The following is a 57671-nucleotide window of genomic DNA, read 5'->3' on the forward strand; positions in this document are numbered from 1 at the left end:
GGGCGTGAACCCGAGCGGCTCTTCAACCGGCGGCAGCGATTGAAGCACCATGTGGATCGCGCCCATGATGGTCCACGTGCTGACGTTTTTCGTCGCCGGGTAGAGCGGCAGCCACTCGCGGCCGGAGAGGATCTCTTCCAACTCCCCGAAGTGGGACAATTGACGAAGGGAGCCGGTGGCCTGGGTCGGCCCGTCGAGAAGCACAAAATCCGGGTGCTGCAACTGGGGCCGGTCGTGGTACACGGAGAACTTGCCGGTGAACATCGCGCGCCGGCCTGGTTTGAGCACCCGCCTCGCGTACTCGGAGCCGAAGAACGTGGCGGCAAAAGTGACGTTGCCGTCGTCGATACCAATTTTGTAGATGGGCCGCTTGGGGTTTTTCCGGTTGGTGATCAGCTGCTCTGAGACCACGGTGCCGATGAGGGTGACGGTGTCGCCCTCTTCCAGGCCCTCGATACCCGAGCTCGTGCCGTAGTGCAGGTACCGGCGGGGGTAGTAGCGCAACAGGTCCCCGCACGTGATGATGTCGAGGTGCTTGGCAATGGCGCGCGCCTGCTTCTGGGGAATCACCAGGTTCAGCGGGCGGGTGTCCTCGAAGCCGAGCATGGCGCTACTCCACCCCGATCTCAGCAACCGCGCCGAGTTTGTCTGCCGGGAATGCGAACACGTCGACGCCGAGGCGGTCCGGCAACTGCGCCAGCGCAGCCTCTTCCACGGCTTCCGGGTCGAAGAAGATGGTGACCTGCTCGCCGCCGTGAGACAAGAATCGCTGGCAGGTGGTGGTGATGGCGTCTGTTGGTTCGTCGGCGATCAACACCAGCTCACCGCGGGTGGTCACCACTATGTCGCCCCTCGCCACCGCGCCGCCCTGGATCAGCCCCGCGCGCGGCGCCCGGTGCGCAACGGCGGTGCGCATCTCGCTTGCGGCCTCGGCCATGGCGAACGCGGCGGTAGCCAAGGGCTGGCTCGGATCGTGCACACTCAGTGCCGCTAAACCGGAGACCAGACGCACGGTGGGCAGCAGGGTGACGGATTGCTCGAACGCCCGCGCGGCCTTTTCCACCGCGGCCAACTGCCGCTGGTCGAGCAGCCCGTTCGGCAGCAAGACAACCTCGCTGGCGTCAGACCGGCGGATGGCGGCAAGCAGGTCCGCCACGACGTTGTCGCCCGGCGCTACCGGTTCCGCACCAGCCTCGCGGTACAGCTGGGTGAGAGACCCGGGAGGCGTGATGGCCAAGATGAGGCGCTCGGGCATGGCAGTGACGGGCGTGGAGGGAAGGACTTCCAGGCGCAGCTGCGAGACCTCGCCAGCGGCGAAGGAGCGCTCGATGACGCGCCCCGCGTCCGTGGAGTGGATGTGCACCTTAGCTTCCGTCTCGTCCACGCGGGCGACGATCAGGCTGTCGCCCAACCCCGCCAGCTCAGCTTCCAGCGCGTCGACGTCGCCGTTGAACATGAACATGACTTCGAGGTTGCCGGTAGCGCCGTGGCTCTCGCCGGCGTAACCAGCAACCCCACCCACCGGCGGCGCGGCCTCATGCTCCGCGGCGCTTTTCACAGGCGCAGCATCGACTTCCTCAGTAAGCGCTTCGAGGAGCACCACAAGCCCCATGCCGCCAGCGTCCACGACGCCGGCCTTGCGCAGCGCTTCGAGCTGGGACGGTGTGTTGGCCAAGGCGGTGCGGGCAGCCTCCGTAGCCGCGAGCGCGACGCCTTCGATGCTGGACTCGCTCCCGTCCCCGGCATCCGCCACCTCCTGGGCTGCGGCGACGGCGGCGGCGCGCAGCACGGTAATCACAGTGCCCTCCACCGGGTCGGCGATCGCCTTGTCCACGAACCGCACCGCCGCCGCCAAGGAGTCGGCGATAACGGCGCCACCCGGCGCGTCATCGGCCATGGATTGGGCCACGCCGCGCATGACCTGGGAGAGCACCACGCCCGAGTTGCCGCGCGCGCCTTTTACGGCGCCGACGGCGAGCGCTTCGGCGACTTGGCGGGGATCAGCGGCTGCGGGCAGGCGCTCCGCTTCCGCGACGGCCGACGCCATGGTGTGGGCCATGTTCGAACCCGTGTCCGAATCGGGCACGGGGAACACGTTGAGTTTGTTGATCTCGACTCTCCGGCGGTTCAGCTCGTCGCTTGCGCGGCGGGCCCACGACATCAGCCGTGCGCCGTCGAATCGGGATGGGTGCGCCATGGGGGCTTAGTTTACAACGACCAATCGACAGGCTTTGCGCCTTGGGCTTGAAGGTGCGCGTTCGCACGAGAGAACGGGCGCGAGCCGAAGAACCCCCGCGAGGCGCTTAAGGGCGACGGGTGGGGCGAGGCGATCACTGGCGTGTCCCCAAGGAACTTGGCCGCGGTTTGCGCGTCCCTGCCCCACAGGATCGCCACCAGCGGCTGGTCGCGTTCGGCCAGCCCCCGAATCGCCGCCTCGGTGATCTCTTCCCACCCCTTGCCGCGGTGAGAGCCCGGCTCGCCGGGGTGGACGGTAAGCACCCGGTTCAGCAGGAGGATGCCCTGGCTCGCCCAGGAGGAAAGGTCGCCGTCGACGCGCGGCGGGATGCCGAGGTCGTCGTTTAACTCCTTGTAAATGTTCACCAAGGAGCGCGGGGCGGCCACCCCGGGTTGGGTGGAAAAGGCGAGACCCATCGGGTGCCCGGGTGTCGGGTACGGGTCTTGGCCGAGGATGAGCACGCGCACCTCGTCGAACGGCTGCTGGAAGGCGCGCAGGATGTCGTCACCTCGGGGCAGGTAGGCGTCTTGCGCGCGGAGGAAGTCGCCCATTAGGTGCACTTGCTTTTCGACGCCCCCGAGCACCCCCATCCACGATGCATGCACTGGCAGACTCATGCGAAGCTCTCCCATCCTGCGGTGTGGGTGGGCGGCGTGGCGTCGACAAGCACCTGTGCCCCTTTCACTACTTTGCCGATGGAGCGGAACCCGACCGGGGCTAAGCCGTCGCAAGTGCCGATGAGCGTGTGGTCCTCGCCGCCGGTGAGCACCCACTCCCAGGGGTCGGTACCGAGCAGCTCGCCGGCGGCGACGAGGAGCGCATCGGGGGCGATCGCCACCGAGGACAGGTCGATGCCGACGCCGGAGCAGGACGCCATGGTGGTCAGGTCGCGGACGAGGCCGTCCGAGTTGTCGGTCATGGCGGTCGCGCCGGCGGCGCGGGCCACTACACCGCGGCCCGGAGTGATCTCGGGGACTTGGTGAGCGTTGACCAGCGGTTCGAGTGACGGCGGGATCTCCTTGCCGGACTTAAGCAGCGCGAGCCCAGCGGCCGAGTAGCCAATGCGGCCGTGGGCGACCACCCTTTGCCCGGGTCGGGCGCGCGAGAGGGTGAGCGCGTCGAGGTTGCCGCCGAGCGAGCCGATGGCGGCGAGCGAGATCACCAGCTCATCCCCCGACGTGACGTCGCCGCCGACGAGCTCGGAGGACCACGCTTCCGCCATGGTGCCCACGCCGCGGGCCAACTCCTCCACCACCGAAAGCGGCGTCGAGGGCGGCGCGGAGACCGCGAGCAGCGCTGCCACAGGGGTCGCGCCCATCGCCTCGATGTCGGCGAAGTTCTGCACCACAGCCTTCTGGCCGACGTGGAAGGGTGTGGTGGTCTCCGGGCTGAAGTGGCGGCCGGCGACCAGCATGTCGGTCGCCGCCACCACGCGCGAGTTCGGGGCGGAGCGGGTCAGCACCGCAGCGTCGTCGCCGTTGACCGTAGACGGGGCTGCCGCGACGATCGCCTTGATGACGTCGCCTTCACCAACCTCGCCCAGGGTTGGGCCGGCGGAGGGAAAGCCGGTGTGAATCACGTTGTAACAAGGCCTTTCACTAGACTATGCCGCCATGAGCTCGACTGTTAAGGACGAATTCCAGATTAACCGGACTTTGCTCTCCATCATCCTCGCCCTCGCTCTCGGGCTCGTCGCCGCGGTGCTTTTCGGCGCGCGCTACACCTTCAACACGGTCGCCCAGCAACCGGTGGCCATGCCGGAGCTTCCCTCGTCGCAGGCCGATTCCGCCGAGTGCGCCGCGCTGATCGATTCGCTGCCGGCGAAGGTCGCGGGACATAAGCGCGCCGAGCTCGCCCAGCCCGCCCCGGCGGGCGCGGCCGCGTGGCAGTCGTCGTCCACCGACCGGGTGACGCTGCGCTGCGGAGTCGACCTGCCGCTGCAGTACACCGCGCTGGCGTTGACCGAAGAGGCGGGAGGCACCGAGTGGCTGCGCGTCGACGACCCGGCGAGCGAGCTCAGCACGTGGTTTACGGTGAACCGCTCCCCCGTCGCTGCCGTCACCGCCGAGCGCTCCGGCCGCGCCCCAGTCGGCGACATTGACGCCTCTCCCCTCCCGCTCACGGATCTGGCTCCGGCGCCGGCACCTCTGTCGCAGCTCGCCGCTGGCGACGCTGCGGCATGCGGCCCGCTTGAAGATTCGGTGCCGCAGGAGATCGCGGAGGGCTTTCCGCTTGTCGACGCCCCCCAGCCCCACACCCTCGCATGGCAATCATCCGGCAACCAGACGGTGGTGCTGCGCTGCGGCGTGGCGGATCCTGCGAACTACGCGCCGGGCGCCCAGCTTGTGCAGGTCAACGACATAACCTGGTTCGAAGACGACGCGGACGCGGCCGCCACCACCTACTACGCCTTGGGGCGCGAGGCGGTGGTTGCCGCGTCGATCCCGCTGACCGGCTCCAACGAGATCATCACGAACGTAAGCGACCTTATTGCCGGCGCGATCCCCGCTCGAGCGCAGTCGTAACCAGAGTGCGCAAAAGCTCCGGGTAGCTCAGGCCGCTTGCCTGCCACACCTGCGGGTACATCGAAATTGAGGTGAAGCCGGGCATGGTGTTGACCTCGTTGAGCACCGGGCCGCCGGCGGTGAGGAAGAAGTCCACGCGCGCAAGCGAAGCGCAGTTCAACGCCTGAAACGCGGTAACCGCGAGCTGCTGCAGTTTCTCGGTGGTCGCCTCTCCGTAGGGCGCGGGGATGGTGGCGGTGACCTCGTCGTCCAAGTACTTCGTCTCGAACCCGTAGAAGCCCTCCGCCGAGTCCTCGGTGCCGTTCAACCGCGCCGGTACCGACGCCTCCACACGCCCGTCCGGGTACTCGAGCACGCCGACCTCGACCTCGTCGCCGTGCAGTGCGCCTTCAACGAGCACTTTGGTGTCCTCTGCGAACGCGAGCTCAAGCGCGGGTTCCAGCTCCTCCCAGGTATCCACCTTGGATACGCCGATGGAAGATCCGCCGTTCGCCGGCTTCACAAAGACAGGCAACCCCAGGCGATCGCGGTCGGTATCGCTGAGCGTCTCCCCGGCGCGCAGGATGGCGCCGGGCGCGACCGCGATCCCCTCGGCCTCCACTAGCTTCTTCGTGTACTCCTTGTCCATCCCGCAGGCCGACGCGAGCACGCCCGGGCCCACGTACGGCACGCCGGAAAGCTCGAAGAGGCCCTGGATAGTGCCGTCCTCGCCATATTTGCCGTGGAGGACGGGGAAGACGACGTCCACTTCGGCCACCACCTCGCCGGTGGCTGGGTCGGTGAAGGTGCCGCGGGTTGAAGGGTGCGTCGACAAGCAAACTGCCCTTCCACCGGTGACTTCCGGCAGCTCGCGGCCCTGAACCGGGTCGAGCGAACCCTCGACCCAAGTTCCGTCGCGCGTGATACCAACCGGGAAGACCTCGAACGCGTCGCGCGGCAGCTCGGCCATAATCGCGCCGGCGGAAATGCAGGAAATCGAGTGCTCGGTGGACTGCCCACCATAAATAACAGCGATGCGGATCACGTGGCGATCCTACCCGGCGCTACTCCGACTTCTTGCTTCGGCCCATCAGCGCCGCGATCGCGTCGGAGACCTTCAGCTCCGCGTGGCACACCGCGTGCACGGCCTGGGTAATCGGCAGTTCCACACCCTCGCGCTGGCCGAGCTGGAAGATGCTTGCCGACGAAATCACGCCCTCCGCAACCTGCCCCTTCGTCGCAGCCTTGGCCTCCTCCATGGTGGCGCCGGCGCCCAGCGCGTGGCCGAACGTGCGGTTTCGCGACAGCGGCGAGGAGCACGTGGCGACCAAGTCGCCGAGCCCCGCGAGGCCAGCGAACGTGCGCTGGTCGGCGCCCAGCACGAGGCCCAGGCGGGTGATCTCCGCCAGCCCGCGGGTGATCAGCGTGGCGATGGTGTTCTCTCCCAGCCCCTGGCCAGCAGCCATGCCGCACGCCAGCGCGATGACGTTCTTCGTCGCGCCGCCAATCTCGCAGCCCACCACGTCGGCGTTGGTGTACGGGCGCAGGTAGCTCGTTGCGCACGCCGCCTGCACCAGTTTCGCGCGGTTCTCGTTCTCGCAGGCGATCACTGTGGCCGCCGGTTGCTCTTCGGCGATCTCGCGCGAGAGGTTCGGCCCGGACAGCACGGCAATCCGGTCCGTGTTTGCGCCGGTGACTTCCGCGATGATCTCGCTCATGCGCATGTGCGTGCCGGTCTCAATGCCCTTGGAGATGCTGAGCAGCGTCGCGTCGCCCGGGATGTGCGGTGCCCACTGGGTGAGGTTGCCGCGCATCGTCTGGCTGGGCACGCCGAACACGGCGATCGCGGCGCCGTCGAGGGCCTTTTTGAAATCGGCCGTCGGGGTGATCGCTTGCGGCAGCTCCACACCCTCGAGGTAGTCGGGGTTCTGCCGCGTTTCGGCGATCGTCTTGGCAAGCTCTTCCCGGCGCGCCCAGAGTTGCACCGAGTTGCCTGCGTCCGCAAACACCTTGGCCAGCGTGGTGCCCCACGAACCGGCACCCATGACTGCCACGTTGACCACGATTCGCACCCGCCTTGCTTGCTTCTGACGCCATGAAAATGCTTCTACAGAAACTAACATCTGCCAGCTCGCGAGGCCGGTTGGCGGGGCGGGTAGGCGGGGTTAATAGGCGGGGCCGGATGCAGCGCGCGCAAGGGTAGGACACAATAGAACCTATGGCTGAACATTCCCCGGACCCCACCACAATGCACGAGCAGGACAAAGACCGCGCGGGGGAAATGTTTATCACCGGCCGGCACCAGGAGATCCCCGTCAAGCCGGACAAGGAGTTCTCCCGCACCACGCTCGCCGCCGGCGCTGTTTTGTGGCGCGGCGACCTGACGCACCCGGACTCCCTCGAGGTGGCCTGCATCCACCGGCCGCACTACGACGACTGGTCGCTAGCCAAGGGCAAACTCGACCCGGGCGAGTCGCTGGTCGCCGCCGCCGTGCGCGAGGTGCAGGAAGAAACCGGCTACGACATCCGCCTGGGCAAACTCATCGGCAAAACTGTCTACCCGGTCAAGGGCAGCACCAAGGTGGTCTACTACTGGACGGGCGAGGTCACAGGCGGCGACTTCACCCCGAACGACGAGGTGGACGAGATCCGCTGGCTGCCCATCGCAGAGGCGAAGGCGCTGATGAGCTACGACCTCGACCGCGAGGTCTTGGCCAAGGCAGAGAAGCGTTTCCGCACCCCCGCAGACGCGCGCATCCTGCTCGTGCGCCACGCCCGGGCCCACGAGCGCGAGAAGTGGTCCGGCGACGACAACCTGCGCCCGCTGGACAAGAAGGGCCGCCGCCAGTCCGAGATGCTGGTTCCGCTGCTCGCGCCCTTCCACCCCGAGCGCATCTACTCGGCGCAGCCGCAGCGTTGCCAAGCAACCGTGGCCCCGCTGGCCGACGAGCTGAACTTGGAGGTGGAGGTTGAAGCACTGCTTGACGACGCTGCGTGGCACTCCACCATGGTCCAATCCAAACAGGCCATCTCGGAGATCATCTCCCGCGGCGGCGTCAGTGTGGTGTGCGCCCAAGGTGAGGCCATCCCCCAGATCGTGGCGTGGCTGTCGTCTCAAGGCACACTCCCGATCGACACCGACATCGCCGCGAAGAAGGGGTCTACCTGGGCGCTGAGCTTCAGAAACGGCCAGCTCACCGGCGCCGACTACATCCCCACCGCCCTGCCAGTGCAGTAGCTCTGGACCTACTACTGACGTACCAAGAGAAAGGATCATGCGCATGGCCGACACCACGGCTTTGGCACCAATCACCCAAGAACGCGTCGAGGCGCAACTCGACGCGTTCGACCTGAAGTACTTCCGCGGCGAGGACGGCAACACCCGCACCGCGTTCCCCGGTCTCGTGTGCTTTTTCGATTTCACCGACGCCGGCTGCAAGATTTCGAGCCGCTGGCTCGGTACCGCCGCCACGCCCGAGGACATTGAAACCCTGCGCGAAACGGCCAACGTGCTCAACCGCATCATCCCCCTGGTGCGCACCCACCCGATTTTGCGCTCGGACGACACCGCAATCGCGGTCATTGAGGCGCCACTGTTCTCCACCGTGGGCGTGACCGACGAGCAGCTGAAACAGATGCTTGAATATTACTTCTCCTCCGCCCACCACGTGATGGCCGAACTCAAGCAGGCCCTGCCGCACATCGACGACTCCCTGACCGAAAGCAAGGCGTAAACGTTATGACTACTGCGAACACCCCCGCCAACTCCCCAGATCTTCAACCGCTCTCCCTGGAGCGCGTCGCGGCTACGTTCGACGAGCTCGGCTGGAAGTACGACCTTCATCCAGAGACGCAGGCTCTCCGCACTGGGTTCTCCGGTATCGGCATGGAGATCAAGTTCCTCGCCCCGACCGTGAGCATTGTCAGCACCGTCGCCGTCGACGTCATCACCGCCGACCGCTATAAGGACGTTCTCACCTGGGTCGAGAACTACAACCAGCACAGCGACTTCCCCTCCGCGTCCGCCTTCGAGGACACCCAGCGCAACCTCGCCGCCCTCGGCGCCACTTTCGCTTTGCCCGGCTACTGGGACTACACCGACGAGCAATTCCAAGCGCACCTCACCTCCGGTATCCAGGGTGTTGTGAACTGCGCCCGCGAGTTCCTCGGCCACTTCGCCCCGGACGTTCTGCAGCACCTCGATTCCGCCAACGCCGGCGCGGGCACCGGCGAAGCGTAGGCAGCTGCAGCGGTTGCGGCTCCGGCTGCTGTAGAGGTGGCGGTTGCTGGCCGCTTCGGCCGATACAGCTCAAGGTCACCACAAACTGTTGCTGACAAAGTGGCGCTTCCAAAGTGTTGTTTGCACATGGTCATTAACTGAGTACGCACCCCCTAGGCAGGCCGCCACTACTCGACTAATGACCATCTGCAAGCAACACTTTGGAGATGACCATCTGGCCAGCCCCGCGATGGCCCCGCAACAGCCCAATCAGCTGTGAAAGAAGTGATGCGTGGGACAAGGTTCTGCCGCGCATAATCGTCGGCGATTCGAAACTGCCCTAGCGAGATCGCCAGCCGCCGCACTTTCCCCTGCCGCAAACCGTTGCTTGCAAAGGGTTGCTTGCACATGGTTATCAACCGAGAAGACACCCCCTAGGCAGGCCGCCACTACTCGACTAATGACCATCTGCAAGCAACACTTTGGAGACGACCATCTGGCCAGGCTGCGGCGACCCGGCAGCAGCCCGGTCGAGCGTTGCAAAAGTGATGCGTGGGACAAGATTCTGCCGCGCATAACCACCTCATCCTCAAGTAGACGGTCTTATGCGCGGCAGAATCTCGACGTAAGAGGCGGCGCGGGCGCCCAGCTTGACTAGAGATCGACCGCCGGCTTGAAACTGGGGCGGGATGCCTCGAAGGACTCGATGGCGGCTTCGTCGCGGAGCGTTAGGCCGATGTCGTCGAGACCTTCCATAAGCCGCCAGCGGGTGTATTCATCGATCTCGAAGGTGTAGGTGTTCTCGCCGACGGTGACGGTCTGATCTTCGAGGGACACGGTCGCTTCGAGGCCTGGCTGCTGCTCAAGCTGCTTCCAAATGAGCTCGATGTCCGATTCGGTCATGATGCCGGCGAGGAAACCGGCCTTGCCGGAGTTGCCGCGGAAGATGTCGGCGAAGCGGGGGCTGAACACAGCGCGGAAGCCATAGTCCATGAGTGCCCAGACGGCGTGCTCGCGGGAAGACCCGGTACCGAAGTCTTCGCCGGCGAACAGCACGGAACCGTTGCGGTACGCATCCTGGTTCAGAACGAAGTCCGCTTCGTTCTCCCTCCAGTTCGAGAACAGCCCGTCCTCGAAACCGGTACGCGAGACGCGCTTGAGGTAGCGGGCGGGAATGATCTGGTCGGTGTCCACGTTTGTTCGGGTCAGCGGCACGCCGACGCCGGTGTGGGTGGTGAATTTCTCCATGGGTGTCTCCTTACTTACAGGTCGGCACTTACAGGTCGGCGGGGCCGGCGAGGTGGCCGGTGACGGCGGTAGCTGCGGCCACCAGCGGAGACACCAAGTGGGTGCGTCCGCCCGGGCCTTGGCGTCCCTCGAAGTTGCGGTTTGACGTCGACGCGGAGCGCTCCCCCGGCGCTAGCTGGTCCGGGTTCATGCCCAGGCACATGGAGCAGCCGGCGGTGCGCCACTCGGCGCCGAACTCTTCGAAGATCTTGTCCAGGCCCTCTTCCTCCGCCTGCTGCTTGACCATCGTGGAGCTCGGCACAACGAGCATGCGGGTACCGTCGGCAATGCGTCGGCCGCGCACCACGTCGGCGGCGGCGCGGAGGTCCTCGATGCGGGCGTTGGTGCAGGAGCCGAGGAAGACAGTATCGATGGCGATGTCGCGAAGCGGGGTACCCGGCTTGAGGTCCATGTACTTCAGCGCCTTCTCGGCGGCCTGCTTGGCGGCGTCGTCACCGAAGCTCTCCGGATCTGGGACGTTCTCGCCGAGCGGTAAACCCTGTCCTGGGTTGGTTCCCCAGGTGACGAACGGGGTCAGCGCGGAACCGTCGATCTCGACGACAGTGTCGAAGGTCGCACCCTCATCGGTCGGCAGCGTCTTCCAGTACGCCACCGCGTCGTCCCAGTCCTGACCCTTCGGCGCGAACTCCCGGCCCTTGACGTACTCGAAGGTCTTCTCGTCCGGGGCGACCATTCCGGCGCGGGCGCCGGCCTCAATCGACATGTTGCAGATCGTCATGCGCGCTTCCATGGAGAGTTTCTCGATAGCTTCGCCGCGGTACTCGATGATGTGGCCCTGGCCGCCGCCGGTGCCGATCTTGGCGATGATCGCCAAAATCAAATCTTTCGCCGTCACGCCCTCGGCGAGCTCGCCCGAGACCTCAACCGCCATCGTCTTGAACGGCTTGAGCGACAGCGTCTGCGTCGCCATCACGTGCTCAACCTCGGAGGTGCCGATACCCATCGCGATGGAACCGAACGCGCCGTGGGTCGAGGTGTGGGAGTCGCCGCACACAATCGTCATGCCAGGCTGGGTGATGCCGAGTTGTGGCCCGACAGTGTGCACGATGCCTTGGCGGATGTCGCCCATCGGGTACAGGCGCACGCCGAACTCTTCGCAGTTCTTGCGAAGCGTGGCCACCTGGGTCCGCGAGGTGGGCTCGGCGATCTCCAAGAGGTTGCCGGATGCGATGCCCTCGGTGGGGACGTTGTGGTCTTCCGTCGCTAAGTGCAGCTCCGGGTGGCGCAGCGTGCGACCAGCCACGCGCAGGCCGTCGAACGCCTGGGGCGAGGTCACCTCGTGCAGCAGCTGGAAGTCGATGTAAATTAGATCGGGCTGACCGTTCTCACCCTTGGTCACAACGTGGTCGCGCCACACTTTCTCCGCCAGCGTCAACGGCTTCTCGGCCATCGCGTCCTCCTCAAACGTCCAAAATTCCAGCATGCGGAATGCTAGTATCCATCGTGTGAGACAGTATAGCGAAGACTCGGGCATCAAAGTTCTTGACCGCTCGGTAGCGATCGTGCGATCCGTAGCGTCGGGCGACAAGTCCCTGGCAGCCTTGAGCGAAGACACCGGCTTGCCGCGCGCGACTACCCACCGCATCGCCACCGCGCTGGAAATCCACCACATTCTCTCGCGCACGGAGCAGGGATCCTGGACCATCGGGCCCGCGCTGGCCCACTTCACCGCGGGTACCCCGCCGCAGCTGCTCACCGCCGCGGGACCAGTAATGCGCGAGCTCGTTGAAACGACGGGCGAATCCGCCCAGCTTTACGAACTCACGGGCGACACCCGCACCTGTATTGCCGCCGAGGAGCCCGAAAGCGGACTGCACAACGTGGTGCCGGTTGGCTCCCAGCTCACTCTGTCAGCGGGCTCAGCCGCCCGCGTCTTCGCGGCGCATTTGCTTATCGACGCCCCCTTCAACCCATCCGACCTCGAACAAGTCAGAGCCGACGGCTACGCAGAATCCGTCGCAGAACGAGAAGTGGGGCTCGCGTCCGTGTCCGCGCCGGTGTTCCAGCCGGACGGCGCGCTCGTGGCGGTGCTGTCGATTTCCGGTCCGGCGGAACGGCTCAAGCCCTCCCCCGCCGAGCGCTGGGGCAAGGAGCTGCTTGCGGCGAAGGTGCGGTTGGAGGAGTCGCTGTAGGCGTCGCGCCGGTCGATCGCGTCGAGCTCGCCTTGCGGCCACACCACGTTCTTGGCCAGCGGAATCTGGTGCGACGCGCTCTCCAGGATGTGCATGAAGTAGCCCGCCGCGTTGGGGATGGCCACGATGTCGCCGGCTGCGACCCCCTTTGGGAAGCGGATCTTGCGCCGCAGGATGATCTCGTCCTCGATGCAGTACGCACCCACCAGGAACGCCTCGACCGGTTCCCCGTCCGAGGTGCGTTTCACCAGCACCGGATCGGTAAGGTAGTCGTCCGAGGTGGTGCGGCACTGTGTACGGTTCATCTCTAGACCGACCAGGGGCAGGCCGTCCGAGCGGGTCTTCACAAACGCGACGCGGGCGAGGATGACACCGCAGCCGTCCAGAAGCGAGCGCCCTGGTTCTAGGTGCAGTCGGAGACCGCGTTCGCGTAATCCGTCTGCGATACCGTCGGCAAGCACTTGCTCCAGCCATTCCCCACGCGTCGGCTCCTGCCAGTACGGGTAGGTGTTGGTGAGCGGATCCGCCTTCCACGTGAAGGCCTCTGCGTAACCGGCGCGCTGGGCGGCAATAGCTGCTTGGTAGTCGTCCCACTGGCACTTGTGCTCGAGGTAGCGCATGGGAACTCCCCCGCCGATGTCGATGAACTGGGGGGCGTGGCCTGAGGCGGTGAGGGCGTCGACAAGCTGCATGCACTCGCGCAGCGCCGCAGAGCGGTCTGCGGCCGCGTACCCGTGAAGGTGGGCATGGAGACCAACGATGCTCACGCTTGCCGACGGCTCGCTGAGATGCCCAACCCAATCCTCCAGCCGCTCGCCGAACCGGGTAGGCGGCATGGTCTCTGGATCGGGCGCCAGACGCGGGGCGACGCGGGCGGTCAACCCGGACGCCTCGGCGAGTTCGCGGATGCGGTCGTACTCAGCGCGGTTATCGGCCGAAATGACTACACCGTTGTCGATGGCCAACTGCAGCAGGCGGTCCGGCTTGATGGCGGCGGAGAGGATAATGCGGTCTCCCGGCACGTTGTGGTCGAGCACTTGGCGCAGCTCGTTCTCGCTGGCGACGTCGACGCCGTTGCCGGTGTCGCGCGCCGTGTCGGCGAAAACAAGGCCCTTATTGGCCTTCCGCGCGTAGAACACTTTGGTCTCCACACCGAAACGCTCACCCGCTTCCACCAACTCGTCGATGTTGGCCTGCATTGGGCCCGGGTTCAGGACGTTGACGGGGCTGCCGTAGCGCTCAATCAGCGCGTGGCAGGCATCCGGGTCCGCGAGCAGTTCTTGCGACCACTCGAAATGTTTCGGTTGGAGTGGCGGGAGCCCGTGGACGCGATCCGGTTTCTCCATCGCTGCGGCGCTGACGCGGTCAGCCCAGCGGTCGATGACGTCGTGCTTGGTGCGCTTCAGGGTGTCGTGGCCGAGGATCAGGCTTTCGTTCATCCGCCCGGCCGCGGCGATGTGCCGCTGGCCCACGAGCGTGCCGTCGCGCTCGACGTGCAGGGCGTTGGTGTCGGCATAGCGCTTGCCGACGCCCGCCTCCACCACATTGCCCACCAGCGTGCCCTCGACCACGCCGGGCGGGGGCAGGACTGCGTCGATGATCACGGTCGCGCCGACCTCCCCTGCCAGCGTGCGGAGGTCGTCGTTTCCGCGGGCCAGGAGCTCGGTGCGGATTCGGCCGGCATCGAGAAGTTGTAGGAGGATCTCCGCTGACTCCGGCGGCGGGCCGAAGGCGACGCGCTCCATCGTCCGGGTGAACGCATCGAAGTCCTTGCCGCCCAGCGACTCGCGGCCGCCGAACGAGGCGCGCTCAATCAGCGCGTCGTAGGTGTCACGGAAGGCCACCTGCGCGGCCAGCGCCGGCGTCCACGGTTGTTCGCCCCGGGACGCAGCGAGTGATGCGCGCAGTTCTGCCACCGCGTCGCCGGTGAAATCCTCGCCGGCGAGAACGCTGCGGATGTCCTGCGCGTCCCCGTCTCCACCGGTGATGCGGAGGATCTCGAGCGCGCAGTCGAGGAGGATGTCCTCAAGCTCGCTCAGGTTGCGGCACCCGAGGATCGCCTGCGACGCCGCGTCGATGCGGGGCTGCGCCCGCTTTTTCGCATCCCCGTCAAGATAAGCCTTGACCTCCATGAAGCGGCCGGAGCGGGTGACCGGGTAGAAAACTTTCGCTTCGGCGTACTTCACCACGTCAATAAACGTCAGGGCCGCTCCCCGCACCAGTACGATGTCGTCCTCGCTGACAACGTCGAGGTTCGATGCCGGGTACGCCGGGGCCACAACCCTGCAGCCGCCCACGGATTCGTATGCCAGCGAACCCGGCCAATCGTGCGCGTGGCCGGTGACGATAAGAACTTCGTCGAAGCGTTCCCCCGCCACGTCAACCCCGTCCGCGGTGGGCGAGATCTCCTCCACCCGCTCGATGCGGTGCGTCACGCGGCAGCGCAGCGGCAGGTGCTCCTCGAGGGCGCGCCAGGAGGCGGCCAAGTGCTCGCCAACATGCGCGCGACTAGGAAAGTCGCCTTCCAGCTGATCCTCGGGGTCGAAGGGACCCAGCTGCGTTGCCACAATCGTCTTGGGCGCGTTCAAGATCCACGCTCGCGGCACGGAAACCCCGAACGCCCCTGGCGCTGACGCCTCGGGAAGCGGCCGGTCGTTGAACACGGTCAGATGAATTGCTGCCCCGCGCTGCCGGGCTCGCTCCATCAGTGCTTCCGCCGCCCACAGCCCGCGCGGTCCCGCGCCGATGATCGCTACCTTCATACTGCGCCTCCAATCTGCTCCGCAACCCACTCGTCGTTGTACACCGTGTCCAAATACGCCCGGCCGTCGTCGTGGAAGATGGCGACAATCTCGCGCGCGGCACCCTCATCGATGAGCTGGGCCACAGCTGCGGCAACAGCGCCGCCTGATGCCCCTGGCACAAACCCTGTGGTGCGTGCCAACCCCCGTGCCGAGCGCACCGCATCCGACGCAGGCACCCGAATGACGCGGTCTGGAACGACGTCCTTCGACAACTCGGTCACCACGCCTGCGCCGTAGCCGGGGAGGATGCGGTCGCCGCGGGTGCCGTCGAAAAGCACGGAGCCCTCAGCGTCAACCGCGACGACGGTCGTGTCGTAACCGTGCTCGCGGATGTGCTTCAAGCAGCCGCCGACGGTGCCGGTTGTGCTCACAGCCACGGCGAGCAACTCCGGGGCGTGGCCAAGTTGCTCCACGATCTCCGCCATCGTGCCTTGATCGTGGGCGTCGAACGCTGCGCGGTTGGAGTACTGGTCTAGGTTCACCGCCCCGATCTCCTCCTTCAGCTGCGCCACGAGGTTGCGGCGCGCGGTGAGCCAGTCGCCCGTTTCGGGGTCAGGCTGCTCCACCGGGTGCAGCACCGCCCCGAGGGCAGCGATCATCGACAGCGTCGCCCGGTTGGTGCGGGGGTCAACTACGCAGTGAAACTCCCAACCGCCCGCGACCGCCTCCCGCGCGAGCGCAATGCCGAGGTTGCCGCTGGAGGACTCGACCGCAACCGCGCCCGGGTGAAGCAGCCCCTTCGCGGTCGCGTCGGCCACCATCGCCCGCGCCGAGCGGTCCTTCGCGCTGCCGCCGGGGTTGAAAGACTCGAGCTTCCCCCACACCTGGCTTTCGCCGCCCTCCTGGAAACCGCGGGAAAGATCGACGAGCGGGGTGCCGCCGATCGCGCCGAGGATGCCTGGCGCGGCAGCGGTTGAAGGTAGATTCATGCGTTCCAGCTTATGCGCTAGAGCGCCTCGAGCTCCGCCACCCGCTTCTGAAGCTCCACAACCAGCGGGTTCCCCGGCAGCCGCTCGGAGGCGACGTTGCTCACAGCGCGGTACCACCACTGCTGGCGCTCCTTTCCGGAGTTGAACCGCGCCCAGATGTCCTCCCCGATTGCCTGGTGGTCCGCCAGGATGGACAGCAAGTTGTGCAGCTTGTCCGCCGCGGAGATCAGCACACTGCCGTCGTCGGAGGCCCGCAGGTGCTCCAGGTACGCGTCCGCGCGGGACTGCCAATCGGGCAGCAAGGAATCCTTCGTCACACCGCCAACGAGTTCCACGACCCGGGGGCCGAAATCTGCTTCCATCTCCTCGGCCGAATACTCCTCCGGCACGTCCTCCAGAATGTCGTGGAAGAGCGCCGCGATGAGCACGTCCTCGTCGTCCGTGACTTCGGAGACCAAGTGCATGACGCCGAAGATGTGCGAGATGTAGGGAATGTCGGTGCCCTTGCGCACGTGGCCCCGGTGCGCCCACGCAGCGGTATTGATGGCGCGAATGAGGCGCGGCGACGCGGTGAATTCTTTGTTGAAGCTCGTGGTGTTTGTCATGGCTCGTATGTTACGTCCCCACCTCTACACGCCAGCTTCACGTGACGAACATATGTTCGAACGAATAAGCGAAACAAAACCTCCAGCTCGTTGTTGAACCGGAGGTTTTGCCTTGTACCCCGTACGGGATTTGAACCCGTGTTACCGCCGTGAGAGGGCGACGTCCTAGGCCGCTAGACGAACGGGGCGCGCTCGCTTGCTTGCGACTCCACAACAATATGGCACGCGCGCCGCCTCCAACAAATCGCCAGGCCAACAGCATTTCTCGACGAGAACCTTTAGAAGAAAACGGTGTACTCGCGCTCCATAAACGCGCCGCTGCCGGTGCGCGCGTCCCAGCACGTCACCCCGACCTCTTCCACAGCACAGACCATCTCGCCGAAGTACACCACGTCGCCGTACGGCACGACCTCCGGCACCAGCGTGTCGGTTTCACCGAACGCGCCCTCGAAGTATGCCGGAACGTCGCCCTTCGCCAGCGCCTCCCCGTTTACGACGTCGATGGCCCACTTCGCCATGCCGTTCGGCAACGTGCCCATCGCGTGGTTCTCGTTGTACGACAGCACCCCGCAGTACATCGACCGCGCATCCGCACCGTCATCCCACATCTCGCAGCCGATGTTGCCGCTCGGCGCGGTGAACACCCCGACGTCGCCGTACTGCGTGTGCTTGACCGTCGCAACGGGGCGCGCCTCCGGCGGCACCGGTCCTCCCGCACCCGGATACGCAGCCGGTGCGCGAGCGGGCGGCTCCGGCGCCGCCTGCTCGCGCGAGGGCTCCTCACTCGCCGGCTCCTCGCTCTCCGGCGAGGCAGACACCACCACGGTCGAGGTCTCGGTTTCGACCAGCGCAGGCGTTTGCTCGCCGGCACACCCCGCCAAAGCCAGCGGAACCGCCAAAAACACCGCCGACGCACAATTCTTCAGGTTCGCAGCTATGCCTCCTTGTACACCAGCGGCGACGTTACCGTCAGCGCGACCCGGTCCCCCACCTCGGGTTTCGGCGTCAGCCCCAGCCGCGCACGGAACTCCACGCCACTCGCCTCCAGCGTCACGGAGTACGAGTTCACCTCGTAGAGCACGGAAGTCACGGCCGCATCCAAGGAGCTAGTGCTTGTCGACGCCCCCGTCCCCACCATCTCCGGCAACACCGCGACCACCACGCTCTCACCATCGCGAAGCTCGTCATCTGCCTGCACGTCGGCGACGGGCCAGGACATTCCTAGCGACGCCACCTCGACTAGACCTTGGCGCACGACGCCGTCGAGCAACGTGGCGTCGGCGATAAACGACGCTACCCACGCCGTCGCTGGGCGGGTCACGATCGCTTCGGGGGTGTCGAGTTGTTCGAGGCGGCCGTCGTGAAGCACTGCAATCCGGTCGGCAATTGCGATGGCCTCCTTGCGGTCGTGGGTGACATGCACTGTGGTGAGGTTGGACTGGCGGGTCAGCGTCACCAACTCGCGGCGAAGCGAGTCGCGCAGTGGCTCGTCGAGGGCGGAAAGCGCCTCGTCTAAAAGCAGCACCTCCGGCTCCGCAACAATCGCCCGCGCGAGCGCCACGCGCTGGCGCTGCCCACCGGAGAGCGTCGCGGGCCGGCGCTTGCCGTATCCCTCAAGGCCAACTGTTGCAAGGGTTCGCTCGACGCGCTGCTTTTCCTCCGCGCGCTTCACGCCGGCTCGGCGCAGCGGGTAAGCGACGTTGTCGGCGACGCTCATGTGCGGCCAGACGGCGTGCTGCTGGAACACCATGCCCATGTGCCGCTTCTCCGGCGGGGTGTTGGACACGTCTGTGCCGCCGAGCTCGATCGAGCCTGCTGATGGCTCGATGAACCCTGCGATGGTGCGCAGCAGCGTCGTCTTGCCCGAACCGGACGGTCCGACGAGTGCGACGAACTCGCCGCTCGGGATCGCCAGGTTGATGTCCTCTAAGCCAACGGTGCCGCCGGGGAACACCACTTTCAGGCCGCTGACCACAATGTCGCTCATGATCGCCTTTCTTCCTTACGCGTTCTTGCCGGGGTTTCGCACGGTTAACGCCAGCGCCGCGATACCGATCACCGCGAACATCAGGGCGAGTGCGGACGCCTGGTTATAGTTGCCTGACTGCTGCAGGTTAAACAGCTGCACACCAATGGTGGTGGTGCCGGGCGCGACCAAGAGGATGGATACAGTCAGCTCGCGCACTGCGGTCACCGCCACAAGGACCGCGCCGGAGAACACCGCGGGCAGCGCCATCCGGCCGCTGGTGTCCCACACGGCGCGCAACCGGCCCGCACCGGAGATTTGCGCGGCCTCCTCCACCGCCGCCGGGATCTTCGCCAGCGGCGCGCGCACCGCCTGCAGCACCATGGCCGTAAACGCGCAGACGTAGGCGGCGAGAATGATCCAGCGGGTGTTGTACATGCCGGTGTAGCGGCCGACGATCACCCAGCCGACGCCGATGATCAACCCCGGTAGCGCCGACGGCAGGAGCGTGATCAAACTGAGCGCCGTGTTCGACCGCGCCCTGGTGCGCGTTACCAAAATACCGATCATCCAGCCCAGGACGCCGCACGCTAGCGCTGCCCCAAGTGCGAGCGTGACAGAGTTGCCGAACCCCTCGCGCACGCGCGGATTGGCCAGGGTGCGCTGGAAGTTGTCCAACGAGATATTCTCCATCGTGAACGGCACACCGGGCGCCGGTAGCAGCGCGCGGTAGGTCAAGCCGAGCAGCGGTCCAAGCGTCAGCGCTAGTGCCAGCACCCAGGCAACCACGGACACGGGCCACTTGGCCGAGCCGAGTGAGAGTTTCATGGTGCCGCCGCCGGAGACGGTCGACGTGGCGCGCCGCGACACCGCGTAGTCAGCGACCACAGCCCCGATTCCGAGGATCATCAGCACCGCGCCGACTGTCGACACCACTTGCAGCGGGTTGGCCACCGTCCCCGATTCCATAAACCGGTAGACCATGGTGGCAAGCGTTTCGAACCGCACAGGCGAGCCAAGGATCGAGGGAATACCGAAATCTGCCAGGTTGGATACTGCCGTCAGGGTAAACGCGCTCAGTAGCGCCGGGCCCAGCAGCGGAATGGTGACGGTCTTCAGCACCGTGCCGCTGCCCGCCCCGCTCACGCGCGCCGCCAGCTCCAGATCGGATGGAATGGAGCGCAACGCCGCGGACACGATGACGTACACCACCGGGTACGAATGCAAAACCATCAGGAAGATGATGCCGTCGGCGCCGTAGATGTCCCAGATGGGGCGGCCGAAGACCGCGTTGAGTCCCTGGTTGCGCCCGAACAGCTGCAGCCACGAGATCGCCCCGACGAACGGCGGCACAAGCAGCGGGGACAGCAGGAACAACCGCAGCGCGGTCGCGCCGGCCACGTCGGTGCGCTCAAGCAGGATCGCAATCGTCCCGCCCACAACGACAGCGCCGACGGACGACAGCAGCGTGGTGTAGACGGAGTTCCACGTCGCCTTGCCCAGGCCCTGCTCAACCAGCACCGGAAACTGGTTGCCCCCGAGCGCCAGCGACACCACCATGGCGAGCGGGGCAAGAAACATCGCCGCGGCAATCAGCCATACCCCAATGCGGGCGAGGCCGATACCCGGCGAGAATCGTTTGGTCACGCGTGAACCTAGTTCATCGCGTTCTGGAAGAAGTCCACCGAGCGCTGGCGGTCCTTGGTCAGGGTCTCCAGGTCGGTGCTCATCAGCGCGATGTCGCTGAGCTTCGGCGCGTCGCCCGGGGTGCCGACAGACTCGATCACCGGCAGGTAGTTCTGCTCGACGGCGATCTTCTGGGCCTTCTCAGACAGGATGAAGTTGATGTAGCGCTGCGCGGCGTCCTTGTGCTCCGAATCCTTGAACACGGCGATCGGCTCGGTGATGTACGGCGAGCCTTCGGTGGCGTAAACCTCCTTGATCGGGGAGCCCTTCGCTGCGAGGTCGCGCACCAGGTAGTCGACGACGACGCCCACCGGGTGGCCGCCAGAAGCGATCTCCTGGGAGGTCGGGCCGTTGGATGCGGCGATCATCGGGTGGTTTGCGCCGAGGTCGGTCACCCACGCCTCGCCGAGTTTGTCGTCGTTCATCCACACAGTCGCGTTGAAGGCGGCTGCACCGGAGACGGCCGGGTCCGGCATGACGATCTTGTCCATGTACTTCTCGTCGGTGAGGTCAGCCCACGACGCCGGAGCGTCAGCCTGGTCGACGACGTCGGTGTTGTAGGCGATAACGGTCGGGATCAGGCGGGTGCCCACATAGAACCCGTCCGGGTCAACCACTTCCTCGAGGACATCGCCGGTCTCGACGCTGTCGAACTCGCTCAAAAGGTCGTCGCTCTTAAAACCCTCGAACGTCGGGGCATCGGCCGCCCAGATCAGGTCAGCCTCGACCTTGCCGGAGGTGCGCTCAGCCTCGATGCGGGCCTTCAGATCGCCAGTGCCGGCGCGGTACACCTGGACCTCGACGTCCGGGTTCTCCTCCTGGAACGCGCGGTTGATCTCGTCGACCTTCTCCTCCGGCTCGGAGGTGTAGAGGGTCAGCACAGTCTTCTCTCCGGAGGCGGCGGCGGTGGTCGCGCCGTCGTTGGCCGCAGTCGTCGCGGAGTTGTCTGCGGACGGCTCGGAGCACCCCACCAGCGTGAGCGCGGCGGTGCCGAAGATTGCGGCGGCAGAGAGGGACTTGTTGAGGAAGCTCATGGGGGTCTCCTTGCGTCAGGTGAACTAAGGCTCAGCCAAAAGTAACACCGTTGCCCCGCACGCGCGCGCCGAGCAGGGGGCGAGCTGACGAAAAGAAAAAACCTCCGGGCTTCTGCGTGGAGCAGATGCGCCGGAGGCTTGTTGTACCCCGTACGGGATTTGAACCCGTGTTACCGCCGTGAGAGGGCGACGTCCTAGGCCGCTAGACGAACGGGGCAAAGGACCAAGATCAACGTTTCGATCTTGTCGCTGGCCTACCAGGACTCGAACCTAGAATGACGGTACCAGAAACCGTAGTGTTGCCAATTACACCATAGGCCATTCGTTTTCCAGCGACTTGCGCTCGCTGAACAACGTTGAACACTATAACCACAGACCGCAAACACGACCAAATCGCCAGCTCAAAGGACAATTCGGCCGAGTCACAACGGTGTGATTACCCGGCGATTATTCCGCCGCGAACGGGGTCTGCTCACGAGCCGAACGAAGGCGGGCCAGGGTCGAGTCGCGTCCGAGCAGCTCCATGGACTCGAACAGCGGCGGAGAGACCGCCTCTCCGGAGATGCCGACGCGCAGTGCGCCGAAAGCGACGCGCGGCTTCAGCCCGAGGTCGGTGATCAGCGCCTGGTTGAGCGCCGCCTCGATAGCTTCGGTCTTCCACTCGTCCTCGCTGATCGCTTCGAGCGCGGCGATACCAGCATCGAGTGGGGCAACCGCCGCTTCCTTCAGGTTTTTCTTCGCGGCCTTGTCGTCTAGGACGAGGTCTTCGTCGGCGGTCACGAGGAACTTCAGTAGCCCGTAGGCGTCGGAAAGCACCTTGATGCGCGTTTGCACCAGGTCCGCTGCGACCGCGAACTTCTCATCCGGGTAGTCGGCCGGGAAATCGGTGTATTCGGTCAGGTACGCGCGCAGCCGGTTCTTGAAGTCCTCCGGCTCAAGCAGGCGGATGTGGTCGGCGTTGATTGCCTCCAGCTTCTTCTGGTCGAACCGGGCCGGGTTGCCCAGCACGTCGGAGACGTCAAAGGCGCCGACGAACTCCTCGACGCTGAAGATGTCCTTATCCGCAGACAGCGACCATCCCAGCAGCGCGAGGTAGTTGATCATGCCCTCCGGGATGATGCCGTTGTCGCGGTGGTTGAACAGGTTCGATTCCGGGTCGCGCTTGGACAACTTCTTGTTGCCCTGCCCCATCACGAACGGCAGGTGGCCGAACTCCGGGGTGAAGTCCGCGACGCCAATGCGCTTGAGTGCCTCGTACAGCGCCATCTGGCGCGGGGTGGACGAAAGCAGGTCCTCGCCGCGGAGCACGTGGGTGATGCCCATCAGCGCGTCGTCGACAGGGTTGACCAGTGTGTAGAGCGGCGCGCCGTTCGAGCGGGCAACCACGTAGTCCGGCTGCGTTTCGGACTTGAAGGTCACCTCGCCACGGACCAGGTCGTTCCAGGTCCAGTCCTGCTCCGGCATGCGCAGACGCCACACCGGCTTGCGGCCCTCCGCCTCGAACGCGGCGATCTGCTCGTCGCTTAAGTCCCGGTCGTAGTTGTCGTAACCCAGCTGCGGATCGCGGCCGGCGGCCTTGTGCCGCTCCGCCACTTCCTCGTTCGTCGAGTACGCCGGGTACACCTCGCCCGCCTCAATCAGCTTGTTCAGGACATCTTTGTAGATGTCCATGCGCTGCGACTGGCGGTACGGCTCGTGCGGGCCGCCAGTGACAACGCCCTCGTCCCAGGTCATTCCGAGCCAGTTCAGCGAGTCGATGATCGCCTGGTACGAGTCCTCGGAGTCGCGCGCGGCGTCGGTGTCCTCGATGCGGAAAACAAACGTTCCCCCGCTGTGGCGGGCCTGCGCCCAGTTGAACAGGGCTGTGCGGACCATGCCGACGTGGGGGGTGCCGGTTGGTGAGGGGCAGAATCGAACGCGCATTGTTCCAGCTTGAGTCATAGCCTTGATGCTACAGGCCGGGAAATGCGCGGCAACGACCCGCTACTTCGAGTGGCGGGAAAGGAACGCCCACATCTCGTCTGCCGCCGACGGCGAGTACCACCAGAAGTGGTTCGAGCCGTGGACCTGGATCACCTCGACGCCCTTGGCGCAGCCGCGGGCAGAAACCCGCGTGGCGTTGCTGCCCACCGGCGCGCGGTCGACGGCGCCGGCGCAGCGGTTGCGGCGCTCGTACGACACGAACATCTCCGGCACCGGGATCACGCGCTGGCCTCGGCGGATGGTGCCGTAGTACGGGGTGAGCCCGTCGCTCATGCCGTGGATGGCCATGAACGCGACCGGAATGTTCTGGCACCCCATGTTCACCGGCGCATAGTAAGCACCGGATACGCCCGCGACACCCGCAAAGAGGTCCGCCATGTGGCACGCGGAGACCGCAGCCATGCCGCCGCCGGTGGACATGCCGGTGGCGTAGATGCGGCGGCGGTCGATGTTGTAGTAGCGCTGTACGTCATCGATCATGGCCCGCACAAACGCGATGTCTTGGCCCGGGCCGGTCGCCGCGGTCGGCGAGCCCTCCCAAGAGGCGCCGATTGCGCGAGGGTACACGATGATTGCGTCGCGGCCGACGGAGGATTCGCGCAGGCGGGAGTAGTTGCGGAAGTTTTCGGTGGAGTCCTGGTACGCCGAGTAGCCGACCATCACCGGGGTCGGGTTTGCCGGGTTGTAGTTGCGCGGGACCCAGATCAGGTAGCTGCGACCGGCGGCCCAGATCTCGCCGTTGCTTCCGTTGGCAACGGGAGCAGGTGCTTGTTGACGCCACGGGCCAACCTGAGCCGGCGCGGGGATGGGAGCCGGCGCTGGAGCACCCGGCAGGGAGGAACCAGCCGGCAGAGAGTCATTCGCCATCTGGACAAACTTGTTCCACTCTGCCGTAGCTTGGCCAATTGCTGCGTTGGCATCGCGGGCGATCTGCGACGACAAGTCCTGCGCCTGCGCGGGGGCCACGGTACCGGACACAAGAGCAATGGCCGTGGCGACGCGCGCGAGTGCGCGTGTAAATCGAGCGTTCAAGAGCGGGTACCCTTCCCCAGCAACAGTCACAGGAATAACACACGTAACAGTACTGCAGCGCTCAGCGAGCAACAACCGGAAGCACACGCCTGCGACACCGCACCGCAAGTTACACTGATTCACCGTGTCACCCGCCCCCCAGTCCGCTTCTGCACCGGCCCGCCCCGACTCCGCTCCCGATTTCCTGCTCTCGCGGCAATCGGGATCGGTGCGCACACAGGGCAGCTCAGCGACGTTTAACAAGGTCGAGGATGCGGTCGAAGCGCTGCGCCAAGGCGACGCAGCAATGATTGTGGGAGCGCTACCGTTCGAGCAGGCCTGCTCCGCGGCGCTCACAGTCCCGCAGCGGGTCATCGCCGAAGCCGGCGCGCTGACGCCGCACCCCTACTACACGCACGGACCGGGGTCGCTGCTTTCCGCTTCAATCGCGGGCTTCGACCCCTCGCCGGCGGAGCACCTGCGCCGGGTTGAAGCCGCGGTGTCGACCATCCGCCGCTCGTCGCTGGACAAGGTTGTCCTCGCCCGCGCCGTGGACATCGCCTTCGATCCCCCAGTCGACCCCCGCCTGGTCGCGGCGCGCTTGATCGAGCTCTCGGCGGCGCGCGACGGTTTCATCGCCGATCTCACGCCCGCCGGGCGACGCGGTCACTTCCTCGTCGGCTCCTCCCCGGAGGTGCTGGTAAAACGGCAGGGCAACCGCGTCACCTCGTTCCCGCTGGCCGGGTCGGCAGCGCGTGTGACCGGCGACCCCCAAGCCGACCTCGCTGCCGGCACTGCCCTTTCGCAGTCGGCGAAGGATTTGGACGAGCACGCCTTTGTGGTCGACCACATCCGCGCGCGCCTCGCCCCGTTGTGCACCGAGCTGGCCGTGCCCCAGGCACCGATGCTGACCAAGACCAACGAAATGTGGCACCTCGCCACACCGATCGAGGGCACGCTGAAAGATCCCGCCCCCAGCGCGCTCGAACTCGCGTCGCTGCTCTACCCCACCCCAGCCGTGTGCGGTACACCTGTGTCCGCGGCCGAGGCGCTGATCACCACTGCGGAATCGGAACGTGGCTTCTACGCGGGCGCAGTGGGCTACACCAGCGCCGACGGCGACGGCGAATACATGGTGGCGATCCGCTGCGCCGAGGTTGACGGCGAGGGCCGAACCGCCCGCGCGTGGGCTGGCGGCGGCCTCACCGCCGATTCCGATCCCGAGTCCGAGCTGGAGGAAACCTCGGCCAAGCTCCGCACTATGCTGCGCGCACTCGGGCTGTAGCGCCCAAGCTCTACAGTCTGCCTAGGCGGATTCGACCGGGTTGCCCAGCTTGCCGATGCCCGGGATCTCAACCTCGATGAAATCGCCCGGCACCATCTTCGCGGTTCCCGCGGGCGAGCCGGTGGCCATGACGTCGCCCGGCAGCATGGTGAAGGACTGCGTGACCCACTCCACCATCTGGCCTATGTTCAGAATCATCTGGTTCGAATTCGAGTCCTGCTTGGTCTCGGTCACACCGTCGTGGGTGAGGTGGGCCTTGATCGGCAGGTCGGAGAAGTCGAACTTGTCCAGATCCGTCTCAATCCACGGGCCGAGCGGACCAAAGGTGTCAATGCCCTTGGCGCGGGCCCACTGGCCGTCGGCGAACTGCAGGTCGCGCGAGGAGACGTCGTTGATGATGGTCACGCCGCGCACCACCGAGCGCCATTCTTCAGCCTTGACGTTTTTGCAGGGCACGCCGAAGACGACGGCCAGTTCGCCCTCGAACTCCACGCCGGTGGCGAAGTCCGGGATGCGGATCGGCGCCCCAGGGCCAACAACTGCGGTCGACGGTTTGATGAAGATTGTCGGCGGCAGGTGCTCGGCGGACTCCTTGAACACTTCGGCGACGTGGTCGGCGTAGTTGCGGCCGACTGCGACGATCTTGCTCGGCAGGGTCGGCGCGAGCAGCCTCACGTCTTCAAGCTTGTACTCTTTGCCGGTGTACTCGGGGTCCGTGAACGGGGTGCCAGCGATCGCTTTCGCGCTCACGCCCTCGTCATCGATCACCGCGAACGTCATCCCGTCTGGTGTTGCAATTCGTCCAAAACGCATGGTTCAAAAGCATACAGACTTGTACGTGGCGCGAGTCACGTTTTCTCAGCGCTTGTTTGCCGTCAGAGCGAGGTAGAGCTCGGCGCACGCGATCGCGTCAGTCAGCGCGTTGTGGTTGCGGTACGCGGGCAGGTTGTAGCGCTGGCGCACGCGCGCGAGCCGCAGGTCTTCGCCCCGCGGGTACGTGCCCATCCGCTCCATGTGGCGCCGCTCCATCTCCATCGTGTCCAGCACCTCGTTCGCCCCCCACTTCTTCTTCACCCCCCACTGGTCCCGGTAAAGCTGGGTGATGAACCCGGTTTCCATCTGGGCGAAGTGGGCAAGCAGGCGGTGGCCGCCAAGTGCCGCGTCGAGGCGCTCCAAAACCAGCGAGTGGTCCACGCCGAGGCGCGCCACGTCGTCGTCGGTGACCCCGTGGATCACGGCCGATTCTCCGATGCGCACGCCAGAAAGAATGTGGTACTCGGCTTGCGACAGGTCGATGACTCTGCCGCGCACGGGCACCCAGCCGATGGAGACGAGCGCGTCGCGGCCCGGTTTGAGCCCTGTCGTTTCGACGTCGACGGAGAGGAGGGGTGCGTCGTCAAGCAAGCCCTTGCCCTTGAAAAACCCGAGCACGTCACACCGCCCGTGTCGGGTACTTGTTGGCCAGGCCGTTTTGCATGGACTTGATCACGCCGAACGCGTCGCGAAGCGCGGCCTTGTCCCGCTCCGGCAGCTGCTTCGGGTCGATGTGGTAATTCGGCGCCTCACCTGCGCGAACTTGCGCGGCCTGGTGGCGCATCGCGGCGTCGGAAAGGTACGTGTAGGCGTCGAGCAGGTCCGCCGCCCCCTTCTCCGACACCGTCGACCCGGCCGCCGCGCGCAGTCTCGCGTCAGTCTCTACCTCGTCCACGCCCGCGGTCAGCGCGTAGAGCCGCGCCATCTGCACCACCGCCGCCGTGCCGCCGCGCTTGATGTCGAGCGTTGCCGCGTACTCGCCGCTGCGCTCCACCACGAACCCGCGGAAGATGCCGATCGGCGGCTCGCGGAAGGTAGCCAGCGCCGCGAGGTGCGTGTGCAGGCGCTTCGAACCGCGGGCCGAGGAAAGCGCCGCCTTGCGTATGCCGTCGGCCATCTCGCGCCACCCCTCGCCAGCGCCGGCGACCGCCCGGAAGTCGAAGAACACCTGCGCGTGCAGCAGCGCGTTCGGGTCCGGCGCGGTCACCCAGCCGTGGAACGCCGCCGCCCACTGCGACGCCGTCATCCGCCACGCAGGGTTCGACGCCATCATCTCGCCCGGGCACAGCGCCTGCCCCGCGTGCGCGAGACCCTGGCAGATAAACTGGCCAAGATGTGCGAAGTATTCGCCGTGCGTGTCCGGGTCAAAGGAATCCGCCAGCACCAGCGCGTTGTCCTGGTCGGACGCGGGACCCATCTCGGACCTGGCCTGCGACCCAACAGCGACAAAGGCAAAGGGAACGGGAGGGGCACCAAGCTTGTCGACGCCCACCTCAACCAACCTCCGCGCCACAGCATCCGCAATCGCGGTGAGCAACCGCTGCGCCTCCGCCGCGGACGCGCCGCGCTCGAAGAACCGCACCGCCACCGCCACCGCCCGCTGGTACGCTCCGGCGAGCTCGTCGTAGCTGGCCCGCCCCACATCCGCGGCGAGGTAGATCGGGTCCGTCTGCAACAGCCGCATGAAGTCGGAGGAGCTGATAACACCGGTGATGGCGTCGTCGCTTCTCACCGGCAGGTGGTGGATGCCCGCCTCGCTCATCGCAAGCACAGCCTCGAAGACGAGCGCGCCACCGTCGATAGTGAGCACAGGTGTCGTCATCACCTCCGACACCGGGCGGTCCGGGTCCACCCGCCGCGCCACCACGCGTGCGCGCAGATCGCGGTCGGTGAGGATGCCAAGCTCCTCTCCCCCGTCGACAACCAGGCACGAGACGCAGCTGTCCTCCATCAACTGGGCGGCTGCGGCAATCGCCGTGTCGGGCCCGCAGGTCACGAGCGCCCGCGCCGCCGCAACATCGCTGACCGGTGTGCGCAGCACGTCGGCCGAGCCCAGGTCCTCCACCTCTTGCGCGGCGGCTCGAACCCGGCGCGACGCCGTCTGGAAGAAGCGGTGCATGTCCGGGTGCGCGGCGAGCAGCTCGTCGAACGCCTGCCGCGGCAGGATCATCAGGACGCTGTCTTCCACCGCCTGCATGAGGTAGCGCGACTCGGGCTCGCCCACGAGTGTGGAGTAGCCGAAGTTGAGTCCTTCGCCGCGCCTGTCCAGCAGCGTGTTGTTGTCGCCCACGATGTCCACGGCGCCGGAGCGGATGATGTAGAGCGAGTCGTTGCGCTCGCCTGGTGACACGACGGCGTCGCCGCGCCGAACGTAGGTGATGCCCATCTTGGCCGGCAGGGCGCGCAGCGTGTCGTCGGGCAGGTGGGTGAACGGCTCATGCGCGGCGATGAACCGGTAGACCTCGTCGAGTTCGACTGACATGGGCCAACACTAGCGCGCCAGAGCCAGGCGCAACCGGGTTTTTGGAAGACAGCCCGCTACTGGTAGCTGACGAACCAGGGGCGCGGGTTAACCGTGTTGTAGGTCTCCTCCGGCGTAAAGGTTGGGGTGTCCTCGTCGATGAAGTTCTTCCACGCCATGTAGTAGTTCGGGTCGAGGCCCTCGCGCAGCACGTTCCAGGTGTCGAACTTCTGCTCCGGCACACCGTGGCCGTCGGCGTGGAGTACCCACGCGAGTTCGGGCTGGCCGGTGCGGATGTTTTCCCGGTCCGGGTACATGGCAAGTTGGAACTGGTGGAGGATCAGCAGCTTCTGGGGCAGGTTGTTGTCGCGCACGAGACCCGCGAGCCAGTCCGCGACCACGTTAATCTCCTCGGCGGTGGCAGAGCCGATGCGTGACAACGGCGCCTCACCGGGGTTGAGCTTCCACTCCGCGTCCAGGGCGAGGCCCACGTTGGGCCGCTTCAGCAGGTCCTCATACATCTTCGCCTGCTCCAGGAAGCTTCCCTGGCCCGGCTGCAAGTCCAGCACGGCGTAGCCGCCCGCCTCAAGAATCGCGTCGACGTACGGGACGATGTCCTCCACCGGGGTTTCGTTGGAGTAGTTGCCGTCGTCGCCGGGGTACTCCGAAGCGACCGTGACAATGACCTCGAAGGCTGGGATGACCGGCTGGTCGTCCAGCGGCGCGTACCAGGAGGCGTACTGCTTGGCCAGCTCCGCGGCCTGCGCCGGGTCCTGCTCCCCCATCACGCCGAGTTCTGGGCCGTAGGGGTGGCCGTAGAGGGCGACCATGCGCCGACCCGGGAAGACGAGACCGCCGCCGCCGGGCAGCTCGCCGTTGCCGGCCAGCGCTACTCGCGACTGGTAGTTCTCGTTCGAGCCCCACTGCCGCCCGAGGGCGATGGTGTCCTGCGAGGTGACAGTCTGAATGCTCTCGTGAGTGTCCCGCGGGTCTGCGACGCGCAACACATCGACGTCTGCGCCGGCGGCCTTAGCAGTGGCGACCGCACCGCGCGACGACACCGCCGTGGCAAACACCGGGGGCAGCACGAGATCGACCGGGTTGGCAGCTTCCTGCGCGGCGATCGCCGCGATGTCGCCCGCCGGGTCCGCGCTTTCCACCGTGCCGGCGGCCTCGATCTCCTCGAGGTAGTCCTCGTCCGCGGCAGGCAGCTCGATGACGCGCGACGCGCCTAAGCGCTCCACCTCTGCGTCGACCACCTCTTCCGCGCCCGACTGCTTGACCAGCATCGGGGCACCGAGCGAGATAGCGACCGCAGCCGCCTGCATTTGGGTGTCGCGGTCCGGCGCCGAGACCACTACCGTCTCGGCTGTATCGAAGAACCGCTGCGAGACCTCCGCACCGGTGCCGTCCGGGTCCTGGATGACCTCGGAGCCGTCCATTGGAAGACGCTTCTCTTCGTCCCTCGCCGCACCAGCGTCGGCGCCGCCAATGCCTTGCCCGGACGAGCAGGCCGTGAGCCCGCCGGCGAGCACCAGCGAAGTGGACGTGAGGATAGCGATTGCGGTGCGGGAGAAAGCCATGCGCTCGAATCTATCGCAGCGCGGCTGCGATCCGGTCACCGACTTCCACCGTGCGGACCGCCGAGCCGCCGCGTGAGGCGACGTCGTCCTCGACAGCCTGCTCGATACGCGCCGCGTTGTCCTCGTCGTCGAGGAAGCGAAGCATCATCGCAACCGACAAAATCATGGCGGTCGGATCCGCGATGCCCTGGCCGGCAATGTCCGGCGCGGAGCCGTGCACCGGCTCAAACATTGACGGCGTCTCGCGCACGGCGTTGATGTTGCCCGAGCACGCTTGGCCCACGCCGCCCGCCACGGCACCGGCGAGGTCGGTCAGGATGTCGCCGAACAGGTTGTCGGTGACGATCACGTCGTAGCGCGCTGGGTCTTGCACCATGTAGATCGTCGCGGCGTCGATGTGGTTGTAGTCGACCTCAACCTCTGGGAACTCGGCCACGACCTCGTCAACCACGCGCTGCCACAGCCCGCCCGCGTTGACCAGCACGTTGGTCTTGTGCACCAGCGTGACCTTCTTGCGGCGCGTCATGGCCAGCTCGAAGGCGTAGCGCACCACGCGCTCGACACCGTGGTAGGTGTTCTGCGACACCTCGGAGGCAACCTCGTGGGGCGTGCCCTGGCGCAACGTGCCGCCGTTGCCGGCGTAGAGACCCTCGGTGCCCTCGCGGACCACGACGAAGTCGATGTCGCCCGGGTTTGCCAGCGGGCTCGTCGACGTCGGATAGAGCCTCGACGGTCGCAAGTTCACGTAGTGGTCGAGCTTGAAGCGCAGCGGCAGCAGCAGACCGCGCTCGAGCACGCCAGCCGGCACACGCTCCGGGTCGCCGACGGCACCGAGAAGAATGGCGTCGTGCTCCTTCAGGCTGGCGAGGTCAGCGTCGGTGAGCAACTCCCCGTTCTTCAGGTAGCGGCGCGCGCCGAGGTCGTACTCCGTGGTCTCCACGTCGTCGCGGACGGTGTGGAGGACCTTCAGGCCCTCGGCCATGACTTCGGTGCCGATGCCGTCGCCGGCGATCACTGCGATTTTCATTAAATGAGACGCCTTTCCTACTGGATGGAATCGTTAGGTGTGCCTTGAGGGTAGCAGTAAACCCCCAGCCGCCCTGCCAAATGAGGACGAAACTGGGGGCCGGTTCGGTACTTCGAACTAGTCCAGGTCGATTTGGACCGACTGCGCGTCAATGGACTCCGCGATCGAGCGCTCGAGCTCCTCAGGCACCTCGGACTCCACGCGCAGGATCAGGGTCGCGCCGCCGCCCTTGGTGGTCTGGGTGAGCGCGGCGGCCTCGATGTTAATGCCAGCGTCGCCAAGCTTGGAGCCCACCTTGCCCAGCGCACCCGGGGTGTCGGTGTAGCGGAAGAAGAGGTTGCGGCCCTCAGCCCGCATGTCCACGCCGCGGCCGTTGATGCGCACGATCTTCTCCACGCCCTCCAGGCCCGTCAAAGCGCCGGTCACTGTGGAGGTTTCGCCGCCTGCGCCAACCACCTGGACCTCGAGGGCGCTGCGGTGCGCGCGCGCCTCGGTCTCGGTCGCGGTGGAGTAGCTCAATCCCCGGGCTTCGGCGATCGAAGGCGCGTTAACGAAGGTCACCGGGTCCGAGACGATGCCCGAGAACAGGCCGCGGACGGCGGACAGGCCCAGGGTTTCGACGTCCTCGGTGGACAGCTCCCCGCGGGCGGTCACCTTGAGCGCCACCGGCGCGTCGTCAAGCAGGGTGCCCGCAAGAAGGCCGAGCTTGCGGGAAAGCTCCAGCCAGCGGGCCACCTCCTCGCCGACGCGACCCCCGGTGACATTGACGGCGTCGGCGACGAACTCGCCGGCCAGCGCCTTGAGCACAGAGTCGGCAACATCGGTGCCGGCGCGGTCCTGCGCCTCCACCGTGGACGCGCCCAGGTGCGGGGTCACCACGACTTCCTCGAGACCAAACAGCGGCGAGTCGGTGCACGGCTCGGTTGAGAACACGTCGAAGCCTGCGCCGCGGATGCGGCCGGCCTTGATCGCGTCGGCGAGCGCCTGCTCGTCCACCAGACCGCCGCGGGCGGCGTTGATGATGATCTGGCCCTGCTTGGCCTTGGAGAGCAGCTCGGCGTCGAACATGCCGGCGGTCTCCTTCGTCTTCGGCAGGTGGATGGTAACGAAGTCGGCGCGCGCCATGAGGTCAGTCAGCTCCACCAGCTCAACGCCCAGCTGGGCGGCGCGGGCCGGGTTGGCGTACGGGTCGTAGGCGATGATCGTGGTCTCGAACGCGCTGAGGCGCTGCGCGAACAGCTGGCCGATGTGGCCGAAACCCACGATGCCGATCGTCTTGCCGTAGATCTCCACGCCCTTGAACGCGGAACGCTTCCACTCGCCGTCGCGCAGCGTCTTGTCCGCGGCCGGGATTTGGCGGGCGGTGGACAGCAGCAGCGCAATCGCGTGCTCGCAGGCGGAGTGGATGTTCGACGTCGGAGCGTTGGCCACCATCACGCCGCGTTCGGTGGCGGCGTCAATGTCGACGTTGTCCAAGCCAACGCCAGCGCGGCCGATGATCTTCAGCTTCGGCGCGGCCTCGATCACTTCGCGGTCGACGGTAGTCGCGGAGCGGACCAAAAGCGCGTCAGCCTCCGGCACTGCGGCGAGCAGCTCCTCGCGGTTCGGGCCGTCAACCCAGCGCACCTCCACGGTATCTCCGAGAGCCTCGACGGTGGATTGGGCGAGTTTGTCGGCGATCAGGACAACGGGTTTAGCCACGGGGACACTCCTGCAATTACGTAAAAGGAACAGTTACCCCGATACATTAGTGCGCTGGCGTTGGCCCCGCCCCGTCGTCAAGCAAATAAGATTCTTCCGCCTGCATAATCTCCGCTCGTAGCTTGTCGTCCGGACCGAACTGCGCCCCGAGCGCAACAAGCGGGAGGTCCGCCAGCCCCGCCATCGCGAACAGCGTCTCCTCTGACGCCCGCGGGTCGGGATCGTCCACCACAACCACGTCGGCGCCGAAGCTGCGCGCGTTGGCGACGGACGCAATCGAACTTTCCGCAGTCGCGACGACCGCGGGGGCCATTTGCGCGTCACGGCGCGACATGATGGGAAACGGCTTCGCCTCTGCCCCCTTCATCACCGCCGGCTCGGCCCACGTAGCCCGCAGCCAGGTCGGATCGCGCGGGTCGAGGGCCGCAACCTCGGCGACAGCGTCCGCGGGGTCCGACACCGGGCGCTGGTTAAACCGCACGGCCATCATCACCCCCAGCGCTGCGGGGCCGCCTGGATCGCGGTAGACCCGCACGCGCCCGGAGGTGCGCGCGAGCGAGACGTCGCCGACGGTCAGCACGGTGTGGGTGCGCAGCCTTTCCACCTCCTGCGAGATCTCCTGGTGCCGCGCCGGGTCGTACACAATCATCGGAGCGTGCGCAGCAACAGCAATCGAGGCAGCCCGCAGCTGCGCTTCAACGGTGGCGTCGCTGACAACCAGCGTTTCGGAGTTGCTGAAGAACAGGCGCAGCGACGCAACGCCTTGCGTGTCGTCGACCACGACGGGCCGCTCCTCGAAGCGCTCGGCCACGTGGCGGGATTCGTTGGTGGCGATTGCGCGCTCCAGCGGGTTGAGCTCCCGCGTCTCGGCGCAGCTTGTGAGCGCGGCAAGCGCCGCCAGCGCCATCAAGCAGGAAGCGGCGCGCCTACTCGCCATCCTGCTCCTCTGGCGCGCTATCCCGGATGACCGGCTTGTCCATCGCGTATTCGATCAGGGAGATGAAACGGCGGCGTCGATAAGCAACAAAGCCCTCCCAGTCCGAAGTAACCAGGTCTGCAGGTGAGATCTCGTGACCCTCGATGACCTGGTCAAACTCCGCGTCGTCGAGCAGCGATTTCGACTGCAGCCTGGGCAGGTAGCGCTTCGGCTCGTTATTCTCGATGACCGCCTCGGTGCGCTGCCCCATCGGCGTGCGGTTGAGCACGCTTCGGGCGACGTCCGGATCCGCGCCGATGCTGGCGCAAAACACCGGCGGGAACACGGTGTGAAAGCGCGGCTGCAGCTCAGCGGCCGTGTCCTTGTCAAAACGCTTGCCGGTGCGCCAATCCCGCGCGCCGCGGGCCATCAACAACGCGAAGAGGCCGCGGTAGACGCCGCTTTCCTCCGTGGCGGAAAGGAGGCGCTCCTCGTTGAACTGCGCATCGGCAACGGTGCGCGGCATGGTGTCAGTCTCCCCCAGCACCCACGGCGTGACCTGCTCAACGTCGAGTGCCGCGCGGATCGTCGGCGAGTGCGCCCCGTAGAGCTCGCCGAACACGCCAGACCAGAACCAGCGGTGAAGGCGGTCGCGCGAGTCGGTGTTGTCCAGCGCGCCTGGGTGCTCGGCCAGCCGGGCCAGGATCGTGGCCAACGGAACAATTTGCGACGCGTAGGGAACCTGCTCCGCGGTGAGAATCGCGCGGTCGGCGAGAAAATCAGCAGCCTGCTCGAAAGCGTGCGCGAGCTCGTCGGCGTGGGCGCGGTACTCCTCCAAGGAAATGGTGAGGATGTCGCCGCGGTGGCCGGTTGCCTGGCCGTGGCGGCTGGAGATCAGCATGGCAAGGGCGCGGAGAAACTCGACGCGGCCAATACGGTCGAGCGCCGGGTGCTGGCGCAAACGGGCTTCCACACCGGACCAGTGCTCTGCCAGCACGAAATGCTCGTCCTGCGTGGCGAACATCGTGGTGAGCAGATCAAAGACGTCCATCTGCACGCCAGCGGAATTCGCGTGGGCGAAAATCTGGCCCACCCCGACCTGCGAGGTGGCGCGCTCAACGCGGATCACCGGAATGTCGTAGGCCGGCAGCGTGCGCATCACGCCGTTTTGGAAGATCTTCACCGCCTCGCGCATCTCGGCGCAGTCCGTGCCCGCGGCCATGTCGATGAGCAGGTCGCTACCCTCGCGCCACAACAGCTGGGAGACGGGCACCACGCCGTAGCGGAGCATGTCCTCCCGGGAGGTGATACCGCTGTCGATCTCCGGGCCGAAGTGGGAGCGGACGTTGCCCTCCAGGTCAACCGCGAAGACGGACTCCACCGGCATCGGGTCGGAAGCGACAGCTGCGCGCACGTCCACGAAAAAGCGGCGCTCAATCCGCTCGCCGCGGTAATCAACGGTAGGGATAGTGCCGTCGCCGGTGAACGCGTGGAAGAGGGAGGTCAGTCGCTGCTGCCCGTCCAAAAGCAGAAGCCCCGGGTGGGTGCCGTGCGCGTCGATACCGGTAAGCGGGCGCGGCCGGAAACGCACCGGCGAGTTGCGCGTGTCCAACGCGAGAAACGATCCGACCGGGTAGCCGCGCAGCACGGACGTGATCAGCGTGCGGATCCGATCGACGTCCCAGATGTACTCACGCTGGAAATCCGGCAGCTGCAACTCGCCGCGTTCCGCGCGCGCGAACAGATCAATCAGTGAATAACTCGGCGTGGTAAACCCCATGCCTCAAACTGTAGAACACATCCCCAACACGAGCTGGCTAGCAAATCCTCTCGTGGCCCACGTGCTCTGGGCGTTCCAGCTGGATGGTGGAGTGGTCGACACCGAGGTTGCGGAGCGCGTGCTGCGCGTCGTCCAACAGCCCGCCGGCATCTGCGGCGTCGGACACGACGAGGTGCACCGTGGCCAGCACATGGGAACCGTCGAGCGACCACAGGTGCAGATCGTGGACACCGACTACCCCGTCAAGGGCGCGAAGCGCCGGCTCCACCCTCTCAACGTCGAAACCGTGAGGCACCTGTTCAAGGAGCACTTTGGCGGAGTTGCTTAAAAGCTGCCACGCCCGCGGGATCACCAGCACCGCAATCACAAGCGACGCCACCACATCCGCTGCCCGAAAACCAGTAACGCGAATGACCACAGCGGCGGCGATAACCGCCACCGACCCAAGCATGTCCACCACCACGTGCAGGAATGCGCCCTCGACATTCACTGACGCTTCCCGGTGGCGCGAGAGGATCAACGCCGACAGCGCGTTCGCCAAAAGTCCGATGACCGCGATAACCAGCATCGTGGACGCGTCGACATCCGCCGGCGCTTTCAACCGCCGCAGCGCCTCAATAACAATGAAGACCGAAATCACAATGACTGTCACCGCGTTCACAAGCGCCGCTAGCACCTCGATGCGGCGGTAGCCGTAGGTTGCTTGGGCAGTTGCTTGCCGACGCCCCGCCATCACCGCTACCACCGCAATGATCAACCCCGCCGCGTCGGAAAGCATGTGCATTGCGTCGGCCATCAGCGCCATAGAACCGGAGAGCCAACCGCCGACCAGCTCGGCGACAAACACCACGCCGGTGACGGCGAGCGCGGCTGACAGCGCGCGCAGCGGCGTGGATTGGCTGGGGCCGTGGTGGTGATGGTGACCTGTACTCATGGCAACAGAGTATACGGCGGAATGATCACTATTGAAAAAGATTTGAAAATAACCCTTCGGTCCGTATCGCCCCACGAGCTGGGAAAACAAGCGGGGCGCGCAGCAAAAGGTCGGCGTGCCTCGTTCTCAATTCTCAAAGTTTTGCTACCGTGGTTTACCGAAGGCTAGGTTCCAGCTCGCGGCTGGCTCCTAATCAGAATTATTTATTACGAAAGGAAGCTAGTCAATGACTACCCCTAACCCGAACGATCCGACCCGCAACATCGACCCGAAGAACGTCGACCCGAAGAACGTCGACCCGAACCTCTCCCACGAGTCGACCTCCCGCCGCGTCGAGACCACCCCGACCACCGAGCGCGTCACCACCCAGCGCACCACCTCTACCTCCGGCTCCACCGCTGTGACCCCGGAGGAGAACAACAACGGCGGCGGCTGGTGGAAGTGGCTGATCGGCATCCTCGTTGCCCTGCTGCTGCTGTGGCTGCTGTGGAGCCTGTTCTCCGACAACGACGGCGACACCGACACCACCTCCTCCACCACCACTGCTGCGACCGAGGTTGTCGACGAGACCACCACCGTCGAGTCCGGTGTTGAGACCGTCTCCCCGACCGCTGCGGACGAGACCCTGACCGAGACCACCGTTGTCGACGTCACCGACACCGTCGCGCCGGCGACCAACTAACAGCTAGCGCCTCTTCGCAGGCGCGGCGCTTTCCCCGCTACGGTTTCGGCCGTGGCGGGGATTTTTTTGCGCGCCCCACTCTCGGTGATAGCGGGTAACTCCGCAGCAGCCGGTGAGCGACCTGCGGAAACGCTAGATCCGCACCGAGTTACCCGCTATCACCGTCCGACATCAACACCATTTGTACCCAGACAGACGAAAATCCCGCCGGCCACGTGGCCGGCGGGATCAGCGTTGAGCGAGCTACTTACGCGGTCTCATCGAGCGGGTTCTTGACCCAGCTCATCATGTCGCGCAGCTCAGCGCCCGTCTTCTCGATCGGGTGCTGGGAGATCTCGGCGCGCAGGCCCTCGAGCTCGGTGTTGCCGTTCTCGACGTTGTTGACCAAGCGCCGGGTGAAGGTGCCGTCCTGGATGTCCTTCAGGATCTCGCGCATGCGGTCTTTGGCGCTCTCGTCGATCACGCGCGGACCGGAGAGGTAGCCGCCGAACTCCGCCGTGTCGGAGACGGAGTAGTTCATGTTCGCGATGCCGCCTTCGTAGATGAGGTCGACGATCAGCTTCATCTCGTGCAGGCACTCGAAGTACGCCATCTCCGGCTCGTAGCCAGCCTCGACCAGCACCTCGAAGCCGTTGGTGATGAGGTACTCCAGGCCGCCGCAAAGCACAGCCTGCTCGCCGAACAGGTCGGTGACGGTCTCAGCCTCGAAAGTGGTCGGGATGACGCCAGCGCGGGCGCCGCCGATTGCCGCCGCGTATGACAGCGCCAGGTCACGGCCGTTGCCCTGCGGGTCCTGCTCGACTGCGATCAGACACGGAACGCCCTTGCCGTCGGCGAAGGTGCGGCGGACCAGGTGGCCCGGACCCTTCGGCGCGACCATGGCAACCGTGACGCCCTCGGCCGGCTCGATGAGCTTGAAGTGGATGTTCAGGCCGTGGCCGAAGAACAGTGCGTCGCCGTCCTTCAGGTTCGGCTCGATGTCGTTCTTGAAGATCTCAGCCTGGGAGGTGTCCGGAGCGAGCAGCATAATGACGTCGGCCCATGCGGCAGCGTCGGCGTTGGACTTAACCTCGAAGCCGGCTTCCTTCGCCTTGGCCGCGGACTTGGAGCCCTCGCGGAGACCAACGACGACGTCGACGCCGGACTCGCGCAGGTTCTGCGCGTGGGCGTGGCCCTGGGAGCCGTAACCGATGATTGCGACCTTCTTGCCCTGGATGATGGACAGGTCTGCGTCGTTGTCGTACAGCACTTCAATTGCCATGAGTGGAACACTCACCTTTCCTATATATTGGGACGCTTGTTTCACATTATGACACACCCGCGGTGTGCCGGGATGCAATAGCTCGTTTTTGGCTAGTTGTTTTTCCTCGACGGCGCCATGGTCTTCGAGCCGCGGTTGAGCGCGACCTGGCCAGAGCGGACCATCTCGCGGATGCCGTAGGTCTCGATGACATCCAAGAACGCGCGCAGCTTCTCCGGCGTGCCGGTTGCCTCGAACACGATGGAGTCCGGGGACACATCGACCACGCGGGCGCGGAAAATGTTCGCGGTCTCCACCACCTGCGCCCGGTTCTGGCTGTTGGCGTTGACCTTGACTAGGAGCAGGGAACGGGCGATGGTGGCGTCGTCGTCAAGCCTGAGCACCTTGATCACCTGAACCAACTTGTTCAGCTGTTTGGTGATCTGCTCGATGGCATACTCCGAGGCGTCGACCACGATCGTGAGGCGGTTGATTCCCTCGGCCTCGGTTTTCGCGGAGACCAGAGAGACCAGGTTGTAGCCGCGGCGCGTGAACAGCGCGGTCACGCGGGTGATAATGCCGTCGACGTCCTGGACGAGCACCGACAGGATATTGCGGGTGTGTTCGTCTTCGTGAGCCATTAGTTCGTCTCCTTGATGTCGTCGATGGTCTCGCTGATAGCCTCCGGAGTTTCGCCGGCGGATTCCTCCATGTCGAAGAACGGGCGCATACCGAGCGCGTACTGCATATCGGAGTTCGACGCGCCGGCCGCGATCATCGGCCACACCTGCGCGTCCTCGCCCACGATGAACTCGACCACAACCGGGCGGTCGTTGATCTCCCGGGCCTTCTCAATGGCGGGCGCGACGTCTTCTTTCTTGGTCACGCGGAAGGCGACTGCACCCAGCGCCTCGCTGAGCTGCACGAAGTCGGGCACGTAAGCCGTCTCCCCGCCGAGCTTGGTGTGGGAGTAGGTGCCCTCGTAGAACAAGGTCTGCCACTGGCGCACCATGCCCAGGTTGCCGTTGTTGATCAGCGCGACCTTGAAGGGGAAGCCCTCCATCGCGGCGGTGGTCAGCTCCTGGTTGGTCATCTGGAAGCAACCGTCGCCGTCGACGGCCCACACTTCCTTATCCGGGCACGCGGCCTTGGCGCCGAGCGCGGCCGGAATGGCGTAGCCCATCGTGCCCAGGCCGCCGGAGTTCAACCAGTGGCGCGGACGGTCGAAGTCGATGAACTGCGCCGACCACATCTGGTGCTGGCCCACGCCGGCGACGTACACAGCTTCCGGTCCTGCGATGGACGACAAGGTCTCAATGACGTACTGCGGGGAGAGCTTGCCGTCGGACTGCTCGTCGTAGCCGCGGGGGAAGCGCTCCTTCAGCTCACCGAGGCGCGCAATCCACGCGTCGATCTCCGGCGCCGCGTTGCGGGACGAGTCGCGGAACGCGTCGGTCAACTGGCTCAACACGCGCTTCGCGTCGCCGACGATCGGCACGTCCACTTCCCGGATCTTGCCCACTTCGGCCGGGTCGATATCGGCGTGGATGGTCTTCGCCTCCGGGGCGAAGGTTGAAGTGTCGCCGGTGACGCGATCGTCGAAACGCGTGCCGATGGCGATCAGCAGGTCGGATTCCTGCAGCGCACCGACCGCCGGAACCGAACCGTGCATACCCGGCATACCCATGTACAGCGGGTGGTGCTGAGGGAACGCGCCAAGCGCCATCAAGGTGGTCACCACGGGGATGCCGGTGATCTCGGCGAACTCCAGAAGCTCTGCGTGCGCCTCGGCCTTTACTACACCGCCGCCGATGTAGAGCACGGGGCGCTTCGCCTCCGAGATCATCTTCGCCGCCTGCGCAATCTGGCGGTTGTGCGGCTTGGCGTTGGGTTTGTAGCCCGGCAGGTCCACCACCGGCGGCCACTGGAACTCGATCTCCGCGGCCTGGACATCTTTCGGAATGTCCACCAGGACCGGTCCCGGGCGACCCGTGGAAGCCAAGTGGAACGCGGCGTAGAGCGCGCGCGGGATATCCTCGGGGGCCGTCACCATGAGGTTGTGTTTGGTGATCGGCATCGTGATGCCGCGGATATCTGCTTCCTGGAAGGCGTCGGTGCCGATCAGCGGGGAGCCGACCTGGCCGGTGATCGCGACCAGAGGAACAGAGTCGAGGTACGCGTCAGCCAGTGCCGTGACCAGGTTCGTCGCGCCGGGACCTGAGGTGGCCAGGCACACACCCACTTTTCCGGAGGCGACGGCGTAGCCTTCAGCGGCGTGGCCCGCGCCCTGCTCGTGGCGGACGAGGACGTGGCGCAGCGAGGTCGCGCGGGAAAGCGCGTCGTAGAGCGGGAGCACCGCGCCTCCCGGAAGGCCGAAAATAATGTCGACTCCGAGCTCCTCCAAACTGCGGACTACGGCGTCGGCGCCGGTGAGGATTTCGGGCTGCGCTTGACTGGGTGAATCGTCGAGCGCAGTCGAGGGCTTTGGTGAGGCTGCCACGATGCAAAGCTCCTTACTAGGTTCCTTCAGGTTTAAAAAGACGGCGATCTCAAAAACAAAAGCCCCCGAGCGAGCTGTGTGCTCTCGAGGGCGCTTGTTGTGTTGCGGTTAGCGTGAGTTGCAACCCGCTACGGCAAGCGCCGCACCGGAATTACTACTACTGCTAGCTGCGAAGAGATCATGCGGCTGATCATACACAAATCACAGCTGCGCACGCGGCAAAAGAACTAGAATTTTATGCACTATGCCTTTTGCGTACATCTTCGAGCAGGCGTGGCGGTGGCTCGCCGACACCGGCATCAACCTGCTGATTCTTTTGCTCCTCGCTCTGCTCGTCCCCCGCGCTGGCCGGTTCGCGAACCGCTTTTTCGCGCGGCACGTGAACAAGTCCTACGACCAAGACGAGAGCAAAAGCCAGCTGGCGGTCACCGGCGTGGTGGTCTACATCGTCCAGCTGATCGCGTTCTTCCTCATCTTCATTTTCCTGCTGCAGCAAATCGGCTTCTCGCTCGCGGGCGCGGCGATCCCGGCTACCGTGGTCTCGGCCGCGATCGGTTTCGGCGCGCAGAACATCATCGCGGATTTCCTCGCCGGGTTCTTCATCCTCACCGAGAAGCAGTACGGGGTCGGAGACCACGTCACATTTCAAGGCAACGGGCTTGACGTAAGCGGAGACGTCAGCCAGATCACCATGCGCGCAACCACCATCCGCACCATCAACCAGGCCACCGTCACCATTCCGAACTCCGCGGCGCGCATCTACATCAACCAGTCGAACTACTGGGTCAACGCGCTCGTGGTAATCCCGGTGCCGTTGCTCGGCTCGCAGTCGGCGGAGCACGCGATCGAGCGCTCCGAGCGCGCCGCCCGCCGCGCTATCGCGCGCGCCGACATCCACCCGAGCGTCACCGGCGAACTGCAAGTCCACCCGGCCGTCGAGGTCAACCCGCCGTCAGCCGCCGGACTGCCGTGGACCGTGGACATGCGGTTCATGGTTCGCGTCGAGCCGCTGAGCCAGTGGATGGTCGAGCGCGCCATCCGCGTGGCAGTCCTCGACGAGTTCTGGGAGGAGTACGGCAGCGCGCCAGAGCTTTTCCCGCTTGCCGACGCCGCGCCTTCCTCCCCCACCCCCGACCAGGAGACTCACCCTCCGACCGAGCGCATGGCGCCAATCGCTCCCCGCGCCGCGATACCGTCCACCCCGACCCCAGATCCCACGCCCGCGCCCGCCTCCCCACCGAGCACCGCCGTCGAGGACGCGGTCCCCAACACCGTGTTCAACGGGCTGATGCGCGAGAGCACCATGTGGCTCCTCGTCGTTTTCGCCGTCACAGTCCTCGTCCGCGGCCTCACCCTCACCCCGGGCACGGACAGCGACGCGAACGCCGGCGTGCTTGCCCCGCCGCAGCGCAGCACGGAGATAACCTCCCCTGCCGAGGACACCGCCGGCCCCGCAACTACGAGCCCGAGCATCCCGCCGAGCGAGTCTCACGCTCCCACCACCGAGCCCAGCCCTACCCCGGAGTCCGAGCCCGCGACGCCGGAACCTACGACGCCGGAGCAGGAATCCCCCGAGACATCTGCGCAGCCAGAGGGCGAACCTTCACGTGAATCCGTGGTTTCGACCGCCCCGCTGCGCGGCATCCTAGATTGAACCAGCGTGTTGCACGTTGGCTAGCATGACAAACATGAATGAGGCCAAACACGTCTTTCGCCCATCCCGCGAACACGTCATCGCGATCGTGATGATGATCGGCATCGCGCTTATCGGCGTCATGTGGGCGCCAAAGTACCTGGGGTGGGTGCTGGTCCTTTTGGCCCTCCCCATCGCTTGGGTCTACACCGCCTCCACCACAGTGGATGACCGCGGCATCGCAATGAAATACTTGTTCCGCAAGAACGCCCGCGTGACCTGGGACGATCTGGCCGGCGTGTCGTTTGTGGGAGCAAAGGCTCTCGCCACCACGAAGGCGGGTACGGAGTACCCAATGCCTGGCGTAACATTCAACTCACTCCCAGAGCTCTCCGCTGCGTCGAACGGGCGCATCACCGACGTGATCACCGAAGCAGCGGAAGCCGCCGACGGGAAGTACGAAATCATCGACAAAGAGGGCTACAGCGTCTTGCTCGACGAAGACGAGTACAACGCGTACCTCGAAAAACACCCGGATACGCCGGGCCCTCGGCCCCGCAAAGGAGAAACCAAGTGATTCCGCTCCGCTCACGAGTAACCACCGTCGGACGCCAGGCAGCGGGTGCCCGCGCGCTGTGGCGCGCAACCGGCACTGAGGAGAACCAGTTCGGTAAACCGATCGTGGCAATCGTGAACTCCTACACGCAGTTCGTCCCCGGCCACGTGCACTTGAAGCACGTCGGCGAGATCGTCGCCGACGCGGTCCGCGCGGCAGGCGGCGTGCCGAAGGAGTTCAACACTATCGCTGTCGACGACGGGATCGCGATGGGCCACTCCGGCATGCTCTACTCCCTGCCCAGCCGCGAGATCATCTCGGACTCGGTGGAGTACATGTGCAACGCCCACACGGTGGACGCCATGGTGTGCATCTCCAACTGCGACAAGATCACCCCGGGCATGCTCAACGCAGCCATGCGCCTGAACATCCCGGCCGTGTTCGTCTCCGGTGGCCCGATGGAGGCGGGTAAGGCGATTAACGCAGGCGGCGTGGTCAAGCCGAAGTCGGACCTTATCGATGCGATCGCCCTGTCCGCCAACGATGCGGTGACCGACGCAGAGCTCGACGAGATTGCCAACAGCGCGTGCCCGACCTGTGGCTCCTGCTCCGGCATGTTCACGGCGAACTCCATGAACTGCCTGACCGAGGCCCTGGGGTTGTCCCTGCCCGGCAACGGCACCACGCTTGCCACCCACACCGCGCGGCGCGCCCTGTTCGAGCAGGCGGGCTCTCGCATCGTCGAGCTGTGCGAGCGTTACTACGGCCAGGGCGACGAGTCGGTCCTGCCGCGTTCCATCGCTACCGAGCACGCGTTCCGCAACGCGATGGCCCTGGATATGGCGATGGGCGGATCCACCAACACGATCCTCCACATCCTCGCGGCGGCGCAGGAGGGCGAAGTGGACTTCGACCTCGCCGACATCGACGAACTCTCCCACCGCATCCCTTGCCTGTCCAAGGTTGCGCCGAACGGCGAAGCCCACGTCGAGGACGTGCACCGCGCCGGCGGCATCCCCGCAATCCTCGGCGAGCTGCGCAGGGGCGGGCTGCTTCACGACGACGTCCACACCGTCGCCTACGACTCCCTCGACGCGTGGCTCTCCGACTGGGACATCCGCTCCGAGAACCCGCTGGACGAGGCGGTGGAGCTGTACCACGCCGCCCCCGGCGGTCAGCGCACCACCGAGCCGTTCAGCCAGTCCGCTCGCTGGGAAAGCCTGGACACCGACGCCGCCAACGGCGTAATCCACGACGTCGAGCACCCCATCACCTCCGACGGCGGGCTCGTGGTGCTGCGCGGCAACCTGGCTCCCGACGGGGCGATCCTGAAGACCGCCGGCGTGGAGGAAGGTCTCTGGGAGTTCTCCGGCCCCGCACGCGTGGTGGATTCGCAGGAGCAAGCGGTGTCCATGATCCTCGCCCGCGAGGTGCTCGAGGGCGAGGTCGTGGTCATCCGCTACGAAGGTCCCGCCGGCGGCCCAGGCATGCAGGAGATGCTGCACCCCACCTCGTTCCTCAAGGGAGCCGGACTGGGTAAGAAGTGCGCGCTGATCACCGACGGCCGCTTCTCCGGCGGCACCTCGGGCCTGTCCATCGGCCACATCTCCCCCGAGGCGGCCCACGGCGGTCTCATCGGCCTTGTCCAGGACGGCGACATTATCTCCATCTCGGTGGCCAACCGCGAGCTGAAGCTCGACGTCGACGACGAAGTGTTGGCGCAGCGCCGCGCAGAGATGGAGGCCAGCGACAACCCGTGGACGCCGAACCGCGTCCGCGAGGTGTCGAAGGCGCTGAAGGCCTACGCAAAAATGGCGACCAGCGCCGACAAGGGCGCTGTCCGCCAGGTTGATTAAAAAGGGCGTGCGACCTAGACCACGAACGGGTTGACGTCGGTGGCGAACCACCAGATCAACCCGGCCGCCGCGAGGCCGACGATCAGCCAGATCCAGCTAGACGCCAGCGGGCGGCGCGCCCAAGAGCGGCCGTTGTCCACGCCGTACAGGCCCGGTCCGGTGAACTGAAGCGTCAGCGCGATGCCGACAAGGATCCACGGCAGCCAGACGCTTGCATCCCACGCGAGCACGTTCCACCCGTTCGCTGAATCGACCACCGCGTGCAGCGCTGCGAACGCGGTGACCGCCACCGCTACCGCGGCGGCGACCGGGGTGATCAGGCCCAAGACGATGAACACGCCCGCGGCGAGCTCAAGCGTGGGCACCATGATGGCCATGCCGTTGCCGAACGGGTAGTTCGCGTATGCGCTTTCCAGCCCCGCGATACCTTCGGACCCGCCGAGACGGAAGAACGTGCGCAGCGACGAAATGATCAGGTACGCGCCGAAGCACAGGCGCAGAAGCAGCAACCCAAAGTCGATGGTGCCGCGGCCAACTGGGGCGATTTCCTCGACAACCGGCTCAGAGGCCACGGAGACCTCCTCGTAGACGGGGTCGGCCGGCGGGATGTACACCGGCTCGCGCTCCAGCGCCACCGTTTCCGCCGGCGACGCAGCCGGCGTAACCGTCGTGGAGACGGTCTCGGTGGTGACGGTGTCGCCCGCCGGGGCGGCGAACTCCTCGGTGGGTTTGTAGTCGGGCACGTTGTCGTAAGCAAAGTCGTCTGGGGTCACGTCGCGCGTGTTGTCTTGAGCCATGTGTCCAACGTATGCGACCCTGCTGGTTTGCTTGGGAAGGTCTTCGGCGTGCCTGCCCACCAAGGCTGGCGATGGCCTGTTTCCACGCCTATCGCACCACACCGAATCCTAAAGGGCGGATACCGGATGGCGGATATGCATTCGGGAAGCGGCACATCCGCCCTTCGATATCCGCCCCCACTCGCCCCTGGCGCCCGCGCCTCCCGAACAGGTGGGTTTGGCCAGAACGATGCCAAACGTCTTGGGACGTAGCGGTCACCCGCTATACATGCGCGAAACAGGCCCTGTTATATTCTTTCACCCATGCACCGGTTTCGTTGGCTAGATACGCATGATGCCGAAATTTGGGGCACCGTGTGGGAGTTTGTAACTTGGGTGCCCGCCGATCTCGACGAGCACCTGAAGAGCACGGAGCGGATGGCTCTGACGGACTACCTAACCTTGCTGTCGATCGCGCGGGCTGAGGATCACCACATCACGATGTCGAACCTCGCCCACGCGACCCGCATGTCTCCCTCCCGCCTGTCCCACGTGATGGACCGGCTGGAGGACCGCGGTCTCGCCACCCGCACGCGCAGCGAGCAAGACCGCCGCTCCTCTATCGCCTCGCTGACGCCCGACGGTGTTGAGTTCATGGTCCGAGTTACCCCCGCCGTGGTCACCCACATGCGCGGAACGATTTTTGAAACGGTGACGGAAGAAGAGCTGGATCAGCTCAACGCCATCATGAAGAAGATCATGAAGTAACTTTCCCCGGTTTCGCCTCTCGGTGTGCTTTGTTAACATCTCTTGGCTACTTTCACACCGATCCGAAAGGTTTCACCCATGGGGAAAACGCTCAAGGTCGCCTTGGCGTTAGTTGGCTTGTTGGTGGGCGCGGGATTCGCCTCAGGCCAAGAGACGATTCAGTACTTTCTCGCGTTCGGCTACTGGGGCATCGTTGGTGCCGTGGTGGCGGGCCTGATCATCATCTTCGTTGGTTCGGCGATTTTCCAGCTGGGCAGCTACTACCTCGCCGACGACCACAGCGCGGTGTTCAACAACGTTTCACGCCCCTGGGTGTCGAAGTACATGGACATCGCCACCATGTTCACCCTGTTCTCCATCGGGTTCGTGATGATCGCCGGCGCGGGCTCGAACCTGGAGCAGCAGTTCGGTTTTTCCACATGGGTGGGCGCGGCGATCATGACCGTCGTGCTCTTTCTGTCCGGGTTCTTGAACGTTGACCGCCTCACCGACGTCATCTCCTTCCTTACTCCCCTGCTGATCATTTGCGTCATCGGCGCGTTCCTTGTCACGATCGTGAACATGCCGGACAACATTGCCGGCCTCAACGAGCTAGCGATGCAGAACGTCAACGCGTCGGGCACCTTCGATAACTGGTTCGTCACCGCGGTGAACTACGCCACGCTCGTGATCATCATGGGTGTGTCCATGATGCTGGTGATCGCCGGCTCTCAGCTCAACCCGCGCGAGGCTGGCATGGGCGGCCTGCTCGGCGGCATCATCTTCTCCGTCATGCTGCTGATCTTGGTGTTCGTGCTCTTCTTCAACATGGAGTACATCTTCGGCGCCGACCTGCCGCTGCTCATGGTGTTCGACAACATGCACCCGGCAGTGGGTACCGCGGTGTCCATCGTGATCTACATGATGATTTACAACACCGCGGTCGGCATGTTCTACGCAATGGCCCGCCGCCTGACCCACAAGAACCCGCAGCGCTTCCGCCCGGTGTTCTTCACCGTGGTCACCATCGGCTTCGGACTCTCGTTTATCGGGTTCGCCGACCTGGTTGGCTGGGTCTACCCGCTACTGGGCTACCTCGGCCTCATCCTCACCATTGTGATGGGTGTTGCGTGGTTCCGCGACCGCGGCAAGATTAAGGACGAGACGCAGCGCCGCGAGCGCCTGGCAGAGCTCGCCGAAACCGCGCTCGACCCGGAATCGGACGACCTCACCCGCGCTGAGCGCCGCGAGGTGGAGACCTTGACGGCTGATTCCAACGTCTCCGACACGGAGCTGTGGCAATCGGTGCAGGAGGAAGTTGCGGCTGATCTCCACGCCGACGATTCCTCTCAGTTCAACCTCGACGACGTGCCGGCCCTGAACCCGGATTCGGACGAGTACAACGGCGCGCCGGAATCGCGCGGCGAGAAGATCGACTGGCAGGCCTACGGCGAGATGTACGAGACGGGCAGTTTTCCGGCCGTCGCTCCGAAGGAGACCAAGTAGGGCGAAGTAGGTCCGGACGGTTTCGAAGCCGTCGGCAATCGCCGCGGACTACGTGGCCCTTGGTGTCTTCGCGCTGATGGCGCGGGCGGCGCACACGGTCACCCGCAAAGTGTTGCTTCCAGAGTGTTGCTTCCAGATGGTCATTAACCGAGTACCCGTGCCGATCCCGATTTCGGCAACGGCGGTTAATGACCTTTTGGTAGTCACCATGTGAGGGGTGCTGCTGGTGTGGCGGAATTCTGCCGCGCATAATCGCGCGCTGATGGCGCGGGCGGCGCAAACAGTCACCCGCAAAGTGTTGCTTCCAGAGTGTTGCTTCCAGATGGTCATTAACCGAGTACCCGTGCCGATCCCGATTTCGGCAACGGCGGTTAATGACCTTTTGGTAGTCACCATGTGACGGGTGTGTCTGGTGTTGCGAAATTATGCCGCGCATAATCGCGGACCATTCTGCCGCGCATAATCCCGTCGATGATCCCAAACAGCCCCCGCCACACATCTCATCGTGCGGCGGGGGCGGTGGTTTTTGGTCGCTAGGAAAGCTTCTTCGCGATCAGCTGGTTGACCTGGCCCGGGTCAGCCTTGCCCTGGGTCGCCTTCATCACGGCGCCGACGATCGCGCCGGTGACCTTCTTGTTGCCGGCCTTGTACTTCTCCACGATGTCGGGGTTGGCGGCGAGCGCCTCGTCGACGGCCTTCTCGATGGCGCTGTCGTCGCGCACGACCTCGAGCCCGCGGGCCGCGACCACCTCGTCTACGCTGCCCTCGCCGGCGATCACGCCGTCCATAGCCTGGCGGCCGAGCTTCGTGGTGAGCTTGCCTTCCTTCACCAGCTCGACCACGCGCGCGACGTCGGCCGGGGTCACGCCGAGGGCGTCCAGATCCTTGCCCGCCTCGTTAGCCTTGCCGTTGATGTAGGACACCCACCAGGCGCGCGCCTCATCTGGCGTGGTGCCCGCCTCGACAGTGTCGACGATCAGGTCGAGCGCGCCAGCGTTGACCAGGTCGCGGAACTCCTTCTCCGGCAGCTGCCACTCCTCCTGGATGCGGGCGCGGCGCACCCACGGCAGCTCCGGCAGGGTGGCGCGGATTTCCTCGACCCACTCGGGTTTCGCAATCACCGGTGGGAGATCCGGGTCGTTGAAGTAGCGGTAGTCGCTCGCCTCCTCCTTCGGACGGCCCTTGGAGGTGGTGCCGTCCTTCTCCTGGTAGTGGCGGGTCTCCTGGACCACTTCCCCGCCGTCCGTCAGGACGGCCGCTTGACGCTGCATTTCGAAGCGCACGGCCTGCTCGACAGATTTCAGCGAGTTGATGTTCTTGGTCTCGGTGCGGGTGCCGAATTCCTCCTGGCCGATGGGCCGGAGAGACACGTTGGCGTCGCAACGCATCGAGCCCTGGTCCATGCGCGCATCAGATACGCCGAGCGCCTTGACCAACTCGCGCAGCGCGCCGACGTACGCCTTCGCGACCTCGGGTGCGCGCTCGCCGGCGCCGATGATCGGCTTCGTCACGATCTCAATCAGCGGGATGCCTGCGCGGTTGCAGTCCACCAGCGAGGCAGTCGCGCCCGTAATGCGGCCAGAGGCCGACCCCAGGTGGGTGAGCTTGCCGGTGTCTTCCTCCATGTGGGCTCGCTCGATCTCGACGCGCCACTCGGTGCCGTCCTCGAGGACGACATCCAGGTAGCCGTCGTACGCAATCGGCTCGTCGTACTGCGAGATCTGGTAGTTCTTCGGCTGGTCCGGGTAGAAGTAGTTCTTGCGGGCGAAGCGGGAAGACTCGGCGATCTTGCAGTTCAGCGCCAGACCGATCTTGATGGCCCACTCCACACCTTTGGCATTCACCACGGGTAGTGCGCCCGGCAGGCCCAGAGAAACCGGGTCAATATTGGAGTTCGGCTCGGCGCCGAAGTGGGCGGAGGACGTGGAGAACATCTTCGTCTCCGTGGCCAGCTCGACGTGCACCTCGAGACCCATCACCGGGTCGTACTTTTCCAGTACCTCGTCGTAATCCATCAGGTCGTACGCAGTCATGAGTGACAGTCTAATCACCGGGCCGACTCGGTCGATGCTCGCCGGTCCTTGGACCTAAAGATCATCGCCAGCACCGCGCCGGAGAGGTTGTGCCACACGGAGAACACGGCTGCCGGCAGCGCCGCAAGCGGGGTCATGTGGGTCGCCGCGAGGGTCGCGGCCATGCCGGAGTTCTGCATACCAACTTCGATAGAAGTCGTGCGGCAGGCCTGCTCCGGTTGGCCTGTGGCCTTGCCCGTGAAGTAGCCCACCAGGTAGCCGAGCGCGTTGTGCAGCACCACCGCCAGGAGCACGATGAGGCCCGCCTGCACCAGTTTCTCGCGCGAGCCGTAGACCACGTTGGCCACGATCATCGAAATCGCGATGACAGAGATCCACGGAAGGAAAGGCAAGATGGCGTCGACAAGCTTGGGCGCCACGAGGCGGATGACAAGGCCAAGGGTGACCGGGACGAGGACCATCTTCACAATCGAGGTGGCCATGGCGGCCGCCGAGACCGGCATGTGTTGGCCCGCGAGCCACAGCGTGAGAAGCGGTGTGAAGATCGGGGCCAAAAGCGTTGACACGGACGTCATAGCGACAGACAGGGCGACGTCGCCGCGGGCGAGGTAGCTCACCACGTTCGAGGAGGTGCCGCCCGGCGCGCAGCCGACGAGGATGACGCCGGCGGCGATTTCCGGCGGCAGGCGCAGGACCCAGGTCAGCACCACGGCGATTAGCGGCATGATGACGAACTGCGCCACGACGCCGATGAGCACGGGCAGCGGGCGCTTGACCACTTCGGCGAAGTCGCTGACCTTCAGCGTGAGCCCCATACCGAACATCACGATGCCGAGCAGCCACGTCGTCCACCCGGAGATTGGTTCCACGACAGCTGGGGCGAAGTAGCCCAAAAGGCCGCCCGCGATGACCAAAAGCGGGAAGCCGAGGGTGGCCATGAACGCGGAGCGGTCCTCCGCAGATTGGTCAGTATTTCGCTGTACGTTATCCATAGTGCGGGATAGTACTCCCACTATATGGACTATCTGCATACGGCCTCCCACACCTCGCGGTAACTGGCAGCGAGCGTGTCCACGGTTTCGTGGGCGTTGAGCCCGGAAGGGTTGCCCACCACCCAGACAGGCACGCCTGCGATCCCTTCTGTTTGGCGGCCTTTGCCCGCACGCGGACGTTGGAACGCGGTGCGAAACGCGCCGATGCCGGCGATCATGAGTCCCTCTGGGCGGTACGTGGCCACCTTGTCGGTGAGTTCCTTGCCCCCGGCGATCAGCTCGTCGCGGCTGAGCTCGCTCGCCTTCGCGGTGTAGCGGTTGACGATGTTGGTGAAGCCCAAGCCCTGCGCGGCAAGCATGACGTTGTCGGCGTCGGTGAGGCCGTCGCGGGCGTCGACAAGATAGGGCGTGATGCCGGCTGTGTGCAGCGCGGGCCAGAACCTGTTGCCGGGGTACGCGAACGGCGCATCCACCGCTTCCGAGCGCCCTCCGGGGTTAATGCCGACGATCCACAGCGTCGAATGAGCAAGATTCCGGTCGTGCATCTAGCCGAACATACTGCGGGCAGTGCGGTACCGCTCCGGCGGGACCTGCTTGAGGTGCGCCACTGCGCTCTCGAGCGGCACGAGGTCGATGTTCTCGCCGTGCAGAGCGACGCACGTATCGAACTTGCGCTCGTGGGCGGCGCGGGCAGCGTGCACCCCGTAGCGGGTGGCCAGCACGCGGTCGTACGCCGTGGGCGTGCCGCCGCGCTGGATGTGGCCAAGCACTGTGGTGCGCACGTCGTAGCCTAGGCGCTGTTTGATCTCGTCGGCGATGATCTGGCCCATACCGGTGAAGGTCTTGTGCCCGAACTCGTCCTCCTCACCCAGGCCAGCGTCCATCGTGCCCTCCTTCGGCACCGCGCCTTCGGCGACGACAATGATGCCGTATTTCTCCCCCATCTGGAAACGGCGCTCCATCGCCTTGCAAATTTCCTCGATGTCGAAGGGTTCTTCGGGGATCACGGTGTAGTGCGCGCCGCCGGCCATACCCGCGTGCAGCGCGATCCAGCCGACGTGGCGGCCCATCACCTCCACAATCAGGATGCGGTTGTGGGATTCCGCTGTGGTGTGGAGGCGGTCGATCGCGTCGGTCGCGACAGAGACTGCTGTGTCGAAACCGAAGGTGTAGTCGGTCGCCGCAACGTCGTTGTCAATGGTCTTCGGCACACCGACCACGGGGATGCCGTTGTCGGCAAGCCACTTCGCACCCTTGAGCGTGCCCTCGCCGCCGATGGCGATCAGCGCGTCGACGCCTGCGTCATCCAAATTCGCCTTGATCTGGTCGATGCCCGCTTTAAACTTGTCCGGGTGCAGGCGGCCGGTGCCCAAGATGGTGCCGCCGCGCAGCAGAATAGAGTCGATGTAGGCGTCGTCGTACAGGTCGATCCTGCGGTCCTCCATCAGGCCGACCCACCCGTCGAGGTAGCCGACGACCGTGGAGCCGTACTCCGAATTGGCCGTGCGAACGATGCCGCGGATCACAGCGTTAAGCCCCGGGCAATCGCCGCCGGAAGTCAAGGTGGCAAGTCGCATGCCTTAAGCCTAGCGCGCTTAAACGCGGGGCTTCAGGCTTATCGACGCCACCGCCCCCACCACCATCGCCGCCATCGGCACCCCCAGCGCCCACGACGCCGTCGCCGCAACCTCGCCCGAGGCGAGCACCGCGCCCACAAGCGCCACCCCGACCACGCTGCCCACCTGCCGGGCGGTGTTGTACAGCCCGGAAGCCGCGCCCGTGTGGTACTCCGCAACACCGCGCATGGTCACCGCCGCGTTCGGCGCCCACACGAACGCCCCGCCAACGCCCAACAGCGACGTCACGGCGGTAAACCACCACACCGAAACTCCCGCGCGCATCAGCAGGATCGCCAGCGCCAAGCCGGCTGCGCACACGGCGAAGCCCGCGGCGCAGAGCTTGCCCGGGTCGCGGCGGTCAGTCAGATACCCCGCCACCGGGGTGAGCACGAGGGCAAACACCGACATTGGGGCAGCTACTGCCCCAGAAGCGGTCGGCGACGCCCCCGCCACCGTCTGCAACCAGTACATCAACGGGATGAACATCGACGCCACGCTCAGCCCCATCATGGCCACGCCGAGCGCGCCGAGCGCGAACGAGCGGTCGCGCATCAGCTCCAGCGGCAGGAAGCCGTTGTCGGTGCCGTTTCTGGCGGAGAGCACAAGCAACCCCAGCAGCAGCGCGCCGAGCAGCACCGACATCCACAGCTGGAAGTGGATGCCGTAGACCGCGCACCCCAACCCGCCGAAAGAAAGCAGCACGGGCAACAGCGTGACCCGCTCACCGCTTCTGGGCAGCGCCGGCAAGAAAACCACCCCGGCAACGAGCGCCGCCGCACCGAGCCCGGCTTGCACGAAAAACGCCGCGCGCCAGCCCGAGGCTTCCGCGACTGCCCCGCCGATAACAGGACCGATCAGCGACGCCACCGAGCCGATGACACCCCACGCGGCAAACGCTCGGCCCTGCTTCGTCTCGTCGAACACGCGCGGGATGAGCCCGAACGCCTGGGGCAGGAACACCGCGGCGCCGAAGCCCTGCAGGCCGCGCGCCGCCACCAGCGAGCCGAAAGACCACGACGCGCCGGCGAAGATCAGCGCGGCGACGTAGATGGCAAGGCCGATGAGAAAGACGCGACGCTGACCGTAGGCGTCGCCCAGCTTGCCGGTGGCCGGCATCGGCGCGACGGTGCACAGCAGGTAGATGCTGGTCAGCCACACTGCCCCGCCGACTTCGAACGGGAGCAGCGGGGTGATCACGGGCATGAAACCCTGGTCAATGAGGACAAGAAAATACCCCGCAGCAAGGGCTGCGAGGGTATTCCAGGGGTTAACGGCCGGCTTCAAACGCCGCACCCACGCGGTAAAGCCGCGCGTCCTCGAACGCCGGGGCAATCAGCTGCAGACCGACCGGCAGCCCAGTGTCGCCCGCCTCGCCAGCGGGCAGGGACATGCCCGGCAAGCCGGCGAGGTTCAGCGGCAGCGTGAACAGGTCGAAGTTGTACATCGCCAACGGGTCGTCCACCTTCTCGCCGAGCTTGAACGCGGTGGTCGGCACCGCGGGGCCCGCGATGACGTCGACCTTTTCGAAGGCCTTTTGGAAATCCTGGGCGATCAGCGTGCGGACACGCTGCGCCTGCAGGTAGTACGCGTCGTAGTAGCCCACCGACAGCGCGTAGGTGCCCAGGATGATGCGGCGCTTGACCTCGGGCCCAAAGCCCTCGCCGCGGGTGAGCGCCATGACCTCCTCGGCAGAGTGCGCACCGTCGTCGCCGACGCGCTGGCCGTAGCGCATGCCGTCGAAGCGGGCAAGGTTCGAGCTCACCTCGGAGGTCTGGATGAGGTAGTAGGCCCCCATCACGTCCTCGAAGCTCGGGCAATCCACCTCGACGATTTCAGCACCTTGGCGCTGAAGCTGAGCAAACGCGTTGTCGATGATCTCGTTCACGCCGTCCTGAGTACCAGGACGGTCGAACTGCTTGACGCGGCCGACCTTGACGCCCTTCAAGTCGCCCTTCGCACCCTCGCGGGCAGCGTCGGCGAGCGCGGGCACATCGCGGTCCACGCTCGTGGCGTCGAACTCGTCGTGGCCGGCGATGATCTCGTGCAAAAGGGCAGTGTCCAATACATTGTTCGCGCACGGGCCGACCTGGTCCAGCGAGGACGCGCACGCCACGACGCCGTAGCGCGACACGCCGCCGTACGTCGGCTTCACACCGACAGTGCCAGTCAGCGACGCCGGCTGGCGGATCGAGCCACCGGTGTCGGTGCCGATTCCAAGTGGCGCCTCGCCGGCAGCGAGCGCGGCCGCGGTGCCGCCGCCCGAGCCGCCCGGCACGCGGGTGGTGTCGTGCGGGTTCTTCGTCGGCTTGTAGGCGGAGTTTTCCGTCGACGAGCCCATGGCGAACTCGTCCAAGTTGGTCTTGCCCAGAATCGGGATGCCGGCCTCGCGCAGCTTGGTTACCACGGTCGCGTCGTATGGGCTCATATAGCCCTCGAGCATCTTGGACGCAGCGGTGGTCGGCGCGTCGGTGGTGACCAGGAGATCTTTCAGCGCCAGCGGCACGCCCGCGAGCGCGGACGCCGGCTCGCCGCCGCTTTTGACCTGCTCGTCGACCTTGTCCGCCGCCGTCAGCGCCTCTTCGGCACCGACGTAAAGGAACGCGCCGATCTCGCCGTCGACCTCTCCAATGCGGTCGAGGAACGCTTGCGTGACCTCGCGGGAGGTGACCTCACCGGCCTGGATCATGGCGGCGAGCTCGTGCGCCGGCTTCGAAACCAAGCCGTCTTGCGGAATGGTGTACTGCGACATTGTTCTAGTCTCCCTCTCCCAGAATCTGCGGAACCACGAAGCGGTTCTCCTCAACTGCCGGCGCCTGGTCCAGCGCCTCGGCCTGCGTCAGGGTTTTCTTCTCCACGTCTTCGCGCATGCCGGCCTCGATCGAGTGCGGGTGGCTCATAGGCGTCACACCCTCGGTGTCGACGCTTTGCACCTTCGACACTGCGTCCACGATGGTGTCGAGCTGCTTCGCAATGTCGTCGAGTTCATCGTCTTTGAGCGCGATGCGCGCAAGTTTCGCGATGCGCGAGACCTCGTCGCGGGAAATCTCAGCCAATGTGCTTCCTTTTCTGTTCAAGGGTTGGCGGTGAAAACGCCTCCATCTTACGTGCCGCCCCCACACGCCAAGTCAAAACCTCTTGGTGCGGGTTGCTATAAATATGGCCATGTCCTATCTCATCCGCGTTTCGCTTCCAGACACCCCTGGCAGCCTCGGCGAGCTCGCCGTGGCGTTCGGTCTGGTCGACGCGAACATCCAGTCCGTGGACATTGTGCAGACGGGCACGGACGGCCACGTCACCGACGACATCGTGGTGTCGCTGCCGACCGGGACGATGGTGGATGCCGTGGTGACCGCCGCCGCCTCCGTTGACGGCGTTGAAGTGGACTCGGTGCGCCCGTTCACTGGGCGCGTCGACCGACGCGGTCAAGTGCAAATGCTTGCCCGCATCGCGAACCAGTCGACCAACATCGAGGCCGCGATGGCCGAGTTGGTCGAGGTCGTGCCGCGGACGATGACCTCGTCGTGGGCGGTGGCGCTTCGCAACACCGACGCAGGACTTGTGCGCGTCGCCGCTTCTCAGGCAGCGCCGGGCGACGACGGCACCAGCCCGCACATGCTGGACGTGGATGGCCCCCGCATCCTCTTCCCCGAGACGGACACCTGGATGCCGGACGCGTGGTCGTTGCTGGACACAGCGCTGGCGATCACCCCGCTGCAGGGCACCGACCTCGTGCTCGTCGTCGGCCGCATCGGCGGCCCGGACTTTTTAGCGTCTGAGGTCTCCCAGATCGGCGACCTCGGCGCCATTATCGGCGCGATCCTACGCTAGCGCGCCGAGCGCTTCGGGTCCTGCTTCCAGCAGCGCCACAAACTGCTCTTCGTTGAGAATCGGCCGGCCGAGCTCCTCTGCTTTCGCTGCCTTGGAGCCGGCGTTCTCGCCGACGACAACGTAATCCGTTTTCTTCGACACGCTGCCGGCGGCCTTCCCGCCGCGCGACAGGATCGCCTCTTTCACCTCGTCGCGGCTAAACCCGTCCAGCGTGCCCGTGACGACCACGGTGAGGCCTGCGAGGGTCTGCGGCAGGTCCTCCCCGCCAGCGTCCTCCATCGTCACGCCGGCCTCTGCCCACTTGCGAACGATCTCACGGTGCCAATCGACTTCGAACCAGGCCTTGAACGATTCGGCAATGATCTGGCCCACTCCGTCGGTTTCGGCGAGGTCGGACAAGGGTGCGTCGATAAGCGCCTGCATCGACTTGTACCGCGCGGCGAGCGCGCGGGCCGCTGTGGGTCCGACGTGGCGGATGGACAGGGCGACCAGCACCCGCCACAGCTCCGCGTCCTTGGCTTTCTCGAGGTTGTCCAAAAGCTTCTTGCCCGCGGCGCTGATCTGGCCGTCCTTGCGGGTGTAGGCGTTGGATTTCTCCAGGTCGTTTTCGGTGAGGTCGAACAGGCAGCCTTCGTCTTCGAGCACGCCCGAGGTAATCAGGTCGTGGGCGCCCTTCTCGCCGAGCGCCTCGATATCGAAGGCGCCGCGGGAGGCGAGATACTCCAGCCGCGCGCCGAGCTGGGCCGGGCACGAGCGGGTGTTGGGGCAGCGCCAGTCGGCGTCGCC

General features: G+C 65.6%; 50 protein-coding genes, 3 tRNA genes and 1 pseudogene (2 of these 54 cut by a window edge). 13 read left to right on the plus strand and 41 right to left on the minus strand.

The genetic code is table 11. The annotated features are described in order from the left end of the window. The 4 genes in view from V6D40_RS03395 to V6D40_RS03410 are tightly spaced (at most 11 nt apart) and all read right to left on the minus strand, a layout consistent with a single transcriptional unit that may run on beyond the window. Positions 1 to 606, minus strand: the start of a protein-coding gene (locus V6D40_RS03395; RefSeq protein ID WP_334288960.1) for an ATP-dependent DNA helicase RecG. 1497 nt of this gene lie to the left of the window's left edge; the window shows 606 of its 2103 coding nt (coding positions 1-606); its start codon is at positions 604 to 606; its stop codon lies off the left edge, out of view. Positions 607 to 610: 4 nt separating this feature from the next. Continuing rightward, positions 611 to 2197, minus strand: a complete 1587-nt coding sequence (locus V6D40_RS03400) for a DAK2 domain-containing protein (protein ID WP_334288961.1) — start codon at positions 2195 to 2197, stop codon at positions 611 to 613. 11 nt (positions 2198 to 2208) lie between these two features. Continuing rightward, positions 2209 to 2853 (minus strand): uracil-DNA glycosylase, encoded by a 645-nt coding sequence (locus tag V6D40_RS03405; protein WP_334288962.1) that lies wholly within the window; start codon positions 2851 to 2853, stop codon positions 2209 to 2211. After that, a complete protein-coding gene (locus V6D40_RS03410) occupies positions 2850 to 3815 on the minus strand; it encodes a thiamine-phosphate kinase (RefSeq protein ID WP_334288963.1) in 966 nt (321 codons plus the stop codon). The genes V6D40_RS03405 and V6D40_RS03410 overlap by 4 nt, the downstream gene beginning before the upstream one ends. 34 nt (positions 3816 to 3849) lie before the next feature. Here V6D40_RS03410 and V6D40_RS03415 point away from each other — a divergent pair, with 34 nt between their 5' ends. After that, complete coding sequence (locus tag V6D40_RS03415) at positions 3850 to 4761, plus strand: DUF3515 domain-containing protein (RefSeq protein WP_334288964.1); 912 nt, start codon at positions 3850 to 3852, stop codon at positions 4759 to 4761. On the opposite strand, the gene V6D40_RS03420 is transcribed toward V6D40_RS03415, so the two are convergent. Both V6D40_RS03420 and V6D40_RS03425 read right to left on the minus strand, forming a co-directional pair. After that, the gene (locus V6D40_RS03420) at positions 4724 to 5785 is read right to left on the minus strand and encodes a D-alanine--D-alanine ligase family protein (protein ID WP_334288965.1); all 1062 of its coding nucleotides are present in this window, start codon (positions 5783 to 5785) and stop codon (positions 4724 to 4726) included. The two genes, V6D40_RS03415 and V6D40_RS03420, sit on opposite strands and share 38 nt — an antisense overlap. 19 nt (positions 5786 to 5804) lie before the next feature. Beyond that, on the minus strand, positions 5805 to 6803 hold the full coding sequence (locus V6D40_RS03425; RefSeq protein WP_334288966.1) for an NAD(P)H-dependent glycerol-3-phosphate dehydrogenase: 999 nt from the start codon (positions 6801 to 6803) through the stop codon (positions 5805 to 5807). A 155-nt stretch (positions 6804 to 6958) separates the two neighbouring features. On the opposite strand from V6D40_RS03425, the gene V6D40_RS03430 reads away from it, so the two are divergent. From V6D40_RS03430 to V6D40_RS03440, 3 genes are read left to right on the plus strand one after another with little or no spacing between them, the layout of a single operon-like run. Then, positions 6959 to 7978 carry an NUDIX hydrolase gene (locus V6D40_RS03430; protein WP_334288967.1) on the plus strand — a complete coding sequence of 340 codons (1020 nt, stop codon included), beginning with the start codon at positions 6959 to 6961 and terminating at the stop codon, positions 7976 to 7978. Positions 7979 to 8021: 43 nt separating this feature from the next. Continuing rightward, entirely contained in the window at positions 8022 to 8474 is a 453-nt protein-coding gene (locus V6D40_RS03435; RefSeq protein ID WP_334288968.1) for a YbjN domain-containing protein, read from the plus strand. Between the two features lie 5 nt (positions 8475 to 8479). Further along, positions 8480 to 8980, plus strand: coding sequence for a hypothetical protein (locus V6D40_RS03440; protein WP_334288969.1), 501 nt, complete (start codon positions 8480 to 8482; stop codon positions 8978 to 8980). 633 nt (positions 8981 to 9613) lie between these two features. Here the strand turns inward: V6D40_RS03440 and leuD are convergent. Both leuD and leuC read right to left on the minus strand, forming a co-directional pair. Then, positions 9614 to 10207 carry a 3-isopropylmalate dehydratase small subunit gene (gene leuD / locus V6D40_RS03445; RefSeq protein WP_334288970.1) on the minus strand — a complete coding sequence of 198 codons (594 nt, stop codon included), beginning with the start codon at positions 10205 to 10207 and terminating at the stop codon, positions 9614 to 9616. Between the two features lie 28 nt (positions 10208 to 10235). Then, positions 10236 to 11657, minus strand: coding sequence for a 3-isopropylmalate dehydratase large subunit (gene leuC / locus V6D40_RS03450; RefSeq protein WP_334289099.1), 1422 nt, complete (start codon positions 11655 to 11657; stop codon positions 10236 to 10238). Positions 11658 to 11688: 31 nt separating this feature from the next. Here leuC and V6D40_RS03455 point away from each other — a divergent pair, with 31 nt between their 5' ends. After that, positions 11689 to 12399: an IclR family transcriptional regulator gene (locus V6D40_RS03455; protein ID WP_334288971.1), complete on the plus strand. Its 711-nt coding sequence runs from the start codon at positions 11689 to 11691 to the stop codon at positions 12397 to 12399. Positions 12400 to 12410: 11 nt separating this feature from the next. Here V6D40_RS03455 and V6D40_RS03460 read toward each other — a convergent pair. The 12 genes and pseudogenes from V6D40_RS03460 to V6D40_RS03515 form a co-directional block, all read right to left on the minus strand. After that, a pseudogene (locus V6D40_RS03460) lies at positions 12411 to 15161 on the minus strand (FAD/NAD(P)-binding protein); the annotation flags it as partial. Next, a complete protein-coding gene (locus tag V6D40_RS03465; protein WP_334288972.1) occupies positions 15158 to 16132 on the minus strand; it encodes a pyridoxal-phosphate dependent enzyme in 975 nt (324 codons plus the stop codon). The pseudogene V6D40_RS03460 and the gene V6D40_RS03465, both read right to left, overlap by 4 nt. 17 nt (positions 16133 to 16149) lie before the next feature. Beyond that, positions 16150 to 16737 carry an HD domain-containing protein gene (locus V6D40_RS03470; protein ID WP_334288973.1) on the minus strand — a complete coding sequence of 196 codons (588 nt, stop codon included), beginning with the start codon at positions 16735 to 16737 and terminating at the stop codon, positions 16150 to 16152. A gap of 115 nt (positions 16738 to 16852) precedes the next feature. Further along, a tRNA-Glu gene (locus tag V6D40_RS03475) sits at positions 16853 to 16925 on the minus strand. 90 nt (positions 16926 to 17015) lie between these two features. Next, entirely contained in the window at positions 17016 to 17642 is a 627-nt protein-coding gene (locus tag V6D40_RS03480) for a hypothetical protein (RefSeq protein WP_334288974.1), read from the minus strand. Positions 17643 to 17671: 29 nt separating this feature from the next. Beyond that, positions 17672 to 18724, minus strand: coding sequence for an ABC transporter ATP-binding protein (locus tag V6D40_RS03485; protein ID WP_334288975.1), 1053 nt, complete (start codon positions 18722 to 18724; stop codon positions 17672 to 17674). A 15-nt stretch (positions 18725 to 18739) separates the two neighbouring features. Next, a complete protein-coding gene (locus V6D40_RS03490; protein WP_334289100.1) occupies positions 18740 to 20284 on the minus strand; it encodes an ABC transporter permease in 1545 nt (514 codons plus the stop codon). A 74-nt stretch (positions 20285 to 20358) separates the two neighbouring features. Continuing rightward, the gene (locus V6D40_RS03495) at positions 20359 to 21423 is read right to left on the minus strand and encodes an ABC transporter substrate-binding protein (RefSeq protein ID WP_334288976.1); all 1065 of its coding nucleotides are present in this window, start codon (positions 21421 to 21423) and stop codon (positions 20359 to 20361) included. Positions 21424 to 21567: 144 nt separating this feature from the next. Next, positions 21568 to 21640: transfer RNA gene (locus V6D40_RS03500), tRNA-Glu, on the minus strand. Positions 21641 to 21672: 32 nt separating this feature from the next. Beyond that, positions 21673 to 21744 (minus strand) — tRNA-Gln (locus tag V6D40_RS03505). Between the two features lie 126 nt (positions 21745 to 21870). Next, on the minus strand, positions 21871 to 23364 hold the full coding sequence (gene gltX / locus V6D40_RS03510; RefSeq protein ID WP_334288977.1) for a glutamate--tRNA ligase: 1494 nt from the start codon (positions 23362 to 23364) through the stop codon (positions 21871 to 21873). Between the two features lie 42 nt (positions 23365 to 23406). Next, positions 23407 to 24438 (minus strand): alpha/beta hydrolase family esterase, encoded by a 1032-nt coding sequence (locus V6D40_RS03515; protein WP_334288978.1) that lies wholly within the window; start codon positions 24436 to 24438, stop codon positions 23407 to 23409. 124 nt (positions 24439 to 24562) lie between these two features. On the opposite strand from V6D40_RS03515, the gene V6D40_RS03520 reads away from it, so the two are divergent. Further along, positions 24563 to 25702 (plus strand): isochorismate synthase, encoded by a 1140-nt coding sequence (locus V6D40_RS03520; RefSeq protein WP_334288979.1) that lies wholly within the window; start codon positions 24563 to 24565, stop codon positions 25700 to 25702. Positions 25703 to 25723: 21 nt separating this feature from the next. Here the strand turns inward: V6D40_RS03520 and V6D40_RS03525 are convergent, their stop codons facing one another. From V6D40_RS03525 to V6D40_RS03565, 9 genes are all read right to left on the minus strand, one after another. Further along, positions 25724 to 26515 carry a fumarylacetoacetate hydrolase family protein gene (locus V6D40_RS03525; RefSeq protein ID WP_334288980.1) on the minus strand — a complete coding sequence of 264 codons (792 nt, stop codon included), beginning with the start codon at positions 26513 to 26515 and terminating at the stop codon, positions 25724 to 25726. A 45-nt stretch (positions 26516 to 26560) separates the two neighbouring features. Beyond that, a complete protein-coding gene (locus V6D40_RS03530) occupies positions 26561 to 27133 on the minus strand; it encodes an exonuclease domain-containing protein (protein ID WP_334288981.1) in 573 nt (190 codons plus the stop codon). Between the two features lies 1 nt (position 27134). Continuing rightward, complete coding sequence (locus V6D40_RS03535; RefSeq protein WP_334288982.1) at positions 27135 to 28997, minus strand: DUF294 nucleotidyltransferase-like domain-containing protein; 1863 nt, start codon at positions 28995 to 28997, stop codon at positions 27135 to 27137. 56 nt (positions 28998 to 29053) lie between these two features. Further along, positions 29054 to 30559 carry a cell wall-binding repeat-containing protein gene (locus V6D40_RS03540; RefSeq protein WP_334288983.1) on the minus strand — a complete coding sequence of 502 codons (1506 nt, stop codon included), beginning with the start codon at positions 30557 to 30559 and terminating at the stop codon, positions 29054 to 29056. Between the two features lie 10 nt (positions 30560 to 30569). Continuing rightward, on the minus strand, positions 30570 to 31586 hold the full coding sequence (locus V6D40_RS03545; RefSeq protein ID WP_334288984.1) for a 3-isopropylmalate dehydrogenase: 1017 nt from the start codon (positions 31584 to 31586) through the stop codon (positions 30570 to 30572). Positions 31587 to 31703: 117 nt separating this feature from the next. Further along, positions 31704 to 33287 carry a phosphoglycerate dehydrogenase gene (serA, locus tag V6D40_RS03550; protein WP_334288985.1) on the minus strand — a complete coding sequence of 528 codons (1584 nt, stop codon included), beginning with the start codon at positions 33285 to 33287 and terminating at the stop codon, positions 31704 to 31706. 46 nt (positions 33288 to 33333) lie between these two features. Next, positions 33334 to 34224 carry a hypothetical protein gene (locus V6D40_RS03555; RefSeq protein WP_334288986.1) on the minus strand — a complete coding sequence of 297 codons (891 nt, stop codon included), beginning with the start codon at positions 34222 to 34224 and terminating at the stop codon, positions 33334 to 33336. Further along, positions 34214 to 35983: a GmrSD restriction endonuclease domain-containing protein gene (locus V6D40_RS03560; RefSeq protein ID WP_334288987.1), complete on the minus strand. Its 1770-nt coding sequence runs from the start codon at positions 35981 to 35983 to the stop codon at positions 34214 to 34216. Before V6D40_RS03560 ends, V6D40_RS03555 begins: the two co-directional genes overlap by 11 nt. Before the next feature lie 37 nt (positions 35984 to 36020). Next, the gene (locus V6D40_RS03565; protein ID WP_334288988.1) at positions 36021 to 36917 is read right to left on the minus strand and encodes a cation diffusion facilitator family transporter; all 897 of its coding nucleotides are present in this window, start codon (positions 36915 to 36917) and stop codon (positions 36021 to 36023) included. 226 nt (positions 36918 to 37143) lie between these two features. On the opposite strand from V6D40_RS03565, the gene V6D40_RS03570 reads away from it, so the two are divergent. Beyond that, entirely contained in the window at positions 37144 to 37599 is a 456-nt protein-coding gene (locus V6D40_RS03570) for a hypothetical protein (RefSeq protein ID WP_334288989.1), read from the plus strand. A gap of 247 nt (positions 37600 to 37846) precedes the next feature. On the opposite strand, the gene ilvC is transcribed toward V6D40_RS03570, so the two are convergent. The 3 genes from ilvC to V6D40_RS03585 form a co-directional block, all read right to left on the minus strand. Further along, complete coding sequence (ilvC, locus tag V6D40_RS03575; protein ID WP_334288990.1) at positions 37847 to 38860, minus strand: ketol-acid reductoisomerase; 1014 nt, start codon at positions 38858 to 38860, stop codon at positions 37847 to 37849. A gap of 92 nt (positions 38861 to 38952) precedes the next feature. After that, the gene (gene ilvN, locus V6D40_RS03580) at positions 38953 to 39480 is read right to left on the minus strand and encodes an acetolactate synthase small subunit (RefSeq protein WP_334288991.1); all 528 of its coding nucleotides are present in this window, start codon (positions 39478 to 39480) and stop codon (positions 38953 to 38955) included. Further along, positions 39480 to 41339 carry an acetolactate synthase large subunit gene (locus tag V6D40_RS03585; RefSeq protein WP_334288992.1) on the minus strand — a complete coding sequence of 620 codons (1860 nt, stop codon included), beginning with the start codon at positions 41337 to 41339 and terminating at the stop codon, positions 39480 to 39482. Before V6D40_RS03585 ends, ilvN begins: the two co-directional genes overlap by 1 nt. 244 nt (positions 41340 to 41583) lie before the next feature. Between V6D40_RS03585 and V6D40_RS03590 the strand changes: the two genes are divergently transcribed. From V6D40_RS03590 to ilvD, 3 genes are read left to right on the plus strand one after another with little or no spacing between them, the layout of a single operon-like run. Beyond that, on the plus strand, positions 41584 to 42993 hold the full coding sequence (locus V6D40_RS03590; protein WP_334288993.1) for a mechanosensitive ion channel domain-containing protein: 1410 nt from the start codon (positions 41584 to 41586) through the stop codon (positions 42991 to 42993). A gap of 25 nt (positions 42994 to 43018) precedes the next feature. Continuing rightward, the gene (locus V6D40_RS03595) at positions 43019 to 43549 is read left to right on the plus strand and encodes a PH domain-containing protein (RefSeq protein ID WP_334288994.1); all 531 of its coding nucleotides are present in this window, start codon (positions 43019 to 43021) and stop codon (positions 43547 to 43549) included. Next, a complete protein-coding gene (ilvD, locus tag V6D40_RS03600; RefSeq protein WP_334288995.1) occupies positions 43546 to 45384 on the plus strand; it encodes a dihydroxy-acid dehydratase in 1839 nt (612 codons plus the stop codon). The genes V6D40_RS03595 and ilvD overlap by 4 nt, the downstream gene beginning before the upstream one ends. Positions 45385 to 45398: 14 nt before the next feature. Here ilvD and V6D40_RS03605 read toward each other — a convergent pair whose 3' ends face one another. Next, positions 45399 to 46181, minus strand: a complete 783-nt coding sequence (locus V6D40_RS03605; protein ID WP_334288996.1) for a DoxX family protein — start codon at positions 46179 to 46181, stop codon at positions 45399 to 45401. A gap of 303 nt (positions 46182 to 46484) precedes the next feature. Between V6D40_RS03605 and V6D40_RS03610 the strand changes: the two genes are divergently transcribed. After that, positions 46485 to 46928, plus strand: coding sequence for a MarR family winged helix-turn-helix transcriptional regulator (locus V6D40_RS03610; RefSeq protein ID WP_334288997.1), 444 nt, complete (start codon positions 46485 to 46487; stop codon positions 46926 to 46928). Positions 46929 to 47006: 78 nt separating this feature from the next. Then, positions 47007 to 48413: a YkvI family membrane protein gene (locus V6D40_RS03615; RefSeq protein WP_334288998.1), complete on the plus strand. Its 1407-nt coding sequence runs from the start codon at positions 47007 to 47009 to the stop codon at positions 48411 to 48413. 533 nt (positions 48414 to 48946) lie between these two features. Here V6D40_RS03615 and gatB read toward each other — a convergent pair. Genes gatB through gatC form a run of 7 tightly spaced genes read right to left on the minus strand, consistent with a single transcriptional unit; the run spans position 48947 to position 56110 of the window. Then, positions 48947 to 50446: an Asp-tRNA(Asn)/Glu-tRNA(Gln) amidotransferase subunit GatB gene (gatB, locus tag V6D40_RS03620; protein ID WP_334288999.1), complete on the minus strand. Its 1500-nt coding sequence runs from the start codon at positions 50444 to 50446 to the stop codon at positions 48947 to 48949. Between the two features lie 14 nt (positions 50447 to 50460). Next, on the minus strand, positions 50461 to 51438 hold the full coding sequence (locus tag V6D40_RS03625; RefSeq protein ID WP_334289000.1) for a bile acid:sodium symporter family protein: 978 nt from the start codon (positions 51436 to 51438) through the stop codon (positions 50461 to 50463). A 29-nt stretch (positions 51439 to 51467) separates the two neighbouring features. Further along, positions 51468 to 51983, minus strand: coding sequence for a mismatch-specific DNA-glycosylase (locus V6D40_RS03630; protein WP_334289001.1), 516 nt, complete (start codon positions 51981 to 51983; stop codon positions 51468 to 51470). Further along, a complete protein-coding gene (locus V6D40_RS03635) occupies positions 51984 to 53015 on the minus strand; it encodes an ATP-dependent 6-phosphofructokinase (protein ID WP_334289002.1) in 1032 nt (343 codons plus the stop codon). An 18-nt stretch (positions 53016 to 53033) separates the two neighbouring features. Further along, the gene (locus tag V6D40_RS03640; protein ID WP_334289003.1) at positions 53034 to 54350 is read right to left on the minus strand and encodes an MFS transporter; all 1317 of its coding nucleotides are present in this window, start codon (positions 54348 to 54350) and stop codon (positions 53034 to 53036) included. Then, positions 54325 to 55806: an Asp-tRNA(Asn)/Glu-tRNA(Gln) amidotransferase subunit GatA gene (gatA, locus tag V6D40_RS03645; RefSeq protein WP_334289004.1), complete on the minus strand. Its 1482-nt coding sequence runs from the start codon at positions 55804 to 55806 to the stop codon at positions 54325 to 54327. Before gatA ends, V6D40_RS03640 begins: the two co-directional genes overlap by 26 nt. A gap of 4 nt (positions 55807 to 55810) precedes the next feature. Further along, complete coding sequence (gene gatC, locus V6D40_RS03650) at positions 55811 to 56110, minus strand: Asp-tRNA(Asn)/Glu-tRNA(Gln) amidotransferase subunit GatC (RefSeq protein WP_334289005.1); 300 nt, start codon at positions 56108 to 56110, stop codon at positions 55811 to 55813. A 109-nt stretch (positions 56111 to 56219) separates the two neighbouring features. Between gatC and V6D40_RS03655 the strand changes: the two genes are divergently transcribed. Next, positions 56220 to 56885: an amino acid-binding ACT domain protein gene (locus tag V6D40_RS03655; protein ID WP_334289006.1), complete on the plus strand. Its 666-nt coding sequence runs from the start codon at positions 56220 to 56222 to the stop codon at positions 56883 to 56885. Here the strand turns inward: V6D40_RS03655 and ligA are convergent. Then, positions 56877 to 57671, minus strand: the end of a protein-coding gene (gene ligA, locus V6D40_RS03660) for an NAD-dependent DNA ligase LigA (RefSeq protein WP_334289007.1). It continues 1251 nt past the right edge of the window; only the last 795 of its 2046 coding nucleotides appear in the window; its start codon lies off the right edge, out of view; its stop codon occupies positions 56877 to 56879. The two genes, V6D40_RS03655 and ligA, sit on opposite strands and share 9 nt — an antisense overlap.

This window comes from Corynebacterium sp. Marseille-Q4381, from assembly GCF_036881695.1.
Classification (GTDB): domain Bacteria; phylum Actinomycetota; class Actinomycetes; order Mycobacteriales; family Mycobacteriaceae; genus Corynebacterium.

Coding starts and splice junctions, on each gene's coding strand:
- V6D40_RS03625 (WP_334289000.1), bottom strand. CDS start 51,438: ATGGATAACGTACAGCGAAATACTGACCAATCTGCGGAGGACCGCTCC.
- V6D40_RS03440 (WP_334288969.1), top strand. CDS start 8,480: ATGACTACTGCGAACACCCCCGCCAACTCCCCAGATCTTCAACCGCTC.
- gatA (WP_334289004.1), bottom strand. CDS start 55,806: ATGTCGCAGTACACCATTCCGCAAGACGGCTTGGTTTCGAAGCCGGCG.
- V6D40_RS03655 (WP_334289006.1), top strand. CDS start 56,220: ATGTCCTATCTCATCCGCGTTTCGCTTCCAGACACCCCTGGCAGCCTC.
- V6D40_RS03595 (WP_334288994.1), top strand. CDS start 43,019: ATGACAAACATGAATGAGGCCAAACACGTCTTTCGCCCATCCCGCGAA.
- leuC (WP_334289099.1), bottom strand. CDS start 11,657: ATGGCCGAGAAGCCGTTGACGCTGGCGGAGAAAGTGTGGCGCGACCAC.
- V6D40_RS03400 (WP_334288961.1), bottom strand. CDS start 2,197: ATGGCGCACCCATCCCGATTCGACGGCGCACGGCTGATGTCGTGGGCC.
- V6D40_RS03615 (WP_334288998.1), top strand. CDS start 47,007: ATGGGGAAAACGCTCAAGGTCGCCTTGGCGTTAGTTGGCTTGTTGGTG.
- V6D40_RS03605 (WP_334288996.1), bottom strand. CDS start 46,181: ATGGCTCAAGACAACACGCGCGACGTGACCCCAGACGACTTTGCTTAC.
- gltX (WP_334288977.1), bottom strand. CDS start 23,364: ATGACTCAAGCTGGAACAATGCGCGTTCGATTCTGCCCCTCACCAACC.
- V6D40_RS03565 (WP_334288988.1), bottom strand. CDS start 36,917: ATGAGTACAGGTCACCATCACCACCACGGCCCCAGCCAATCCACGCCG.
- V6D40_RS03455 (WP_334288971.1), top strand. CDS start 11,689: ATGCGGAATGCTAGTATCCATCGTGTGAGACAGTATAGCGAAGACTCG.
- V6D40_RS03610 (WP_334288997.1), top strand. CDS start 46,485: ATGCACCGGTTTCGTTGGCTAGATACGCATGATGCCGAAATTTGGGGC.
- V6D40_RS03555 (WP_334288986.1), bottom strand. CDS start 34,224: ATGGCGAGTAGGCGCGCCGCTTCCTGCTTGATGGCGCTGGCGGCGCTT.
- V6D40_RS03465 (WP_334288972.1), bottom strand. CDS start 16,132: ATGAATCTACCTTCAACCGCTGCCGCGCCAGGCATCCTCGGCGCGATC.
- V6D40_RS03560 (WP_334288987.1), bottom strand. CDS start 35,983: ATGGGGTTTACCACGCCGAGTTATTCACTGATTGATCTGTTCGCGCGC.
- V6D40_RS03535 (WP_334288982.1), bottom strand. CDS start 28,997: ATGTCAGTCGAACTCGACGAGGTCTACCGGTTCATCGCCGCGCATGAG.
- ilvC (WP_334288990.1), bottom strand. CDS start 38,860: ATGGCAATTGAAGTGCTGTACGACAACGACGCAGACCTGTCCATCATC.
- ilvN (WP_334288991.1), bottom strand. CDS start 39,480: ATGGCTCACGAAGACGAACACACCCGCAATATCCTGTCGGTGCTCGTC.
- V6D40_RS03495 (WP_334288976.1), bottom strand. CDS start 21,423: ATGAGCTTCCTCAACAAGTCCCTCTCTGCCGCCGCAATCTTCGGCACC.
- V6D40_RS03470 (WP_334288973.1), bottom strand. CDS start 16,737: ATGACAAACACCACGAGCTTCAACAAAGAATTCACCGCGTCGCCGCGC.
- V6D40_RS03635 (WP_334289002.1), bottom strand. CDS start 53,015: ATGCGACTTGCCACCTTGACTTCCGGCGGCGATTGCCCGGGGCTTAAC.
- V6D40_RS03570 (WP_334288989.1), top strand. CDS start 37,144: ATGACTACCCCTAACCCGAACGATCCGACCCGCAACATCGACCCGAAG.
- V6D40_RS03590 (WP_334288993.1), top strand. CDS start 41,584: ATGCCTTTTGCGTACATCTTCGAGCAGGCGTGGCGGTGGCTCGCCGAC.
- V6D40_RS03630 (WP_334289001.1), bottom strand. CDS start 51,983: ATGCACGACCGGAATCTTGCTCATTCGACGCTGTGGATCGTCGGCATT.
- V6D40_RS03540 (WP_334288983.1), bottom strand. CDS start 30,559: ATGGCTTTCTCCCGCACCGCAATCGCTATCCTCACGTCCACTTCGCTG.
- V6D40_RS03430 (WP_334288967.1), top strand. CDS start 6,959: ATGGCTGAACATTCCCCGGACCCCACCACAATGCACGAGCAGGACAAA.
- V6D40_RS03435 (WP_334288968.1), top strand. CDS start 8,022: ATGGCCGACACCACGGCTTTGGCACCAATCACCCAAGAACGCGTCGAG.
- V6D40_RS03525 (WP_334288980.1), bottom strand. CDS start 26,515: ATGCGTTTTGGACGAATTGCAACACCAGACGGGATGACGTTCGCGGTG.
- V6D40_RS03405 (WP_334288962.1), bottom strand. CDS start 2,853: ATGAGTCTGCCAGTGCATGCATCGTGGATGGGGGTGCTCGGGGGCGTC.
- V6D40_RS03485 (WP_334288975.1), bottom strand. CDS start 18,724: ATGAGCGACATTGTGGTCAGCGGCCTGAAAGTGGTGTTCCCCGGCGGC.
- gatB (WP_334288999.1), bottom strand. CDS start 50,446: ATGACTGCGTACGACCTGATGGATTACGACGAGGTACTGGAAAAGTAC.
- V6D40_RS03545 (WP_334288984.1), bottom strand. CDS start 31,586: ATGAAAATCGCAGTGATCGCCGGCGACGGCATCGGCACCGAAGTCATG.
- V6D40_RS03490 (WP_334289100.1), bottom strand. CDS start 20,284: ATGTTTCTTGCCCCGCTCGCCATGGTGGTGTCGCTGGCGCTCGGGGGC.
- leuD (WP_334288970.1), bottom strand. CDS start 10,207: ATGGAGAAATTCACCACCCACACCGGCGTCGGCGTGCCGCTGACCCGA.
- V6D40_RS03415 (WP_334288964.1), top strand. CDS start 3,850: ATGAGCTCGACTGTTAAGGACGAATTCCAGATTAACCGGACTTTGCTC.